Genomic DNA, 57,671 nt, shown 5'->3' with positions numbered 1-57,671 from the left:
GGCGGGTTGCGTCACCGAGAACAGGTACCGCTTCTTCTTGCCGTTTTCTACCAGGATATAGCGGCCGTGCAACAGGTCGGCGGCGGTGATGGTGGCGTCGGGGTCGGCGACCTTTTCCTTGTTGACCGCGATGGCGTTACCCTGTACGGCGCGGCGGGCCTCGCTTTTGCTGCTGGTCACCTCACTGTGGTCGGCCAGCAGGTCGAGCAGGGGCAGGGGCAGTAATCCTGCCGGTAGTTCAAAGGTCGGGATGTTGCCGCTCAGGGCGGTGAAGGCCTTCGTGTCGAGCCCGCGCAGGTCCTCCGGCGTGGCGCCGCGCCCCCACAGCAGGTGGGTCACCCGCAGGGCCGTGTTCAGGCCTTCGGCCCCGTGAATGCGCTCCGTCAGCTCGGCGGCGAGGGCGGTACGGATATCCGTCACTTCCCGGTAGCGGTCCTCGCCTCCGAGGTGTGCCTCGACGACGGCGCAGTCGGCCAGGATGTCTTCCTTATCGCGCAGGGAGAAATACTTGAGGTACTTGGCCAGGTCGGCATCGTCGGCGCGGAGCCAGAACTGGTAGAAATCGTAGGGGCTGGTAAGGTCGGGGTCGAGCCAGATATTGCCCTCGGCGCTCTTGCCAAACTTGCTGCCGTCGGCCTTGGTCAGCAGGGGAGTGGTGACGGCGTACGCCTTTCCCTCGAGGTTGCGGCGCACGAATTCGGTGCCGCTGGTAATGTTGCCCCACTGGTCGGAGCCGCCCATCTGCACGGTGACGTCGCGCTCGGCGTAGAGCTTCTGAAAATCGTAGCCCTGCAGCAGCTGGTAGCTGAATTCGGTGAAGGACATGCCGGTTTCCAGGCGGTTCTTTACGCTGTCCTTGCTCATCATGTAGCTGACCGTAAGGGTCTTGCCCACGTCGCGTAAAAAGTCCAGGACGTTCATTTCCCTGTAGAAGTCGAGGTTGTTAACCACGGTAACTCCGCCCCGCAAACCATCCGCCGCACCCGCGTCCGCGCCGCGCTGCAGCAGTCCCTCCATTTGCCGCTTCTGGTGGGCCAGGTTGCCGTCGAGTTCTTCGTAGGTCTTCAGGTCGCGTTCCTGCTCCTTGAAACTGGGGTCGCCGATGCGGCCGGTGGCCCCGCCGAAGAGCACGACCGCTTCGTGGCCGGCGCGCATCCAGTGCAGCAGCAGCATCACCTGCACGTAGTTGCCGATCGTCAGCGAGGGAGCCGTAGGGTCGAAGCCGATATAGGCCCGCCGGGGACCTTCGCTGAGGTGTTCCTGGATGCCGGGGGTCAGTTGGTGTAGCATGCCCCGCCATTCGAGTTCGGCGATGAAGTCCATATATAGTTGATTTTACCTGGTGAGTGGCCGCAAATATAGGGTGGCGTCGGTGCGCGGGTGCCGTGCATGCACCGGCCGGTTCGCCCCACCGGTTCCGGGGCCTGCGCAAAGCGCATTATCTTTAGCGCCGCAATGAATCTCCCCCTTTTTCTCGCCCGGGGCGTCGCCAAGGGCGGCAGCCGATCGATCAGCCGGACCATCATCGGTATCGCCGTAGCCGCCGTGGCTATTTCCATGGCGGTCATGGTACTGGCCAGCGCCCTGATCTCGGGGTTCAAGTCGGAAATATCGGTGAAGATCTTCGGCTTCTGGGGCCATATTCACATCACGGAGGAGCAAGCGGCCACCGACATCATGCTCACCTCGGAATTTCCCGTGAGCACCGACCAGGAGTTTTATCCCGGCCTGGAGGACCTCGGCCCCATCGAGTACCGCAATTTCGGCGATCCGCTGTCCTCCGACGGGGAACTGCTCCACACTACGGGCGGCGTGCGTCACATCCAGCAATTTATTCTTCTGCCGGGCATCATCTCCTCCTTTCAGGAAGGGGAGCGGCTGGCCGATACCGAGCCGTTGATCCTGAAGGGGATCGCCGAGGACTTCGCTTGGGAAGATTTCGGTCAGTACGTGATCGAGGGGGAGGAATTGCAGATCGTACCGGATACGACCTCGCGCGGTATCCTCATCTCCAACAGTACCGCCAAGCGGCTCCGTATCGGGGTGGGGGACCGCGTCGACTTCGTGTACTTCAGCGGCCTGCGGGAGGAAAAGACCCGTGCCTTCTCCGTACGCGGGATCTATAAAACGGGGCTTGAGGAGTACGACAGCAAGTTTGCCATTGTCGATATAAAGCAACTGCGCCGGCTCCTCAACTGGCAGGACGACCAGGTGGGCGGCTTCGAGGTGGTACTCGACGACATCGATGACCTCGATGCCTTTTCCGACTACATCCACTACGACGTGCTGCCGCAGAACCTCTACGCCGACAGCATCCGCAACAAGCTCCGCGAGCTCTTCAACTGGCTGGACATTCAGGACTACAACGGGATCATCATCCTGATCCTGGTGGTCCTGGTAGCGATCATCAACATGATGACGGCCCTGCTTATCCTGATCCTCGAGCGCACCAACATGATCGGTACGCTGAAGGCCCTCGGACAGGACAACTGGAGTATTCGGCAAATCTTTCTGTATTACGCCGGCTTCATCGTGGTGGTCGGCCTGCTTCTTGGCAACGTGCTCGGGCTCGGCCTCGCCTGGCTCCAGAAAACCTACGGCATCGTGCAGCTCGACGAGGAAAGCTACTACCTGGCCGTTGCCCCCATCAAACTGGAATGGCTGACTATCCTGGGCCTCAACGTGGGTACCTTCCTGGTGACCCTGCTGTTCCTCGTGCTGCCTTCTTACCTGGTGACCAAGATCGATCCGGTCAAGGCTATTCGGTTTAAGTAGGGTTGGTGGGTTGGTGCATTACTGAATTGGTGCGTTATTGCCCCTGCGATATGTCCCTCGCTACGCTCGGGTGTGTGGGGTTCCTGGTCGCTGATTACGCGACTTTGCATGTATGCATTGCGTACACAAGCCAACGGTGTACCGGATACTGCTCTCCCGCGACGGGCGGCAGGTACAAAGACCGGGCGTGCGTGATCCAGCTATACACACCCGAGCGCAGCGAGGAGCAACGCACCAACGTACCAATCAAGGGATCCAAACCAGCAATCCACTAGGCACCCGCGGCTCGAAGCGCGTGCTCTTCGGGGGCAGGGTACGTCCTTCCGCGACCTCCGAAAAGAAACGATCGCGGGCCAGGGGGAAGCCTAGCAGTTTGATTTTGTCGTCATCGGTGGGGTCAAAGAATACCTCGCTATCGGCCAGGGGGGGCGGGTCGACGGAGGTGATGCGGGAGTCGGTGCGTGTGTCGGTGATGCCGAAGACGGCGGGTAGTATGTGCTGGTTGATCCAGCCGGAGTCGGTATCCATACTACGGGTTTCGGGTCGGTGGAGGGCGAAGTACTGGTCGCGGTAGCTCAGCAGCCAGTGGTGGGGGCCGGTGGGGGGCAGCGCTCGGGGAAGGGGGCGGACCGTAAAATGATCGGCGAGACTCGCCAGCAGGTCGGCAAAGGGGCGGTCGCCGGGGTCGATCAGCCGCAGGAAGGTCCCGATGGTCAGTTCGTCGGCACCGACGACGACTACGGGGATGAACGCGCATTCGGCGTTGCCGCCGGCGGCGAGGAGGGCGTGCGTCTCCGCCCGGTGGTGACCGTCGGCGATCACGAGCGGACCGGGCAAATCCAGCGGGTCGGTACCATGACCCGGGCTGCTGCGTAGGCGGTAGAGGTGATTGTCGCCGTAAAAGATGACCTGCTCCGCATCCGGTTCATCCGCCGGGGCGGCCTGCGGCAGCGTAGGGACCGTAAGGAGGACCGGCTTGCCCAGGGCACCGCGGTCACTGGCTACCAACCGCTGTTGCCGCTCCAGGCGGGAAGTGAGAGTACGTTCGTGGGGCAGGACACTTCCGTTGGTGAAACAGCGGGCGGGCAGGAGGCCGCAGAGTCCGCGCGCGGTGCGACCGGTATCTCCGTTCCGGATGGTCAGCGAGGCGAAGACGGGGCCATCGGTGCCCGTAAAGGGGAAGGGGGACAGGTTCCGGATGCCGTGGCGGGTGACGGGCAATGCTTCCGTGATGCCGGGGGCAGGGTGAAAAAAGCGGGGGAAGGGCAGCAGGTAGGGCATGAGGTAGGCCGGAAAATTAAGTGCTGGCCGCCGAAAAAGAGAAAGGCGCGGCACAAGTGCCACACCTTTCCTGAACTAAACCCCAGTTATAAAAATTCTTCGGAAGCGGCGGGAAGCCGCTGTGAGTCTGCTGCAATATACGTGCAGTGGTTCAAATATATTGCGAAATAGCAGAAATTTCGCTTTTACAACCCCATGATTCTGTTTTTATCCCCCATGGGTGGGAATTATACCGAATCGTTAGGGCTGCACGTCGGCACCAAAATCGAACAGCAGGCTGAAGCGCAGGGTGTTGTCGAGGGGGTTGCGCTGGTTGCTGGTGGGCACCAGGTAGCTAAGGTTGATGCCGAAGATATTGTACTTCAGGCCAAGTCCGGTGGTGAGGTAGCGTCGACCGCCCTTGGTCTGGTCTTCGTGGAAGTACCCGGCCCGCACGGCGAACTGCTGGGCGTACCAGTACTCCGCCCCCACGCTGAAGGTAAACTCGCGCAGTTCCTCGTCGAAGCCGTCCGGTGCGTCGCTGAAGCTGGTCAGGATACCCGAAATCGGGGAAAGATCGTCGATCTGGGACTGGGTGCGGGGGCAGTTGGCGGTACCGTTGCAGGGGGTAGGGACGAGGAGCTTGTTGGTCTCCGCGGTAATGGTGATCTGGTTGTACTGGTCGAGGTTGAAGGTGTAGGCGGCACCCACGGCCAGGTTGGCGGGCAGGAAGTCGCGGATGGTATCCAGGGTGTAGGCGATCTTATTACCGACGTTGGTGATGGCGCCGCCGATCGACAGGATGTTGCCACTGGGGCCGATGGGCTCGCTGCGGTAGTTGACCCCGATGTCGGCGGCAACGGCCTGGCCGGCCTCGATGATCTGGCCCTGTACCTGCTGGCCGGAGGCCAGGTTGGAGTTGATGTACTTGCCGGTGATGGACAGGCCCAGGTTCGGGGTAAGGCGGCGGGCGTAGGAGGCGGCGATCTCGAATTCGTTGGGCTTGCCGGTACCCAGCGAGGTGTTATTCTCGTCGGTATACTGGATGTCGCCCAGGCTGAAGTACCGAAGGCTTACGCCCAGGGCCTGGTTCTCGTCCAGCTTCTTAAAACCGCTGACGTAGGCCAGGTAAACGTCGTTGAGGCCCAGGGCCTGCAGCCAGGGGGTGTAGGTAGCGCTGAGGGCCAGGTCCTCCTCGGAGAAGGCCAGGCGGCTGGCGTTGTAGTGCATGGCGTTGGCGTCGGGGCTGAGGGCGACGCCGGCGTCGCCCATAGCGGCACCGCGGGCGTCGGGGGCAATACGCAGAAAAGGCACTGCGGAAACAACCGTATTGACGCAGGGGCCGCCGGTGCCGGGTTGCATGGCGCCGTTGGGGCCCTGGACACAGGCCCCGATCTGGGCGTACGCGGACGGGCCGGTAGCGCAAACGAAGGCCAGGCAGAGAAGGGTAGACAGTAGTTGTTTCATAAATTGATTGAAGTTCCGACGTAAGTAGCGGGCAGACCGGGGGCCGGCCGCCGCGCGGAGGTAAGACCACCCAAACGCGGCCGGACGTGGCCTTATTTTGGACGGGCGGCTTAGATTTCCCCGGGCCGGGGTGAAACCGCAGGGCAAATTACGGTTACTCCAGCGAGTATCGCTCACCGTAACCCCCCACGTATGTCCCCCTTCCGCCTAATTCTATACGTCGTAACCGTCCTCAGCGGTTCCGCCCTCCCGGCTCAGATTGAGTATAACCCCTACGGCGGCCTGCTCACCGGCACGGAACGGCTCACTTTCGTATCGCCGGTCGATGCGGTAGAGGTGTACGAAAGTTCCGACTGGGTGGGGGGTGTCGATCTCCTGTTCGGCTCCGGGCAGTGGGCCCCGCTTGCCGGGGTGCTGTACCGGGCGGGCAGCTACGACGGCCCTGCGGGTGACGGGCTGGCCTACCACCGGCTTTACGTGCCGCTAGGCGTGGCGTATCGCCTGCTTACGCCGGACTTCGACATCAACCTGGTACCGCACGTGGCCATTGCCCCGGGGCTGGTGCTGGGCGACGATACCAACCTGAGTACCGACCCCGACCTGCACTGGAACGGGCGGGCGGGCGTACGGCTATACCTGGATTTCGTATCCCTGGGCGTCGATTACCTGCGGGCCTTCACCACGCACTTTCCGGACGGCAGCGGGGAGAAACCGGGGCGGCTCGTACTTTCCCTGGGGCTGCGCTGGTAAGGGGAGTGGTGGTAAATCCTTGCGGTTGCGCCGTGAAGTGTTACCTTGCCGGCCGGCCGGGCGAGAATGTCGCAGAACTTGCGTAAGTAAACCTTTCGGGCTTTCTTTGCGGCCGCATTAAATCACAAAAGCCACCTCCCACTATGGCAAGTATTGAAGAAAAAGTAAAGCAGATCATCGTTGACAAGCTCGGCGTTGACGAATCTGAAGTCACGAAGGATGCCAGCTTCCAGAACGATCTGGGCGCCGACTCCCTCGACACCGTCGAACTCATCATGGAGTTCGAAAAAGAATTTGACATCAGCATCCCGGACGAGCAGGCGGAAAACATCCAGACCGTCGGCCAGGCCGTGACCTACCTAGAAAGCAGCGTGGAGAAGTAACGCTCCGCCGCCGTTTTCCCGCCGCCGCCCGATTACCCCTCCAGGTAGCGGGCGGCGGTTTTTATTTTAGCCCTATCAGCCACAGCTATACCATGAAGCGAGTAGTCATCACCGGCATTGGCGCCCTGACCGCCATTGGCAATTCCGTCCCCGAGTACCTCGAAGGTCTCCGTACCGGCGCCAGCGGCGCCGGCCCCATCACCCAGTTCGACGCCGAACCCTTTAAAACGCAGTTTGCCTGCGAGGTCAAGGACTGGGACCCCTCCACCCGCGTGGACAAACGCGAGGCCCGCCGGCAGGACCGCTATACCCTCATGGCGCTCTACACCGCCAGCGAAGCCCTGGAGATGGCCGGCCTCCTCGATGCGGAAGGCAACACCACCGCTGCCGTCGATGCCGACCGGGCCGGCTGCATCTGGGCCAGCGGCATCGGTGGCCTGCGCTCCCTCGAGGAACAGATCGAGATCCACGACGCCGGCAACGGTACCCCCCGCTATAACCCCTTCATGATCCCCCGGATGATCGCCAACATGGGCGCCGGTCACATTAGTATGCGCTACAACCTGCGCGGCCCCAGCTACGCTACCGTAAGCGCCTGCGCCTCCGGGGGGCACGCCCTGGCCGCCGCGGCCGACGACATCCGCCTCGGCCGCGCCGACGTGATGGTCACCGGCGGTTCCGAAGCCGTGATCACCAAGGTTGCCATTGGTGGCTTCAACTCCATGAAGGCCCTCAGCACCCGCAACGACGACCCGGCGACCGCCTCCCGTCCCTACGACGCGGACCGCGACGGATTCGTTCTCGGGGAAGGCGCGGGCGCGCTCGTCCTCGAGAGCCTCGAGCACGCTCAGGCCCGCGGGGCTACCATCCTCGCCGAAGTAGCCGGCTACGCCGCCAGCTCCGACGCCTACCACATCTCGGCACCCCACCCCGAGGGTATCGGCGCCAAACTGGCCATGGAGAACGCCCTCAAGGACGCCGGCCTGCGCGCCGAGGACGTAGACTACATCAACACCCACGGTACCTCCACCCCGCTGGGTGATACCGCCGAGCTGAACGCCATCAAGCTGGCCTTCGGCGATGCCGTCTACGACCTCAACATCAGCTCGACCAAGTCCATGACCGGACACCTGCTCGGGGCCGCCTCGGCCATCGAGTCGATCGCCTGCGTACTGGCTATCCAGCACAGCTTCGTGCCGCCGACCATCAACCACGTTACCGACGATCCCAACATTGATCCCGAGCTCGACCTCACCTTCAACCACGCCGTGGAACGGCCCGTCGAGGTGGCCCTGAGCAACACCTTCGGGTTTGGCGGTCACAACTCTGCTACTATCTTTAAGCGATTTTCCGAATAGCTGCGTTATACAGGCAGCACTTCGCGCTTTAAGCTAGTATATCTCTTGCCTCATCTTGTGATAAAGACCGTACGAAGGATTTACAACCGGTATTTCTCCGAAGAGAAAGAACTGACGCGCCGACTGCGCCGTTTGCTGGGCTTTACCCCGGCCTATCTCAACGTGTTCAAGCTTGCCTTCGCCCACAAGAGCAGCAACGATGGCAACCGCAAGCAACCCTACGGCGGGCAGAACAACGAGCGGCTGGAGTTTCTGGGCGACGCGGTGCTCGGCACCATCGTCGCCGAGTACCTCTACAAGAAGTATCCTACGGCCGACGAAGGCTTCCTTACCAAGATGCGGTCCAAGATCGTCAAGCGCAAGAGCCTGAACGCCATCGGGTACGATATGGGACTCGACGAGATCCTCAGTACCTACAACAACACCCGCATCGCCCGGTCCATGCTCGGCAACGCCGTGGAAGCGCTGGTAGGGGCCGTCTATGTCGAGCGGGGGTACGTGGGCACTACCCACTTCGTGGTGCAGCGGATGCTGCGCGACTACGTCGACATCGAAACCCTCGAAACCTACGACGACAACTACAAGAGCCAGCTGCTCGAACATTGTCAGAAAAACGGACAGAAGGTGGACTACGAAATCCTCAAGCGGTTCAAGCAGGACAAGCGCGACCGCTTCCGCGTGGCCGTGACCATCAACGGTCGCCGCATGGCCGTCGGCGAGGACTTCAACAAGAAGAGCGCCGAGCAACAGGCGAGCCGGCGGGCCCTCAAGGACCTGGGCATCAGTTCGGGGGTGTAGCCAGGACCCGCCCGCACAATATGCCGGGGCCGGATTCCGTCTTTGGCGCGTACCGGCGTACCTCTGGTGATTGACCCGTTCACCCTGCCTCCACGACCCGACTATGAACCTCCCTACCTCCCGCTGGCCCGTCTACCTCGCCCTCGTCGGGGGAGTGATCGTGGTGGCTTCCGTGTGGTACACCAACCGCCTGGCCAACCAATTGTCGGTTATCGAGGAAAACTACGTTCGCTTTTACGAGGCTTCCATGCGCGACATCAACAACTTCGACGGCAGCGACGTCGCCGAGGACGTGTCGACCCAGCAGGCCATTATCGAGAACAACACCACTATCCCCGCCATCTGGGCCCTGCAAAGCGGGGGATACGTGGAGGCCATCAACTGGGGCGGCCGGGAAAGTGACACCACCTACATCCTCGAGCAACTGGATAACCTAAAGGCCAACGGTAAGCCTCCCGTGGAGATGCCCTACGGCGGCCTTATGTACTTCGGTACCAGTACCCTGATTCAAAAGCTGCGGCTCTTCCCCTACATTCAGCTGGCCCTCATCGGCACCTTCGTCGTGATCGGTGTCTTCGGCATCAACCAGGCCCGCCGCGCCGAGCAGAACCGCGTGTGGGTCGGCATGGCCAAGGAAACCGCCCACCAACTCGGTACCCCCATCAGTGCCATCATGGGCTGGGTGGAGCACCTCAACCTGATGTACAGCGACGACAGCGACCTGATGGAGGTATCCGGCGAACTGCAGAAGGACGTACTCCGCCTGGAAATGGTAGCCAACCGCTTCAGTAAGATCGGCGCCACGCCCGAGCTGACACCCGTCAACATCTACGCCGAGCTCGACTATTGCCGCGCCTATATGGAAAAGCGGGCCCCCCGCCGCGTCACCTTTGACTTCCCGTCGGCCGCCGACGGTAACCTGCCGGTAGCCATCAATTCTCTACTATTCGACTGGGTGATCGAGAACCTCCTGCGGAACGCCCTCGATGCCATGGACGGACAGGGGAGTATCAGCAGCCGCGTGCGGGAAAAGGACGGGAAGGTGATCATCGACATTACCGATACCGGCAAGGGTATCTCCGCCCGCAACGTGCGCCGCGTCTTCAATCCCGGATTTACGACTAAGAAACGCGGGTGGGGACTCGGGCTCAGCCTCGTCAAGCGCATTATCGAGGAATACCACCAGGGCCGGATTTCCGTCCTGTCGTCCGAGCCGGGCCGGGGCACCACCTTCCGCATCGTACTGCCGCGCGCCCCCCAACCTACGTCATGAAGCAGGATACCATCATCGCCGTCGCCACGCCGCCCGGGGAGGGAGCCATTGGCATCGTCCGACTCAGCGGGCCGGACAGCCTGACCCTGGTCGACCCCTTTTTCCCGTCCCGCAACTTGCTCACGGCGAAGCCCCGGCGGGCCTACTTCGGGGAACTGCTCGACCCCGAGGGGGCACCGATCGACGAGGTGGTTGTGACCTGCTACCGGGCGCCGGCCTCCTATACGGGGGAAGACGCCGTCGAGATCAGCTGCCACGGCAGCCCCTATATCCTGCAGCGCATCCTCCAATTGTGCGGGGACGCGGGTGCAAGGCCCGCCGGGCCCGGAGAATTCAGCCAGCGGGCTTTTCTCAACGGCAAGCTCGATCTGAGCCAGGCCGAGGCCGTGGCCGACCTGATCGCCTCCCGCTCGGCCGCCGCACACCGCGTAGCGCTGGGGCAGTTGCGGGGCGGCGTCAGCCACGAAATCGACGACCTGCGCAAACGCCTGATCGACTTCGCCAGCCTGATCGAGCTGGAACTTGACTTCGGCGAGGAGGACGTGGAGTTTGCCGACCGCACCGAACTGGCCGAACTGGTCGCCGCCATCCGGACTCGCATTGACGCGCTCACCACTTCCTTCCGCCTCGGCAACGCCATCAAGGAGGGGGTGTCTACGGTGATCGCCGGCCGCCCCAACGCCGGTAAATCCACCCTGCTGAATGCGCTGCTCAACGAGGACCGCGCCATCGTCTCCAACATCCCGGGCACGACCCGCGATACCATCGAGGCCGCCGTCAACATCGGGGGTATCCAGTTTCGGCTCGTCGATACCGCCGGTATTCGCGACGCGACGGACACCATCGAGGCGATGGGGGTGGAGCGAACCCTCCAACAGGTCGCGGTGGGGCACCTGCTCGTCTACGTTTTTGACGTAGTGGAGACCGGCCCGGCAACGCTCGCCGCCGACCTCGACCGCCTCTACCGCGAGGACCTCGAACTCGTGGTAGTGGCTAACAAGATGGACCTGAACCCCTACACCAAGTACAGCCACTACTTCGGCGAGGACTACGCCGGCCAGTGGTCGGTACCCCAGGAGCGCTTCATTCCCATGATCGCCAGCGAGCGCAGTAACCTGCAGTACCTGCGTGACACCCTTCTCGGTGTAGTCACCGACGGTAAGGGAGGCATAGACGCGCAGGAGGTCATCCTCAGCAATGCCCGCCACTACGACGCCCTGCGCCGCGCCGATGCCGCCCTGCAGCGGGTAGGGGAGGGGCTGGCCACCGGCCTGAGCCAGGACTTCGTGGCCATGGACATCCGCCAATCCCTCCGCGACCTCGGTGAGATCACCGGCGAGATCACTACCGACGACCTGCTGGGGAATATTTTTTCCAATTTCTGCATCGGCAAATAAGTACCCGCCCCCACCCGGGACCCAATCCGATTTCTCGGGTGGTGATGCGATCGAATAATTTTTCTACCTTAGTAGCGTTTCGAAACCACGGTCAACTACTTCAGCGTCCGTCGGTTAACTTCTTGAATAAAGGTTGCAAATTGAATACAGGTAATTTTGAAAGACTGAGCGCTGGCGCTCCCGATCCCGCGCAGGGCGAAGAGCAGCCCGCCGAGGGGCATCGGGCCCCCGTAGCGAAATCCCACACCGCCGCGCAGCGACAGCAGGAGGAATTCCGGCGCAACCGGGACGAAAGCCTGCAACTTTGTGATGCATTCCAGGCGTTCTACGCCGCACATGCCGCCTACCAGCTTGACCTTTGACCGTTTCCACGTTTACGCCCTGCGCGCCGACTTTACCCTTCCCTTCCACTACGTGGTCTGCCTGTCCAGTACGGCGCTGAACCACCGGCACGAGGTCAAGAACCTATCTTTTCTTCCCGTTATCGACGCCGGCCCCCACGCCGACCGCGACCCCTTTCGGGTACCGCTGGTTCCAACGCCGGGGGGAGTGACCCGTCTTCCCCACCGCATGTATGCGGCCGTCGACGCCATTCAGTCCATCAACAAAGCCGCCCTGCAACCCGCCGCGCTGGGGCGCCTGCAGCCGGTAGAGGAGCGTGAAGTCCGGGAAAAGCTCGCAAATTGGCTGGGGCTCGACTGAGGGCTGCCAAAAAAAAGCCCACCTGAGCGGGTGGGCCTGATATACACTCAAAACGTCAAACCTAAATTTCTTACGCATCCAGCCGGTGGAGGCCAAGGGTCTCGATCATGCGGATGAGCTTATCGGCGTAGCGCGGGTCGGTGGCGTAGCCGGCTTCACTGAGGCCCCGGGCCCAGCCGCGGTAGTCGGTGGGGTCGAGGCGGAAGAGTTTTCGGTAGCGGTCCTTCTTCAGCAGATCGCTGTGTGCCCGGTAGCTTTCTTCCGGCGAACGGAAAATGCGGAAGAAGTCCTTGTGGTGATCGTCGCTGTGGTTGCTGCAGTGGCCCGCCTTACAGCTCTTGCTGAAGCACTTCAACCCGAAGTGGTTGTTGTTTTTCGTCGCCAGGGTGCTCCGTCCGATGCCGCTCTCCAGCAAACCCTGGGCCAGGGTGATACTGGCGGGGATGCCGGATTTGCGCATTTCCCGCAGGGCGATGTCCTGGTAAGCTTCTACGTAGGCCAGCTGCTCAAGTTCGCGGGCTGACCAGCTGCGATTGCCCCCTGTAAAGGAAGCAAAACTGGCGGTCGCGGCGTCCGTCGCTGGCCGGTCGAAGACGGAAGCGGAACGCAGGCCGAACAGGTCACCGCCGTTGAGGCTGAGGGAGAAGCTCAGTTCGTTGCGGGTGACCAGGATACCCAAAACCAACAAGACGGACAGCTTGGTCCAGGGGCTGGTCACCTGCCGGTGGATCCGGCGGTACAGGTCCTCGAGGTAGACGCGCCACGTGCGGGGGATGGGAAGATTCATGCGGTAGTATTATCTCGGGCCACAAGGTACGGCATCCCGTTTTACAATTCCAATAAAACCAACAAATAGTTTTAAATAGAGCAGGTCCCGAACAATGACGCTTTAACGTCGCCTTACGACCCCGCCCCGGTACCTACCCGTATCTTCGCCGCCTAACATAACTGAACCGACCTATGCGCCACTTCCTTCTTACCGCCGCCCTGGCCTTTGCCTGCTTCTCGCTCCAAGCCCAGCAGTATGGTCACCTCAATTTCGGTAACCTCATCGCCCAGATGCCTGGTACGGAGGCGGCCGACAAGGAACTGGAGACCTACGGCAAGCAGTTGACAAAGCAGGGAGAGGAGATGGTCAACAAACTGCGGCAGCGCGTCACCGACATCGAAACCCAGGTAGACGACCTGCCGCCGGTCGAGCTCGAGAAACTGCGGGCCGAACTTGACGGTGAGCGCCAAAAGATCATGCAGTTCGAGCGGCAGATGCAGTCCGACGTCGCACGCAAGCGCCAGGAACTTTTGGGGCCCATCCTCGAAACGGCCCGCGCCGCCGTGACCCAGGTAGCGGAAGAGAAAGGGTACCTGTTGGTCTTCGATACTTCCCAGTTCAATACGGTATTGTACGCGGAGGATGCCGTCGACCTGATGCCCTTGGTCAAGGCGAAGCTGGGGCTTTAAACCGCTTGTAGAACCTACGTCGCGACCGGTCCAGCAGCCGGATCACGTCTTCCGTAAAGACGAATCCCACCACCTCGCCGGCTTCGTATATCGCCGCGCCGTATACGTTGGCCGCTACGATGCGCTCGGTAAGTTCCAGCAGGTTGTCGTCGCGCCTTCCGGTGATAAACTCCGCTTCGTAATAGAAGGACACCGGGTGCTCCCGCACCGCCTCCCGCTGCAGTACTTCCCGTTCCACGAAACCACTCAGTTGGTTGTAGTTGTCGTACACCGGCAGGACCTTCGCGTCGGTGCCGGAGAAGAGGGCCCGCGCCCGGAACACGGGGTCTGCCGCGTACAGTCGCGGGGTACCGACCGGCCGCAGTACGTCGTCGAGTTCGCTGCGCGATAGCCTCCGCCTTTGCCACCCCCGGTTGAGCTCGATGGTCGAAAAGGAGACGATGAATAGCGCACTGAGCCCGAGGAGCGGATCGCCCAGGTAGAAGGACAAGCCGATCAGTCCGCCCCCCACCACGATGCCCAGGAGCGTCGTGACCACCGTTGCCCTACGCTCCCCGAGCGCACCACGGAGGACAGCGCGCAGAATACGACCACCGTCCAGGGGGTAGGCGGGCAACAGGTTGCCAATCGCCAGGACGGCATTGACGGCCAGCGTGATACCGAGCAGTTGCTCCGTCAGGCTGGGCAGTACCACCAGATTTCCGAAGGGGTTGAGGTAAAAACGCAGCAGGTAGGCACCGTTCGGTTGCCACAGCAGCAGGGGCAGGGCCACCACCGCCAGCAGGATATTGGCCAGGGGGCCGGCGGCGTAGATCAGTACCTGGTCGAAGGTTCGTGCGGGCTCCTCCGGGATCAGGGCCCCGCCACCGAGCGGAAACAGTACGATCTTTTCGGCGTGTACCCCCCGCGCCCGGGCCGTCAGCGCGTGCCCGAGCTCGTGGATCAACACGAAGAGGAACAGCAGCGCGCTGATTCCCGACCACCACTGCACCTGCGTCCAGCGCAGCCCCGTTTGCGGGTGATAGGCGTAGAAGAAGATCGCCGCCGGAACGAGTAGGAAGGACCAGTGCAACTCGGTAGGTACCCCGAAAATGCGGCCGATGCGCCAGGTGCGAAACAAGATGCGTGCTTTACGAAGGGTCGTAGTTCCGGTTGATCCGGGGGAGGAACAATAGGGCTACCAAGCCGATCAACACGTTACAGCCGATATTGATGGAAAAGAAAGAGATATTCGCCCAAGCGAAGCCATCCTCACCCGGCACGCCGTACAGCGAAAGCGCACTCTGCGCCAGGTAGTGGTAGCTACCCATGCCGCCGGGGCTCGGGATCACGATGCCCCAGCCGCCGGATACGAAGGTGGTAAGCGCGGCCAGCGGGCCGAGCTGCGAGGTGGGCCCGTAGGCCAAAAAGACGAAGAGCGTCATCAGGTAGTACATCACCCAGATATTCAGGCTGTGCAACACGAACAGCCAGGGGCGGTCGACCGTGGCGATGGTGCGTATCCCGTCGACGAAGCCCCGTACGATCGCCGTGAATTTGCCCCCCAGGCGCGTGGCGGCGATCCGCCGCCGCTGGAACCAGGCCAGGGCCAGGCCGCCGATGAGCAGCACGGCAATGCTGGTCAGGAGCCACTCCAGGCCCGCCAGCCGGCCGCCGATCGATGCGTTCTCTACCAGCCACGCCCAGATCCGGTCGCCGGCCAGCAGCAGCGTCAGGCCCGACAGCGAAAGCAGGCAGATCACGTCGACCATGCGGCCCACCACCACGGTACCGACCACCCGCTCCACCTTGATCTTCTCGTAGCGGGCCATGGCCGCCGGCCGCACGATCTCCCCCAGCCGCGGGAAACCGAGGTTGGCCAGGTACCCCAGGTTGATGGTTAGGAAGGCGTTGATCAGCCGCGGCCGCTTGCCGAAGGTGCGCAGCAGCATGTTCCAGCGCAGCGAGCGGCTAAGGTTACTCACGCAGAACGCCAGCAGCGTCATAAATAACCAGAAGAAGTTCACCCCGGTGAAATCGCGCCATACCTTATCGAGCAGGCTGCACTCACCGTCGGCTACGCCCCGCAGGGCGCAATCGGCCGCGTAGGCGGTCTGCTGGTTACGGTACACGAGGTAGAGGATACCGAAACCGAGGCCTACGAAGACCACGAATTTCAGCACGTTCGTCAGGGATTGCGACATGGCCGCGAAGATAGTCCGCCTAGGGCCGTTGGTACGGTCCCCGGTACGGCCGGGCCAGCAGGGTAGGGTCGCCACCGCGGAGGGACCGCGCCTCGGGGGCATAGCTGAGCGGTCCTCCCGTGAGCATCGACACGTTGCCCAGGATGCAGGCGGCGGAGGAAATCACCCCCTCCTCGATGTCGGCTATCGGCCGCCGGCCGGTGGCTATAGCGTCCAGGAAATCCTTCATATGCGCGCGGGTAGCGGGCGCCGCGTGGATCTCGATGCCCTCCTCCGTTACGTCCTCGGGGAACGCCTCCCGCTCGTAGACGGCCTCTACCCGCACGGGTTCGCCCCCGTGGGGCGTGAATACATACTTGTAGGGGTCGGCCTGCAGGGTGCCCCGGTCTCCGTACAGCGTCATGGCCCAGGGGAATTCCGGGTCGGGGGCCTTGCCCCAGCTGCGGTGCTGCCATACGCAGCTCAGGCCGTCGTACTCGAATACTACATGCTGGGTATCGGTGATGGTGGCGTCGGCTTCCGTCTGCACGTAGATACCGCCCGTGCTGCTGACCTCCAGCGGCCAGCCGAGATCGAGCATCCACCGGGCCATATCGAACATGTGCACGCACATATCCCCCACGATCCCGTTGCCGTACGCCCAGAAAGAACGCCAGCGTCGGTGGGGGAGCCCCCGGTAGGGGAGCAGTGGCGCGGGGCCCGTCCAGCGGTCGTAGTCGAAGAAGGTCGGCACCTCCTCCATTTCCCGTACGGCGGTATCCCGCATCGGGTAGTAGCAGCAGAGCTCCACGTGGGCTACGGTACCCAGCTTGCCGGCATCGACGATGTCGCGCTTGGCCTGTACCAGGTGGGGGGTGCTGCGGCGCTGCAGTCCCACCTGCACCACGCGGCCGTGGTAGCGGGCGGCGTCGAGCACGGCCTCGCACTCCCGTACGTCCACGCCCACCGGCTTTTGCAGGTAGACGTGGGCCCCCGCCTCGATGGCGGCGATAGCCGTGAGGGCGTGCCAGTGGTCGGGCGTACCGATAAGGACGATCTCCGGCTGTACGTCGCGCAGCAGCTCCCGGTAGTCGCCGAACAACCGGGGCGCGGCACCGGGCTTGCGCTTCCGGAGCAGGGCATCGGCACCCTCCAGCATGTGGCGGTCGACGTCGCACAATCCTACTACCTCCACGTCGGCAACCTGCAGGAGGCGCATCAGGTCACTCTTGCCGTACCAGCCGCAGCCGATAAGGGCCACACGACGGGGAGCGGCCGCCACCGGCCGGGCGGCTAGTGGTAGCGTGAAGAGGGCGGGGGCGGTTTGGAGGAAGGCGCGGCGCTTCATGGAGGTAGATTGGAGGACTAACTTACGATTTTAGCGGATCTAGGGTCCGGTGCCCCCGCCCCTACCGGAAGCGGGCATCCAGCCAGGCACCGATCCGGTCCAGCGCCTCGGGGGCAAAGGTCACCTCGATGTCGCCGTACTCCTGCGGCAATCCGCTGTCGGCGGGCTGAAAAAGGTGGTTGAGGCCCGGAAGGGATTCAATCGTCACGTCGGCGTTGCCTGTACGGTCGAGCGCGGCCTCGACGCCGGCTAGGTTGGCGTCGGCGTCCACCTGGGTATCCAGGGCGCCGTTCAGCGCCAGTACCGGTACGGTGACTTGCTCCAGGTACTCGCCGGGGCGGAAGGCCAGGAAGTACCGCATCCAAGGTGCGGTCAGGGACTGCACGTAGGCGGCCGCGTAGGCGGTAGAGTCCGTGACGGATTCCCGGAAGCTGGCGGGCATTCCGGCCAGGGCCGTGTATATAGTGTCCCGCAGTCCGCTAGCCAGGCTCGCCGAGTCCGCCGCTGCGTGGTACTTGAGGTAGGCATAGGCGGCGCGGACCACCGGTTCGTCGGAGCCGCCGGTGCCGTTGATCCGTCGCCGCTGCTCCAGCATCACGCTGTCGATGTCGATTCCCGGACCGGCCAGCAGTACGAGGAAGTCGACCTCCGGCGTAGCGCCGGCCACCATCGGCGCTATCATGCCGCCTTCGCTGTGCCCGATGAGGCCCAGCGGCAACCCGGCGAATTCGGGCCGGCCCCGCAGGTAGCCGACGGCCGCGGCCGCGTCCTCGGCGAAGTCGGCGGAAGTGGCTGCCGCGAAGTCTCCCGTGCTCTCGCCCACCCCCCGGTCGTCGTAGCGCAGGACGGCGTAGCCCCGGCGGGTCAGGTAGTCACTCAGGATCAGAAAAGGCCGGTGATTGATGGGGGATCCCAGCGTTTCGTTGCGGTCCTGCGGGCCGGAACCGGAGATGAGCACCACCACGGCGTGCGGCGCTTCCTCCGGCTGCGTAAGCTCACCGGCAAGCGTTACCTCGGCGCTGCCACCGGGAAACGAAACGGTATCGCGGCGGTAGGGGAAGTCGGTGGGCTCCTGCGGCCGCACGCGGGGCGCCGGATCGGTGGCGGCGTAGCCGGGCGGCGGCGTCCGGTAAAAGGTCAGGTCGGTATGGAAGGTTCCCTGACTGAAGGTGCCAAAGAGACTGTCTCCGCCGACGACGCCCGCATAATTGAGTTGCAGAGCGGCTATCATAAAGGTTATGGAGTCTCCGCGGACGCTCAGGTCTGTAAACGGAACTGCGGCCGGGGATTGCCGCGGGCTGACCAGGCTGCCCGACCCGTCGCGCATGTCCAGCCGGATTGGTAGTTCGTTGGGGCCCGCTACAAGGATGCCGTACCAGGTTTCGGTGGGCTGGGCGGTCAGGGATAGGGAAGCTAGCCACAGGATAAGAAGCGTAATCGGTTTCATGCACCCAAAGTAGGGCGTGGCGCACGGATATTCGCCGGCTTTCGACTGGGAGGCGCGGGGCCCGGACGGACAACCGCTACTCGGTCGGGAAGGCGTCCGAAGCCGTGGTGTCGGACGGCGTAACGCGGAGCCGGGGGCTATCGTAAGAGCCGATGCCCTGGGCCCGCAGCCACTCCTGGTGGGCGGCGGCGCGGCGGCGGAATTGCTCCCAGTCGCGCCGGGCCTGCGGGGTCCAGCCCACCTCGGCCAGGGCCAGCAGGCGGGGGAAGGTGAGGTAGTCGATATCCTCCAGATTGGTGACCGTCTCGCTCCACAGCGGGGCCTCGATGCCGAGAATATCGTCGTCGGTGATGCCCTCGGCCTGGGCGGCGGGGTCCCAGTTGTAGGCGGAATCGAGCGGGATATAGGCCGCCCAGTGTAGGCCGATGCGGGAGGTGCTGTCGTACTGCATGTCGAGGTAGGCGCGCGTAGCCGGGCTCATCAGCACGGCGTTGCCGGCGCGCTTGGCGTCGAGGGCGTAGTCGGGGTGGGCCCACAGCTGGACTACGGTGGAGTCGGCCAGCTGGGTGGTAGCTACCTCGTCCCAGCCGATGGGCCGCTTGCCGTTGCGCTGGATGATCTGCTGTACCTCGTTGACGAACTTCACGTAGTCCTCGTGGTCGGTCGCCGCGCTTTCGTCGCCGCCGAGGTGAAAATACGGGCCGGGGCTCAGGGCGCCGATCTCGCGGACCACGTCGTCCACGAAAGTGTACACCGAGTCCTGGTCGGTATCGAGGGTGCTGAAGCCCACCCGGGTGCCGGTGTACGGCTCGGTGGCCTTTCCGTCCGCGTTGAGGATGGGGTAGGCGGAGAGTGCGGCGTTGGTGTGGCCCGGCATGTCGATCTCGGGCACGATGGTGATGCCCCGGGTGCCGGCGTAGTCCACGATCTCCCGGTAATCCTCCTGGGTGTAGAAGCCGCCGGACGTGCCGCCCACTTCGCTCTGGCCGCCGATCTCGGTGAGTTTGGGCCACGACTTGATTTCGATGCGCCAGCCCTGGTCGTCGCTGAGGTGGAGGTGCAGGTGGTTGATCTTATAGGCGGCGATGCGGTCGATGACCGACTTGACCTCCTCCACGGAAAAGAAGTGGCGGGCCACGTCCAGCATAAAGCCGCGGTAGGGGTAGCGGGGCTCGTCCCGGATCGTCCCCTCGGAGATATACACCGCACCCGCGTCCGCGCCGGAGAAGTGGAGCACCTGGACGAGGGTCTTGGCCGCGTTGAGCATCCCTTCCCGGGTGCCGGAATTCACCTCGATCTCCCCGTCGCCGAAGTGGATCGTATAGGCGCCGCCCACCAGGTCGTCCGTGATGTCGAACTGCAGGGGCAGCACCAGATCGGGCAGCTGGCCGAGCAGGTAACGCTGCGCGTCGCCGATGGTGGGGTCGGGGCTGGGCATGACGCTACCCTGGTACGTTTCGTAGTAGCTGCTTTCGTTACCGTCCTCTATTTCCGCCGGCAGCGGTACGAGCGGCAGCTCGGAGAGGCTGGGGACTTCGGCGGGCGGCTCGGGGGCGGGCGCGCAGGTGCAGAGAATCCCGGAAAGGGCAAGGAGGATCGGTAGGTGACGCATAAGTTATTCGAATCGGTATTGACAAAGCTAAACATCCGAAACAAACCCGAACTCATCATTCGGGATCGGATGTTCGGGGTAGGTTGTCGGGCCCGGGATCTTTTAGCTGTGGATCGGGCTGGAGGCCCTCAGCCCACTCCTCGGGCCGGAGGCCCTCCACCCGGGCGGGGCGCCCGATCGGCGGAGCTACGGGTTGAGGGCCTCCGGCCCGATCTTATCGCGCCGTGTGACTCCTCGGACCGGAGGTCCTCAACCCGGGGGGGCGGCTACGGCACATGATTGCCCGGACGTACGAGGAGATTACAGAAAAATCCGCGCGTTCCACGATAAAACCACCTGCGGAAAATTACCTTTGTGGCGACAACCAGGGGTGCTGTTCCCTTCCGGGACGGCTGAGATCATACCCTTTGATTTTTTCAAGGAACCTGCCCGGGTAATGCCGGGAAGGGAAACAAGTCCGCATGAAGCGTCTGCTACTGAGTGCTCTCGCACTCCTCCCTCTTTACTTCATTACCGCCCAGGAAGCCGTCGATACCATCTCGAGCGTCTACCAGTTCGACTACCCGATCACGGTCACCGCCACGGCCGCCCGGGCCGAAACGCCGGTTACCTTCGTCAACCTCGACCGCGAGGACATTGCCGTGCGCAACCTCGGCCAGGATGCGCCCTACCTGCTCAAGTGGACGCCCTCGGTGGTCGTCAACTCCGACGCGGGCACCGGCATCGGCTACACCGGTATCTGGATCCGGGGCAGCGACCCCACCCGTACCAACGTCACCATCAACGGTATCCCCTACAACGACTCCGAGAGCCAGGGCGTCTTCTGGGTGAACCTGCCCGACTTTAGCTCCTCGGCCGACATGATTCAGATCCAGCGCGGCGTGGGTACGAGCACCAACGGGGCCGGCGCCTTCGGCGCCACCATCAACTTTACCACCAGCCGCGGCGACGAGGACCCCGGGCTGCACCTCAACGGCAGCATCGGCAGCTTCGGCACCCGACGGGGCGTAGCGCGGTACAACGGCACTACGGAAAAGGGCCTAAGCGTGAGCGCCCGCTACAGCAAGGTGCACTCCGACGGCTACGTGGACCGTGCCTCGGCCGATCTCGACGGCTATTACGCATCCGTCAGCCAGCAACTGGGAAAGTCTTCCCTGAGCCTGCTGGCTTTCGGCGGCCACGAGGTCACCTACCAGAGCTGGAACGGCGTCACCCAGGCGGAGATCGATGAATTCGGCCGTACCTACAACTCCGTGGGCACCGACAAGGAGGGCGAGCCCTACGACAACGAGGTCGATAACTACCGGCAAAATCACTACCAACTTCACTTCAACCGGGAGGTCGGCGAGGACCTCGACCTCGTCATCAGCGGCCACTACACGCGCGGCCTGGGCTACTACGAACAGTACCGGGCCGACGAGGAGCTGGCCGACTACGGCATCGAGCTGCCGCTGGACGGCGTCGACGGGCAGAGCGACCTGATCCGCCGCCGGTGGCTGGACAACCACTTCTACGGCACGGTCTACAGCCTGCGCTACCACCGCGACCGCTGGGACGTGACCTTCGGCGGCTCGGCCAACGAGTACCTCGGCGGCCACTACGGGGAGGTGATCTGGGCCCGCTACGCCGGAGATTCCGAGATCCGCGACCGCTACTACGACAACGACGCCAGCAAGCGCGACTTCAACAACTACCTGCGGGCCAACTACCGGGTGGGCGACGCCGTGAGCATCTATCTGGACGGACAGGTGCGCCACGTCAATTATTCCTTCCTAGGGCTGGCCGAATCCGCGGACCGCGGACCGGGGGAAGGCCTCGAGTACCTCGAGCAGACCGCCGGCCACACCTTCTTCAATCCCAAGGCCGGGGTGGTGTACCTGCCCAGTGCCGGGATGCGGGCGTACGCCAGCTTCGGCGTCGCGCAGCGGGAACCCAACCGCGACGATTTCGTAGACAACCCCGTCGACAGCCGGCCCGTCCCCGAAAAACTATTCAATACCGAGATCGGCTTCACCCGCCAGCTGGACCGCGCCAACTTCGGCGCGAACGTATACCATATGTACTACCGGGACCAGCTGGTGCTGACAGGTGCCCTCAACGACGTCGGTGGCTACGTCCGTACCAACGTACCCGAGAGCTACCGCCTCGGTCTGGAGCTGCAGGGCGGCCTTCAGCTGGCCCGCTACCTGACCCTGGGCGGCAACCTGACCCTCAGCCGTAACCGGGTTGCGGAGTACACGGAAATACTGGACGACTACGACGCCGACTTCGATTACATAGGACAGGTGGAGGTCCGGCGCGAGGATACTCCACTCAGCTTCAGCCCCGACGTCACCGGCGCCCTGGAGCTGGGCTACGACCGGACGATCAAGCGGCACGGCCTGTCGGCCGCGCTGCAGGGCAAGTACGTCGGCGACCGCTACGTCGACAACAGCGGAGCCGCGGAGAGCCGGCTCGACGGCTACTACTACGCCGACCTGCGCCTGGGCTACACCCTGGACCGGCGTTACCGCCTGACCTTCCTGCTCCGTAACCTCACCGATCAACTGTACAGCAGCAACGGCTGGGGCTACCGCTACCGCTTCGACGGGGTGGCGACCACCGACCGCGGCATGTACCCGCAGGCGGGTACCAACTTGCTGCTCAGCCTGGGTATCGACCTGTAACCTGCGGCCCCGGCCCGGGGGTGCCATAACCAGGTGCCCCCCGCCGCCCGCGGAAAATTCCCGGCCGGTAACGTTTCCGAAACATCCGGCAAACTGGGTTTTGCGTTATAGGAGTCCTCCAAAACGCAACCCGTGAAGAACTTCCTCCTCTCGTTCCTGATCATACTGGCCGCCTTTGCGGCGGGCCGGTACTTCTTTCCCGCCCCGGCATCGGTCTCCTCGCCCTACATCAATGCCGTGGCCACGACGGCCTCCGCCAACCGCGGTGCGCCCGCTCCGCGCGTGGACCCGATGGACGTGGATGTGGTTACCACGCCCGAGGAGGAGCGTACCATTCGCCTGTTTCAGGAGGCTTCCCCGTCGGTATGCTTCATCACCACGAAAGCCATCCGCCGTTCCTTTTTCAGCTATGGAGAGGTCGAGAGCGGGTCCGGTTCGGGATTTATATGGGATCGGGAGGGGCACGTGATCACCAACTTTCACGTCGTGAACGGGGCCAATACCAGTTCCATCGCCGTCACCCTGGCCAACGGACAGACCTACGACGCCAGCGTGGTCGGTTACGAGAAGGAAAAGGATATCGCCGTGCTGAAAATCGACGCGCCCGCGGGCGACCTCCAGCCCATCAACGTAGGCAGCAGCCAGAACATCCGCGTGGGGCAGTCGGTGTATGCCATCGGTAATCCCTTCGGTCTGGATCAGACCCTTACGACGGGGATCGTTTCCGCCCTCGACCGGGAGATCCGGAGCCAGGCGGGCGTACCCATCAAGGGGGCCATCCAGACCGACGCGGCCATCAATCCCGGCAACTCCGGTGGCCCCCTGCTCGACAGCCAGGGGGAGCTCATCGGCGTCAATACCAGCATCTACAGCCCCTCGGGCGCTTCCGCCGGTATTGGATTCTCCATTCCCGTGGACGTAGTCCGCTACGTAGTAAACGACGTCATCCGCTACGGCGAAGTACGGCGGCCCGTCATCGGCGCCGACTTCCGACAGATCGGTCAGGTTGAAGGTCTGATCGTCTACGGCGTGAACCCCAACGGGTCGGCCGCCCGCGCCGGCCTGCGGGGGGTCACCCAGGATAACCGCGGCCGGTATCTCTTCGGTGACGTGCTCGTCGGTATCAACGGCAACCGGATCCGCACCACTTCCGACCTCTACTTGGAACTCGAAAAGTACGAGCCGGGTCAGGTGGTACAATTGGACATCATCCGCAACAACCGCCAGGATAAGGTGGAGCTGCGGCTGGAAAGCTCCGTTGGCGGGTAGGAGATTTAGCAAGTAGTAGATAGCTAATAGGGCCGACGGGAAATTTACCGCCGGCCCTACTAGCTAATGGTTACATGCTCCTGCCTTTCTACCGTACCATCACCTTCACGGCTTCCGCGGAACCGTCCTCCCGCAGTACCTGCAACACGTAGATGCCGGTGGGAAGTCCCCGGGTAGTGACCTGCCCGGCGGTGGGATTGAGGGCACCGCGCCGGACCACCTGTCCGCTCATGGAGACCAGGGAATAGGTGGCATTGCCGTACTGATTTACCCGGTAGGACTGTTCGCTCACCCGGCTAATGCTGGTCGGCGTCTCCACCCCCATGGCCGTGACCTCGTTGGAATAGCGGGCCGTTCCGTCGGATTCCACCACGCGGAGGCGGTAGACGTTGCGGCCGGGCAGGGGAGAGGTGTCGTTGAAAACGTAAGTGCGGTTGCCGTTGCTGTTGCCGCCGGACACCTGTACCGTACCGATCGTCACGAAGGTTCCGTCGGCCGTCTGCCGCTCCACGGCGATGTAGTCGGCCGTGATCGACGGGATCGTCTTCCACTTCAGCTGAATTTTATTGCCGGACTCCTGCGCGAATAGGGCTTCCACGCTTTCGGATACGCCGGGACCGAGATCGAGCCCCACGATGAGGGGGTCGTGATCACTGAAGCGGTAAAAATCGGGTGCATAGAGCGAGTCGCTCAGTCCTTCCGTGTTGTAGTCCAGGATGGCGGGCTCGGCGGAGTTCACGCCCCAGGTGGCAGCGCCGGTGAGGGCGTCGGAGAGGCTGTTGGTGGCCAGCACGTAATCGAGGCTGCCCCACTGTCCCTGGAAGCCGTACGAGGCCGCGCCGCCGCCGCAAGGGAAGCTGCCGGGGTCGCTCACGGCTACCTTGGTGTTGAAGTAGCCGGCGTCGAGGATGGTCATGATGGGGTCCTCCATCCGGTAGCTGTTAAGGTCGCCGATGATGAGCACGTCCTCCTCGGCCACGCCGGTGGGGTTGGTGGCCAGCCACTCGGTGAGGGCCCGGGCAGCCGCGTCGCGGACCGTGTTGCAGTTGCCGGAACCGTCGCCGGCGTCGTCGCCGCAGCCGCTGCCCTTGCTCTTGAAGTGATTGACGGATACGGTGAGCTCCTGACCGTAGTTGCTGCTGCCGGGGTCGATCACGCGGAAGGTCTGCGCCAGCGGTACCCGGTTGGTACCGGGGCCGACGAAGAGCTCGGCCGGAGTGGCCAGGGCAGCCGCGGTGCCGCTCTCGGCTACGCGGGCGGGCTGGTAGATCAGGGCGACCATGATCTGGTCGTCGCCGGTGTTGGGCGATTCCACGTAGGCGTACTCGGTGCCGCAGGTGGCGGCAATGGCCGCGATCAGGTTCTCCAGGGCTGCGTAGTCGTTGTTCTCGATCTCGATCAGCCCCACGATGTCGCCGTCCAGGGCGCAGAGGGCGTTGACGATCTTTGCCTGCTGCCGCTCGAACTCTTCCTGGGTATCGGCCCCGCGGGAACCCAGCGTCGTGAAGTAGTTAAGCACATTGGCGCTCACGACGGTGATTTCTCCACCGACCTCCGGGGCCGAGGTGGGCCGTACGTTGCCGCCGAGGATCACGTCTTCCGTTTCGGTGGGCTGGATGCGGTAGGTATTGAAGCCCTCACCGAGGATGCCGACCAGGTTGCTGACGGTCTGTCCGGCGCGCAGGGTGTTGTCCGCGGAGAGCGTTGTGCCGTCGGGCAGCAGGATGGGCGTCCCGTTGGTGCCGTTACGGCCGTCGTCGACCAGGATGACGTCCCGCTGCTGCATGGCGGTGTACTCCGCCAGGGCCGCGGCGTCCGGTTCGTTGCACTCGGTGAACTGGATGAGCCGCTCACCGGAAGTGACGCTGATCTCACCGAAGCGTGCGAGGTTAAAGTTGTCGGTGACGACGAGTTCCGTGGGCGCCACACGCATCCCCTCCAGGGATTCGCGCAGGGTGTCGCCCGCCGGCAGGCTGAAGGTGACGGCCTCCGGCAGGGGCAGGCCGGTGGCCAGCAGGGTGATGGTGACATTGCTCAGCTGCGTCTGTCCGCCGAACTCTCCGGCCTGGCCCGTTACCTTGACGAGGTCACCCGTACTCAGGTCGGCGTCGTCGGAAAAGACGAACACGCCCTCCGAGGTGGCGGGGTCGGCGTCGTAGTCGCTCTCTTCTTCCTGTACGTAAAAGCCGCGTAGGCCCACTCCGTTACCTCCAGGAAAAGTGCCGGTGACGACGGCCTCCACGGTTACAGTTTCTCCGGACAGGGGCGTAGTGAAGCCGTCCCCCTGGAGCGTGCTGATCAGGATGGTTCCGAACAGGTCGTTGTCGGTGATGACGATCGAGGCCCCGCTGCCGATGGCGTAGGTAGCGTCCGAAACGCCGGTGATGGTCAGTTCGATGGTTTCTTCCCCCTCCACATCCTCGTCGTCGATGACGGTGATGGGCAGGGTAGCCGAGGTCTGCCCGGCGGGTAGGGTAATGCTGCCCGCGCCGGGGTCGGTGTAGTCCACGCCCTCCGAGGCGGTTCCGCTCAGCGTGTAGGTGATGGTCACGGGGGCCGGGGCCGGGCGGGACAGGGAAACGGAGAAGGCGCCGTCGGTGGCGGGCTCCGCAAGATCGGTCACGGCGGCCGCGGATACGCTCGGTCCGACCGGGCCACTCACGTAGGTACCGAAGGGCGTAGCCGCCCCCTGCTCTTCCAGGGTCAGTCCGTCCAGCAGGCCATTACCGCCCGTCCACTCGCTGCGGTCGAAGACGGGGGTGGGGCCGGTGTTGTCGATGCGGTACAGGTAGCCGTCCTGGTAGACGTTGCTGTCGTCCCCGAAGGAGCCCCCCGTCTGGTCGATCACCTGATCGCCGAGGCGCAGTTCGAAGAGGTCGTTGCCATTACCGGAGACCGACCCGCTGGTGATCGGGTCGGCGAAGTCGCCCGACGAGCCGAAGGCCGCCGCAAAGGCCGCCCGGTTGTCGTCGGAGCTGTTGATCAGGTAGACGAAGCGGTCGGTGTGGGTGCCGCTCAGCGCTATGGGGGTACCGGAGCTGCCCCCGTTGGAGTAGCGCAGCACGGTATAGGCACCCAGGTCGGCGGTACCTTCGACGTACAGCTCGATGGCCTTCGGCAGACCGCCCGGAGCGTCGCCGTCCATGATGCCGGTCAGAATGACCCGCTGGGAAAGGAGGGGGAGGGTACCGCCGATGAGCAGCACCAGGAGTAAAAGTCGATTCATGCTAGGTAGTTAGATATGGTTAGGTAGGTTCAGGCCGGCGGAGCAGGCCTCCGCTAGGGTGAAGGTAACTTTAGCCAACCACGCATACGTTAACTCCTCGTCAATTTTGCCGTGCCCGGCCGGGAGGAAGTGGGTGAGGGCAATTCAATGACCGGCGATCGTCGCTAACGGGCGTAGGCCGCTGCGCTACCGCTTTTCCGCACGGCGCAGTGCCGCGCTGTCGATCCGGTAGAGTAGTGGCCCCCCCTGGACCCCGGCGCGCTTTTCGTCGGTTTCAATGAGGAAATCGTAGGAAAGCATTTTCCTGCGGAAATTGCGCCGGTCGAGCCGTTCGCGGAGGATACCTTCGTAGAGCTGCTGCGCCTCGGTAAGCGTGAAGCGCTCCGGGAGCAGGTCAAAAACCATCGGTCGCTCCCGCAGGTGCTGTATAAGCTGGTGGTGCGCGGCCCGGAGCAACTCGTCGTGGTCGAAGCCCAGTGGCGGTACGTCATCCAGCCGGTACCAGGCGGCATCGCTCAGGTGGCCGCGCGGGGTAGGCGTGTGGTTTTCGGGCCGGACAAGGGCGTAGTAACACGTCGTCACCACGCGGCGCACGGGGTGGCGCCCCGGATCGCTGAAGGTACCTACTTGCGTCAGGGAGATGTCCTGCACCCCGACCAGCTCGAGCAGTACCCGCCGGGCGGTTTCTTCCAGGGTATCCTCCTGGCTCATCGCGCCGCCGGGTAGCAGCCAGGAACCGGCGAAGGGTTCCACGGAGCGGCGCACGAGCAGCACGCGCAGCTCACCCTCGGAAAATGCGAAGATGGCGCAGTCGGCGGTGTGGGCTGCCGCGCTGCTCGCCGTGGAGACGCGCATGTTTACCGGCCCATCCATCCGCCGTCTACCGTTAGAATGGTGCCGTTCACGTAGTCCGAAGCCGAGCTGGCCAGGAAGACGATCGGTCCCTTGAAGTCGTCGGGGGTTCCCCAGCGCCCGGCGGGTATGCGACCGAGGATCGCCTCCGAACGCTCTTCGTTGTCCTGCAGCGCCTGGGTATTGTCGGTGCGGATGTAACCGGGTGCGATGGCGTTGACCTGCACGCCCTTTGCCGCCCACTCGTTGGATAGGGCCATGGTGAGCTGGCCGATGGCCCCCTTGGAGGCGGCGTAGCCGGGCACCGTGATGCCCCCCTGGAAGGTGAGCAGGGACGCGGTAAAAATGATCTTGCCGCTGCCCCGCTCGATCATGCCCGCCCCGAATTCCCTGGAGAGGATAAACTGGGCGGACTGGTTCACCTCGATCACGCGGTCCCAGTATTCGTCGCTGTGCTCCGCCGCCGGCGCCCGCAAAATGGTGCCGGCATTGTTGACCAGGATATCGGGGGTGCCGTGGTCCGCCTTCACCGTGCGGATGAAGGTGTAGAGGTCATCGCGGCGGCTCAGGTCACAACGGTAGGTAGAGAAGCGGCGGCCGGTGGCCTCCACGGCACGCTGGATGTCGGAACCGGGGGCCAGGCTGGCGGATACGCCGATGATGTCGGCGCCGGCTTCCGCCAGGCCGAGGGCCATAGCGTAACCGATGCCGCGCTTGCAGCCGCTTACCAGGGCGGTTTTACCGCTGAGATCGAATGAAGTCATAGCTCGGTGGTTTACGGGGGAGATCGGGAAAAATTAGCGAATGGCGTCGAGGGGGGCGGCGTCCATGTCGGAAAACGACTGGTTCTCACCGGCCATGCCCCAGACGAAACGGTAGTTGGAAGTGCCGGCCCCGCTGTGGATCGACCAGGGCGGCGAAATAGCCGCCTCGAAATTGCGGATGGCCAGGTGACGGGTCTGGTCGGGTTGGCCCATAAAGTGCATGACCAGCTCGTCCCCGGGAACGTCGAAGTACAGGTACACCTCCATGCGCCGCTCGTGGGTGTGCGGGGGGAAGGTGTTCCAGATGTTGCCGGGCAGCAACTCGGTGAAGCCCATAACGAGTTGGCTGCTCTTGATGCCGTTCTCGTGGATGTACTGGTACAGTACCCGCTTGTTGGCGTGCTCCTGATCACCCAACTCGACGCGGTTGGCTTGCGACTGGGTGTATTTGGTGGTCGGATACTCCTTGTGGGAGGGAGCACTATTGAGGTAAAAATGCGCCGGTGTGTCGGCGGCGTCGCTGTGGAAGGTCACGGCACGGGAACCACGGCCCACGTACAGGCAGTCGAAGCGGTCGAGGGAGTAATCGGTGCCGTCCACGGTCACCTTTCCGGAGCCACCGAGGTTCAGGATCCCGAGCTCGCGGCGCTCGAGAAAGTATTCGGCGCGCAGGCTGTCGTCGTTTTCCAGTTTGAGCGGGCCTCCGGCGGGCACGGCACCACCGAATATGAAGCGGTCGTAGTGGGTGTGCACGAGCTTGAGCTGACCGGACTCCATCAGGCCGGTTGCGAGAAACTCGTCGCGGATCTCCTGACTGTCCAGGCGGCGGAAGTGAGTGGGGTGCGTTTCGTAGCGGGTCTCCATAGCGGTATAATTTTGTGTGTCAAATATACACGGAATACCCCTCGCGGGTTAAGTTTACCCGGCACTTTCACGAAATTGACCCGCTTTGCACCTGATTTTTTCACTTCGCCCTCTCGTCAGCCCCCAGATGGCACCTGCGGTCGGCGGAAGGTGCACTGCACCTGCGTCTTCCGCCTGCTGCTGCACCGGATCAACCAACTAGACTACGGATGCGCCCAGTACCGGATCGGGTCCACGGCCCTGCGTTTCTTGCCGAGCAGCACCTCGAAGTGCAGGTGGGGCGTCGTGCCGCGGGCGTTGCCGGTATCACCGACCGTACCCAGGGTATCTCCCGCCGAAACGGCCTGGTACTCCTCCACCAGCCAGTCGTCGAGGTGGGCGTAGTAAAACAGGCGGCCGCGGCCGTCGCGCAGGTACAGCTGCCGGCCCCCGCTGCCGCCCTCGCGGATCCGCTCCACGAAGCCGTCGGCGACCGCCACCACCGGTGTGCCCCGCGTGGTGCCAATATCGATCCCGGCGTGAGACCGTGTCTTACCACGGGCATCGCCAAAGATGCTGATCACCTCCTTCAGCCCCGCTCCGCGTACCGGGAAGACCAGTTCGTCCGGTTCGGGGTCGGCCGGTTGTATACGTTCGGGGGGCGTCGTGGGCAGGGGAATCACCGTGGTGGGTTCCGCCCGTACTTTAGGTGCCGGCTCCAGGCGGGCGGCGGCAGCGTCTTCACGAATGACGAAGGTGGCGTCGCCGACGGAAAGCTCCGTGGCGGGCAGCTGCTGGTGAGCAAAGGTCCCGACCATCACCAGGATGACGGCCGCCTCGAGCAAGAGAAACTTTCTAAGCAAGATGCTGCGTGTTGGTTGTCTGGAAAACGACGGCTGACGTACAAAGGTTATGTTACGATCCGTGCTCCGTTGTGCCTGACCGTACGCGGGCGATCTGACTTTTTCTATTCATTCTAACTCAATACATTATGACAGTTATGCCTTTTCTGCCCCGCCTGATACCCCTGTTGGGCCTATCCGCCCTGGTGGCCTGTAGCGGACCGGATACCGCCCCGGAACGTCCCGCCAACAGCGATACCCCCACCGGCACCACCAATATCCGCATGGCCCGGGCCACGGCCTCCGGCGACTGGGAGGAAGTGGAGGAAGTGACCCGCGACCCCGACCACCTCGGTCAGGAGATCCCCTTCAAGTACCAGATGGAGGGGCCGGCCTGGGAAAACGAGAACGTGGGGTTTCGGCTCTACTTCGACGAGCGCAACGGCATCGACATCTTCGGCAAGCTCACCCATGACATGGTCCTCGACGGCGTGGGCGTCAATCGCGACGACGGCAAGGACCAGAACTACCACAACCTGAACGACTGGGGCATGGACGTCCTGAAGGTGGGCAACTCCCTCGGTGCCGGCAGCATCGGCCTGATGATCGGGGACAGCGTGTACCGGCTCGGTGACGCCCGTGAGGAGCACTTCCGCCGCCTGGAGGAAGGGCCCAAGGGATCCCGTTTTTTGCTCGATTACCGGGGGTGGGAAGTTGCCGGTCGCAGCCTGGACCTCCAGTGGGAGATCAGCATCGAGCCCGGTACCTGGGGATACGAATCGTCCGTCACGCTGACCGGCCTGCGGGGCGATGAGGAACTACTCACCGGCATCGTCAACCTGCACAGCGATACGGTATATACCGAAACGACCAGCGGCCGGTACGTAATGTATACGTACGGGCCGCAGGCGGAATTGGATAAAACCTTGGGAATGGCCGTCACGGCCGACGAGGCGGAGGTACTGGGGCAGGGCGAATTCGGCCCCGATGCCACGCCGATCGGCTCGACCTACTACCTGCGCCTGCGGTTGGTGAACGGAGAACCGACCACCTACCGCTTTACAGCCGGCTGGGAACCGGGAAACCCGGACTTTGCCGATCGCAAGGCCTTCGCCGGGGCGATCTACTAGCGCGCACGCTTTAGGATCACCTACCAGGTAGGAGGTGAGGTAAAAGTAAGGGCGGGCGGCACGAATTGTTCGTGCCGCCCGCCCCTGCGTTCACGGTACCGTATAGAGACCTACTGACGCACCAGCAGCCGCGTCGTTGACTGACCGGCCCGCAGCATGTACATGCCGGCGGGCAGGTCGGTCGGCAGCGTGAGGCCGCCGACGGCCGGGTAGCGGCCAACTTCGCGTCCGGTGATGCTGTGCAGGGTCACCTCGGTGACCTGGGCGGATACCTGGTAGTTAACGTACTGACCGGCGCGGGCGGGGTTGGGGAAGGCTACCGAGCGGGCATCCGTGCCGAAGGAGACGCCGCGGACGTCGTAGACGGTGCGGGTACCGTCGAAGTCTACCTGGCTGAGCCGGTACAGGTTCTGTCCGGTGGCGGGGGCCGCGTCGATGTAGCTGTACGTGGTGATTCCCTCGTAGGAACCTTTACCCTTTACGGTCGCCAGCTCGGTGAAGGTGCGGCCGTCGGTGCTGTGCTCGATGACGAAGTGATCGTTGTCGGTCTCGGCGGTGGTGGCCCAGGTAAGGGAGGCGGTACCCTGCTCGGGCTGGGCGTTCCAGTAGTACAGGTCGACGGGTAGGGCGGAAGCCGCCTGGCGAATGGCTTCCTGGGCGTCAGCGAAGTTGTTGCGGGCAGCGCCGCGTACGTACTCGATGCCCCGGAATTCGAGGCGCGAGACGTTGCTTCCTATGCCATTGGCGTTGCCGAGCCCGATGAGTGTGAAGTTAACCGCATCGGCGTTGGGCTGGATGCCGACGATGTTGTCTCCCACCACCCGGGAAATGACGACCTTCTCTCCCGCGCCCACGATCAGGGTAAGCGCGCCAACGGAGAGTTCGAACTCACCGCAGGCGATGGGGAAGGCAAAGACATTGCCGTTGCCGGAGATATCAACCGTAATGGTACCGGTGAGCGAACCCTCGGTATCCTCGAAGGTGGTTGAGCAGGAGCTCCGACAGAAGGCGTCGGAGTTGGTGATGGTGTAGGTACAGCTTTGTCCGTAAGAGTAAATCGTACATCCCAAAAGGAATGCAATAGCAAGTAATAGTTGCTTCATGGTAGTTGCTTGTGTGGTTGTAGTGTGAAAAAGGCTAGTCAATAGACACCATACGGGAGAGTGGCCATTATCGACATAAGGTCGACGGCACAAAGATACTGTGTTTACGGTAATTAATTGTTAAACCAATACTAAAGTGGCTACCACTACGTTACCGCTCGGCGTTAGTCCCCCGGATCGGGTGTGCCGTCCACGTCGGGTGGTCATTCGTGTACGCGCCGGGCAATGAATATTAATTGTGTGCCGGCAGGCCTTTAATTCCTAGTGTCGTGCGGGCGACGGCTGTCCCCCGGGAAGGGCCACAAACTAAGCGGCCGGTATGCGAAACATTCGCATACCGGACGCTGGCGGGTTGGTCGATCACGATGGCCGTTACCGCACCACGATGCGGCTGGTGGTGGAGCCGACTCGCAGGGCGTAGATGCCCGCGGGTAAGTTGGCGGGCAGGTCCAGCGACTGGCTCTTCCCGTTCTCGCCGATCGCCAGGGTGGCAGCGATGCGGCCGTCGATGTGTACCAGAGTGGCCTCGCGGGCACCGTTGTTGGCATCGAAGGTCAACCGCTGACCGGCGCTGGCGGGGTTGGGATACAGGCCGGACACCCGCTCCTCACCGAAGGCTACGCTACGGACGGCGAAACTCTCTTTCGTCCCGTCGTAGTCGTACTGCGTCAGGCGGTAAAAATGGGTGCCGCCACCGTCGGGGACGTGGGTGAAGGAGTAGTGCGAAAGGCCGGTAAAGCTACCCTTGCCCTCCACGCGGCCGACTTCGGTGAAGCTGCGACCGTCACGGCTGTACTCCACGGCATAGAAGTCGTTGTCGGTTTCCTCGATCGAGGCCCAGGTCAGGCTCACGGCTTCCGCGGTGGGTGCGGCACCCCAGTAGTACAGGGTGACCGGCAGGGCAGAGGCGGCGTTGCGGATCTGGGCCTGTCCGTCGGTGAAGTTGTTGGTGAGGTTGCCCGGTTCGTTCTGGTACCGGAAACTATAGATGTTGAACTTGGAGTTGGCGTCGAGTCCGCGCAGGGTGAATTGCTGGGCGTCGGCGTTGATCTCAATCTCCCGGGGAACGGTTACCTGGTCGCCGGCACCGATGGTGAGGTCCATCGCGCCCAGAGTAAGGGTGGATTCGCCGCAGGTGGTCGGGAAGGTATAGGTGAAGTTGCCGTTGGCCTCGACGAGAATGGGGCCGGTGATGGAGCTGCCATCGAACTGGTCTGCGCAACCACAGAGTCCCTGGCTGCGGTTAATCACGCAGGGGGATTGGGTGGATTGGGCACGGAGGGAGGGGGCGCATGCCAATAGGCACGCGAAAGCGAGTACAAAAGATTTCATGGAACATGTGTTGCATAGTGAAAAACGCAATAACCATCGGCCAATAGGCAATGAATTATTGTATGGCAAATGTAAGTCCGGGAGCGGGAGCCGCCAAGGGTTTGAAGTAGTTTAATAGTTTCGTGAACAATATGCTCATAAAACGGCGGCAGATTATCTACCGGAGCTACATCTACTATACGCAAGGCGGCGGCGCTGGGTTCGGTGACGCTGGCGATTTTTTTATGCCTCATACCGCGGAGCAAAAAAAACGGGGCCCGCAACTAGCAGCGGGCCCCGTAAACCTGAATGTGGTGCTAACCGGTGTAGCTATTTCTTTTACCGCACGAGGATACGCTCGATGTGTTGACCGACCCGTAGTAGGTAGGTGCCCGGGGCTAGGGTGGCGGGGAGTTCGAGGACACCCGCTTCGCCCCCGGTAGCCGGTGCGGAGAGTATGCGTTGGCCGTCCATACGGTAGAGTTCGGCGGTATTGGCGGTAGCCGGTACCGTAAACCGGAGTGCGTAGCCCCCCCGGGCGGGATTGGGGTAGGCTGGAGCGAGGGTGGCCTCCACGGACAGCTGCACCGTCAGAACGGGAAACGCCGTCCGGGTACCGTCAAGGTCAAACTGTATCAGGCGGTAGTGGGGGGTGCCTCCGCCCGGCGCGTCGTGGTACGTATAGGTAGTTGCGTTCGTGCCGGCTCCCCGACTATTCAGGCGGGTGAGGCCGGTAAACACCACTCCGTCGCTGCTACGCTCGATACCGTAGTAGGCACTGCCGAACTCACCGGCAGTGCTCCAGGAGAGATCAATACCGCCGGCCGCTGCCGTGGCGCTCCAGGCCGTCAGGGTCACCGGCAGGGCCGTAGCGGCGGCGGGACTACCGACGATACGCTGGCCGGCCGTACTTCCGGCCATCATCCGGTTGGCAAAGTCCGGATAGGCCGTGCCGTTGTTGCCGTAGGGCTGGTACGTCGTGCCGTAGGCCTTGATGGTCATCTGGTTGTTTTTCAGGTGTTCCGCGGTCACGACCGTTCCCTCGGCAACCTGTGGGTCGGCCAGAAACTCGACGTGTGATTTCTGCACCGTCCGAAGCGTGAACTCGTCCGCGAAGACTACGGATGAGAGACAGCTGGATGTAATTCGGTACGTCACGTCACGCCCGATCACCAGGGTGCCGGTGAACACGCCGTCGACCAGCGCCGCTCCCTGTCCGTCGGTATCGGTGGCGCAGATTTCGCAGAGGTCCCGGTTGACGTTGGCAGTGGTGATGGTACAGACGCCACGGGCGAAGGACAGAGTAGAAAGAATTCCAAACAGGAAAAGGAGGAAGGCTTTCATGAGATTGTGTTAGTGTCTAATCAAAATAAAAAGCTTAGTGTAAAATCGTCACTAAGTAAACATGGAAAGAAAACGGAGGGGGGACAAGGGTAATGTCAATCAGACAAGTCTGCACCCCCGCCGGCCGTCGTGTGGCAAAGGGAGGTGCCGGCAACCATATACATGTGTGTACAATAGATTGAGCTGTCGATTATTCGTCTGAATGGAGATCGACCTAATTAATCCTGTTAAGACTTTTTCCCGCCGGGGCTAATCGGAAGAATAAATCGCGGAATTTGGGCCTTACTACTCAATCCCGGGCCCCGATTGGCCGCCGTCCGTTTACTTTGCGCCCATGCCCCACCTGCTTACTTCCGCCCTGCCCTACGCCAACGGTCCCCTCCACCTCGGTCACCTCGCCGGCGCCTACCTGCCCGCCGACATCTACGCCCGCTACCTGCGGCTGATGGGTAAGGACGTGCTCTGGGTCTGCGGTAGCGACGAGCACGGAGCGGCTATCACGCTGCGCGCGAAAAAAGAGGGCATCACTCCGCGCGACATCATTGATAAGTACCACGCCCTTAACAAGCACAGTTTCGCCGCCCTCGGCATCAGTTTCGATTACTACCACCGCACCAGCGAGCCACTGCACCACGAAACCAGCCAGGAGTTCTTCCGCGCGCTCGACCGCAAGGGCGACGAGTTCATCACCCGCACCACCCAGCAGCTGTTCGACCCGGAATTTAACCAGTTTCTGGCCGACCGCTACGTCAAGGGCACCTGCCCGAACTGCGGCTACGAGGCGGCCTACGGCGACCAGTGCGAAAACTGCGGCAAGGACCTGAGCCCCACCGAGCTCATCGACCCCGTCTCCACGCTCAGTGGTGCCAAGCCCGTCCTGCGGGAAACCACCCACTGGTATTTCGACCTCGCCAAGCACGAGCAGTTCCTGCGCACCTGGATCCAGGAGGGCACCGTCGACGGTGAGCAGGTACACGATCCCGCGAAGTGGAAAAAGCACGTGATCGGACAATGCATGAGCTGGCTCAACGAGGGCTTGCAGCCCCGTGCCATCACGCGCGACCTCGACTGGGGCATCAGCGTACCGCGGGAGGATGCGGAAGGGAAGGTGCTCTACGTCTGGTTCGACGCGCCCATCGGATATATCTCGAGCACCCGCCAGTGGTGCCTGGAGCACGGCCGCGACTGGAAAGACTACTGGCAAAATCCCGACACCGAGCTGGTCCACTTCATTGGCAAGGACAACATCGTTTTCCACTGCCTCATTTTCCCCGCCATGCTGCGGGCCCACGGCGACTACGTGCTGCCGAAGAACGTGCCCGCCAACCAGTTCCTCAATTTTGAGGGCGACAAGTTCTCCAAGTCCCGCGGCTGGGGCATCGAGCTGCACGAATACATCGAGGAGTTTGCCGATTTTCCCAACGGCGAGGACGCCCTCCGCTGGGCCCTCATCCGCAACCTGCCCGAGCAATCGGACGCCGACTTCACCTGGGACGGATTTACCGAGTACTATGATAAGGACCTGGCCGACAAGCTGGGCAACTTCTTCAACCGCGTCACGGTGCTTACCCACAAGTACTTCGACGGAGCGGTTCCGACTTCCGCCGGGGCGCGGACGCAGGTGCGGGGCCAACTCACCGAAGCCCTGGAGCGCATCGGCTCCCACATCGAAGCCTTTCGCTTCAAGGACGCCGCCACGGCCTTTGTCGACCTGGCTACCTTCGGCAACACGTATCTGCAGGACGCGGCTCCCTGGTCCCTGGCGAAGGCCGATCCGGAAGACCCCCGAATTGCCGAGGTGCTGTACGACTGCGTGCAGATCGCCGCGGCCCTGGCACTGACCGCCCACCCCTTCGTACCCCTGGTCAGTGCCAAACTGCGCACGGTATTAAAGCAGGAGGTAGTGGACAACGGCGACTGGGCACAGGCCCGCGACCGCCTAGCTGCCGGTAAACCACTTCTGGATGCCGGGCACGCGATCGGCACGGCCGGCGTCCTGTTCCCGAAGATCGTCGACCGCAAGGACAATCGCCTGCAGGCCATCATCGAGAAGCAACGTGACAAAATGCGCATGGCCCTTACCCGCCGCGAGGAGGAGCGGGCGGAAGCGTCACCTGCCGCCGCCGGGGACACGGCCACCGGAGAGCCACAGAAGCCGGAGATCACCTTCGACGACTTTACCAAACTGGACCTGCGCACCGCCACTGTCCTTACGGCCGAGCCGGTAGCCAAGTCCAACAAACTCCTCCACCTGACGATCGACCTCGGTGGCGGGCAGACCCGCAGCGTGGTCAGCGGAATCGCCAAACACTTCAGTCCGGAGGTCTTGCCCGGACAGGCGGTCGTAGTGGTGACGAACCTGGCCCCCCGCAAAATGGCGGGCGTCCTCAGCGAAGCCATGATCCTCATGGCGCAGGACGGTGAAGGCAATCTGCAGTTCGTCTCGGCCCCCGCCGGCTTCGGCAACGGCTGGACCGTCCGCTAGCGAGACGACTCGTCCGGCAGAAGCAAATCGGCCAAAAAAAAGACTGGCATCGTAAAACCTCTGGCCAAAAGTCATGTTACCAGATATTTTTTTGTTGGAGATTTGCGGGACAACGCCTATATTTGCATTACACACCGCGCTTTTACACACCGCTTACTTACACACACAGCCGACCTTTCGGCCAGAGAACAACGCATTGAGAAATCACAAGATTGACCTGATGCGCTATGTCGGTCTAGTAATGATCGTCATAGCCCATCTGTCACCCTCCGACCTGTTGCACCAGCTCAGGAACTTCGACGTACCCCTTATGGTCCTGATCTCCGGGGCATCCTTTCAACTGTCACATCGCCCGGGCGAGCCGTACGGACACTATCTGTTCAAACGGTTCCGACGATTGGTGCTGCCCGTCTGGGTCTTCTGTACGCTATATTTCCTGACGTTCCTGCTGTACAATCCCAATCACGCCATCCTCCAGCCCAACACCGTCCTGGAGAGCTACTTGCTTATGCAGGGCTTCGGGTACGTTTGGGTCGTACGGGTATTTCTGCTCGTCGCGATGGTTGCTCCCCTCCTGCGCCGAATCAACCTGCGCTTACCGTCCAACGCCGGCCTGTTCGGCTTTCTGGCCGTGGGGCTGGCGCTCTATCAGGGGCTCCGCTGGCTGGCTCCCGAGCAGTACCTGGGGAGCGTGGGTACCGCATTCCTGGATTCTTACCTGTATTACGTCATTCCCTACGGCCTGGTCTTTCTGCTGGGTATGCGGCTGATCCAGCTTTCTCCGGCCATGGTCCGGCGCATGGGCCGGTTCTTCCTGCTCACTTTCCTGGTGCTGGCCGTCTGGTACAGTGTCCCCCGCGGCGAATTCCTGCCGACGCAGGTTTCCAAGTACCCGGCCGGCTTCTACTACCTGTCCTACGCCCTGCTGGTGAGCATGTTCCTCTGGCTACGCAGTGATCAGCTCTGGAACGCACTGCCGGGCTTCATCCGTCAGTACGTGCTTTTCACGTCCAAGAATTCCATCTGGATCTACCTCTGGCACATCCCGCTGATCCGTTGGGCTAGCCAATCGAGCGCCCCGCTCGCCTATGAGCTGGTCATCACCCTGGCGGCCTCCACGGTCATCGTGCTGCTGCAGGTACGGTTGGTGGACTGGTTTTCCCGCACGAATTTCTTCCACGCCCGCCTGCGCCGCAACCTGCGCATCATTCTTACGGGGTGATGCCCCCGGCGCGGGATCCGTCAGACCCAGCGCAGGTCCAGGGTCCGCCCGAATTCCCGCTTCTCCGGTGCCCGGCGCACCTCCAGCTTGGCCGGTGGCGTGTAGCGACTGTCTACGTATCGCTTGGTTTCGCCGGTGTCCGATAGCTGGTCTACCAGCTGTTCGGACTTCCGGGGGCTGTGGTTGTGCTCCCAGAACCGATTGACCCGGCGGCTCTCCGCCTCCAGGGCATTGACGGGGAAGGTATCGTAGCTCCGCCCGCCGGGGTGGGCTACGTGGTAAGTACACCCGCCGATGCTCCGCTCGTTCCAGGTATCGTAGAGGTCGAAGACCAGGGGCACGTCGGGCTCCACGGTGGGGTGAAGCGCGGAGGGTGGATTCCAGGCTTTGTACCGGACGCCGGCGATGTACTCGCCCTCCCGCCCGGTGGGGGAGAGGGGCACCTCGGTCCGATTGCAGAGTACGCGGTAACGGTCGGCGTTGAAGTTCGTCACCCGTACCTGCAGGCGCTCCACGCTGGAGTCGACGTAGCGGGCCGTGCCCATACTTCCGAGTTCCTCACCCAGTACGTGCCAGGGTTCGATGGCGCTGCGCAGCTCCAGGTCGGTGGCACCCTGCCGGACGCTACCCAGGACCGAAAACCGAAACTCAAAGAAGGGTTCCAGCCATTCCAGTTGGAAGTCGTACCCGGCCTCGCGCAGGTAGGCGCATACTTCGCGGAGGTCCTCACGGACATAGTGGTGAAGCAGGAACCGGTCGTGCAGGGCCGTACCCCACCGAACGAGGGGCCGGCGGTAGGGGGTTTTCCAGAAGGCGGCTGCCAGGGCGCGGATCAGCAGCAGTTGAGCCAGGCACATCTCCCGGTGTGGCGGCATGTCGAAGCCCCGCATTTCCAGGATTCCGAGCCGGCCGGTAGCGCTGTCGGGGCTGTACAGTTTGTCGATGCAAAATTCCGCGCGGTGGGTATTACCCGTCACGTCGATGAGCAGGTTGCGAAAGAGCCGGTCGACCAGCCAGGGCGTCGGTTGCGCGTGGCGGTCGAGCTGGGCGAAGGCGATCTCCAGTTCGTACAGCTGGTCGGGGCGCCCCTCGTCAACCCGCGGGGCCTGACTGGTGGGCCCGATGAAAGCGGAACTGAACAGGTAGCTGAGTCCCGGATGGTTCTGCCAGAAATTGACGAAACTCCGCAGCAGGTCGGGCCGGCGGAGCAGGGGACTGTCGGCCGGCGTCGTGCCGCCGAGGGTGATGTGGTTGCCCCCGCCGGTACCGGTGTGCCGCCCGTCGAGCATGAATTTGTTGGTGCCGAGCCGGCTTTCCTTGGCCCGGTCGAAGAGGGTCGTGTAGTTGGCTACGATGTCGCGCCACCGGGTGGCGGGATGAACGTTCACTTCCACGACGCCGGGGTCGGGGGCTACAACGAGCTTCGTCAGGCGGGGATCCGGCGGGGGCTGGTACCCCTCGATGACCACGGGCAGGTCGGTAGCCCGGGCGGTACGCTCCACGGCGGCCAGCAGGGCTACAAAAGTCTCTGTGCTTTCCAGGGGGGGCAAGAAGACGAATAGTTTGCCATCGCGTGGCTCGATACAGAGTGCGGTACGGACGGTTGCGACACGGAATTCCGGTTCGAAGCCGGTTGTCTTTTCAGCACCGGCGGCGGTGGGGGATTCCGGGGCGTCGGGGGCGATACCCGCCGGCGTCTCGCCGTAGGCCAGCAACTCGGGCAGGTCTTCCTGCGGACTGGCGGGCAGGCGGGCCGGGCGCTGCTCGGGTACTTCGTGGGGCAGCCGGTCGAGGGGCAGCCGGAGGCCCATGCCCGAATTACCCGGAAGGAGGAAGATGTGCTCACGCTTCATTTGCCACTGGCTGCTGCGCCAGCGGCCGTGGTTGTGATCGAAGGCGAGGGGGAGCACGTAGCCCTTCGGCCGGTCGAGGCCCACGTCGAGCAGCTCGTTCAGGGTCTTCCGCTCGAGCTTGTCGGCGGGGTCGATCCGGCGCGGGTCGATGTTAACGGGCAGGTTGCCGGTCTCCCAGAGAAAATAGAAGGTGTCCTCGTAGGCGGGTTGGCAGTGTTCGGCGGACAAGCCCAGCTCGCCGGCCAGGTGGCGACCGAAGGCCGCGGCCCGGTCCGCGTCCGCGCCGTACGCTTTGGTGGGGTCGGCAAGCAGGTTGGCGTCCTTCCACAGGGGCTGCTGGTCGGTGCGCCAGTAGATGGCGTACTGCCACCGGGGAATGGGTTCTCCCGGGTACCACTTGCCCTGCCCCTGGTGCACGAAGCCCTGGGGGGCGAAGTCCGCCATGAGTTTACGCGTGAGGTCGTAGGCCAGGGCGCGCTTCTCGGTACCGTCCGCGGCCTCGTTCCACTGCTCAGATTCCATATCCTGCTCGCTTACGAAGGTGGGCTCGCCCCCCATGGTAAGGCGGACGTCGCCGGCTTCCAGGTCCTGGTCTATCCGGTCCCCCAGGCGAAGAAGTTCCTCAAATTGCGTTTCGGTGTAGGGGCGCGTGGTGCGCGGCGTCTCGTGGATCCGCTCCACGGTATTGGAAAAATCGAAGCTTACCTCGGCCGGCTCGCTGAAACCGCTCAGGGGAGCGGCACTGGCGGGGTCGGGCGTAGCGGCGAGCGGGATGTGGCCCTCGCCGGCAAACAGGCCGCTGGTGGCGTCGAGCCCTACCCAGCCGGCACCGGGCAGGTATACTTCCGCCCAGGCGTGCAGGTCGGTAAAGTCGGCCTCGGGGCCATTGGGGCCGTCGAGCACCTTCTCGTCGGGCGTCAGCTGCACCAGGTACCCCGAAACGAAGCGGGCCGCCAGCCCGAAGCGGCGCAGGATCTGCACCAGCAGCCAGGCCGAGTCGCGGCAGGAGCCGTTGCGCTGTCCGAGGGTAGTTTCGCAGGTCTGCACCCCCGGCTCCATGCGGACGTTGTAGTGGATATCTTCCGCCAGGCGCTGGTTGAGTTTTACGAGCCAGGGAACCGTCGGTTCACCCGCTCCCGCCGGCACCCGCGCTCCGCCGCCGAAGTCGGTCACCCACCGGTCCAGCAGGGGCCCCGATTCCGTCACTTCCAGGTAGGGAGCCAGCTCCCGGGACAGTTGCTCGTCGTAGGAAAAGGGAAAGGTCTCTGCGTAGTCCTCCAAAAAGAAATCGAAGGGATTGAAGGTGACCATGTCTACGATCACCTCCACGTTGATGCTCAGCTCCCGCGTTTTTTCCGGGATGACCACCCGCGCCAGGTAGTTTCCGAAGGGGTCCTGCTGCCAGTTGATGAAGTGCTCCGCGGGCTTGATGTCCAGGCTGTAGCTCTGAATGTTCATGCGGGCATGGGGGGCCGGGCGCAGCCGGATGACCTGCGGCGAAAGCTTTACCAGACGGTCGTAGGAGTAGCGGGTGTAGTGACGAAGGGCGACGCGAATGGGCATGGACGTGGGTAATGGGGGGGTAGAAAAAGCTGGGGCCAGCGGGGCGGGTGGAATATACTAATCGTGACTCCGCCAGCCGAAGGTAGTGGATATACCGGCTCAGGTCGTACTTTACATCAGAATTCACTCCCCCGATCAACCAACCACACACCACATGAGCGAAGCCAGCGGTCTGTTCACGGGCTACACCGTCCCGGAGGGCACCCTCGATGAGGTGTTTTCCACCTTCTCCCACGCTTACCCGAATTACCCCGCGATCCGCCAGGTTTTCGACGAGCTGCACGCGGGCGACTTTCAGCGCCTCAACGAAAGCGCCAAGCTGTCCTTCCTCAATCAGGGGATCACCTATGCGGTCTACTCCGAGGAGGGCGGCGGCAAGGAGAAGATCTTTCCCTTCGACCTCTTCCCCCGCATCATCGACGCCGCGGAGTGGACGGAGCTCGAGCGGGGCCTGCAGCAGCGCAACGAGGCACTCAATATGTTCATCGGCGACGTGTACGGGGAGCGGCGCGCACTTAAGGAAGGTATCGTGCCCGAAGAGCTGGTGATGAGCAGCAGCCACTACGTGCCGGGGATGGAGAAGTTCCGGCCGCGCGGCGATATCTACACCCACGTCTGCGGGACCGACCTGGTCCGCCACACCGATGGGAAGTTCTACGTCCTGGAAGACAACCTGCGCAGCCCCTCCGGCGTCAGCTACGTGCTCAGCAACCGCGAAGCCATGCGGCGGACACTCTACGGCATGTTTCGCCACGTACCCGTGGAGGCGGTGAACGAGTACCCGGCCATGCTGCTCCAGACGCTGCAGTCGGTGGCCCCGCAACGGGAGGGCGGTCCGCGCTGCGTGGTCCTGACGCCGGGCCCCTTCAACTCGGCGTATTACGAACACAGCCTGCTGGCACGGCTCATGGACTGCGACCTGGTGGAGGGGCCGGACCTTTACGTCGACGACGATACCGTATACCTCAAGACCATCAGCGGGCGTCAGCGCGTGGACGTGATCTACCGGCGCATCGACGATGCCTTCCTCGATCCCGAGGTTTTCCGGCCCGACAGTATGCTGGGCGTGGCCGGTCTCATGCGCGCCTACGCGAAGGGCCGCGTGACCATCGTCAATGCTCCCGGCACCGGCATCGCCGACGACAAGGCCATCTGTGCCTACGTTCCCGACATGATTCGCTTTTACCTGAAGGAGGAGCCGATCATCCAGAACGTACCTACGTACATCTGCGGCCGCCCCGACGACCTGCAGTATACCCTGGAGCACCTCGCGGAACTGGTCGTCAAGCCCGTGGATATGTCCGGTGGCTACGGCGTCATGATCTGCGACCGGCTGGATGAGGAGGAGCTTGCCGAGCTCGCCGACAAGATCAAGGCCGACCCCCGCAACTTCATTGCCCAGCCCAAGATCATGCTGAGTACGCACTCCACCTACATCGAAGACCAAAACCGCTTCGCACCCCGCCACATCGACCTGCGCACCTTCACCCTGCTGGGGGCTGACAAGACGCGCATCCTAAAAGGCGGGCTCACGCGGGTGGCGCTGCGGGAGGGCAGCCTGATCGTAAATTCGAGCCAGGGGGGTGGAAGTAAGGATACCTGGGTTATTTGCTAGGTAATTTTAAATCTTACATTTAAAATTTTCAATTTTCATGCTAGCCCGAATTGCCTCCACCCTCTACTGGACCGGCCGCTATATCGAGCGTTCCGAGCACCTGGCCCGCTACTTGCGGGTACAGTATTTCTCGATGCTCGACGCGCCGATGAGCCAGAGCAAGGACTTTATCCTGAAGTCCATCCTGAATATGTACGGCAGCGATTTTGACGAAGCGGGTACCCTCGTCGAAACCGACGTGCTGCGGCGGGTGGGCATGGACTACAGCGTACCGACCAGCATCCGGTCGACGGTCAAGTCGGCCCGGGAGAACGCGGGTAGCGTGCGCCACGTCATCTCTACGGAACTGTGGGAAGCCGTCAACTCCTTCTACCTGTACAGCGACCGCACCGATCCGGCGGACTTCGCCATGCGCGGCCTCTACGACTATACCTTCGAGGTGGGGCGGCAGTGTGCCATCATCCGCTCGCGGATCCACGATACGCTGCTCCACGACCAGGCCTGGGTCTTCGTTAAGCTCGGCATCCACCTGGAACGGGTGGCGCAGGTGATCCGCATTATCAACAGCAAGCTCCACGACGCGGACGTGATCAGCGACAGCGGGGGACCCAACGAAAACAAGGTGCTGAAACTTTACCAGCAGACCATCCTGCTCAAGGTGGTAGAGGGTTTCGACATGCACCGGCGCGCCTACCAGCGGCGGCAGACGCGGCGTACCACCCTGGAATTTCTCATCGGTCACCCCACCTTCTCGCGCTCCATCATTTATAACCTGGAGCGGGTGGTGGGCCTGCTCGTATCGCTGCACGGCCGGGAAGACGTGAACGACCCGGCGCAGTTCCGGGCCGGGAAACTGCACGCCTATTTCCGCTACCTCGATTACGACGCCATCTGCGAACGGCCCATCGCTACCCTCACCGAAGCCCTCGGGGAAGTGTACGCCCTCCACGACGACATCGAACGGATATACTTTAATCTGGTTACTACGGACACTCCCGCGCAAACGCAATCACAGCACCAGCGGTAAACCTTCCCTTACTATGACCTACTGTCTGGGTATTCGCGTGCAAAAGGGCCTGGTGGCCATCGCCGACACCCGTATCACTTCCGGTAGCGAGACCACCTCCGCCAAGAAGATATCTATCCACAAGCAGGGGAACAACAACATCTTCCTCATGACCAGCGGGCTGCGCTCCGTACGGGACAAGGCCGTCACCTACTTCGAGGAGGTACTGGAAAAGGAATCGGGCCACTTCGACAAGATGTACAAGGTGGTCAACGCCTTCGGAGAGCAGCTGCGGCGGGTGGCCGGCGAGGACAAGGCCAGCCTGGCCGCCTCGGGGCTGTCCTTCAACCTGTTCACCATTGTGGGCGGGCAGCTCGAGAACGACAAGGATCACAAGCTCTACCTCCTTTACCCGGAGGGCAACTGGATCGAGATTGGAGAGGCCACGCCCTTCACCATCATCGGAAATTCCGGCTACGGCAAGCCGATCCTCAACCGCGCGCTTACCTACGAGTCGCCGCTCAACTTCGCCATCAAGTGCGGCTTTCTGAGCTTCGACAGCACCCGCGTGAGCGCCAACGACGTGGGGTACCCCATCGATATGGTGATCTACCACAAGGATACCGGCTTCATGCACGAAACCCGCTTCGACGAAAAAGATACCGGCCACCTGGCCAGCCTGTGGGGCAGCAAGATCCGCGAGGTGATCCACGAGATCCCCGACGACTGGATCGATGACCTGGTTTCCAAGGTCGAAAAGCAGGGAAAGGACAACCGCGTCCGCCAGATCCAGGTACAACAGCAGCAGTAGGCACCCAACCTTTGCCTACCGGGGCGGTATCTATCGCTAGATGCCCCTACAACTGCACCCCCCGCGGGAATACGCCCTTCTGCTTACCGGCCTGACCCTGCTTGCCGCCGCCGCCTGGTTCGACCGCCGGCTGGACCCCGTCTACTCGCCCTGGACGGGTAATTACCAGGGCGACGAAATCAATCCGGTCGACCGACTCGGCTATACCACCCGCGACGAGCGGGCCGGTAACCTGGCCGACTTCGGGCTGTACGGCGGGCCGACACTGCCGCTGTTGCTGTCCTTCGACCCCGTCGGACGGAGCCACTATCCGACCGTCCTGTTAATCTGGCTACAGACGATGCTGCTGAATTTTTCATTGAGCAGCCTCATCAAGAACACCGCCAACCGGCCCCGACCCTACGTGTACACGGCGGACTGGCACCCCGAGCAGCTACTCACCCGCAAGGACCGGGCGGCTTTTCTTTCGGGCCACGCCGCGAATGCCGCGGCGGGTTCGGTCCTGTTTGCGAGCCTGCTTGAGGTGTACGACAGGCCCCTGGCACCCTACGGGCGGATACTGGCTGTGGGCGTCGCCGGGCTCACCGCCTTTCTGCGCGTGAAGGCGGGCAAGCACTGGATCACCGACGCCGCGGCGGGCGTACTGCTGGGGGGCGCGGTCGCGGGTGCGGTGGTGCGTATGCACGGGCGGGGTGGGTCTGGGTTGGAAGGGTAGGGGGCTTCGGAATCCGATAGGTCGCGGTCGGAGACCGCATCTTACTTCGCTGCCGGAGGCAGCATTGTCCTGGCGCTGCCGGAGGCAGCATTGTACTGCGCGGTCGGAGACCGCGTTGTACGGGTCAACCAATCGCGTCCGCTGCCGTTAGATTAGCGAAAATTCGCTGATCGCACTTTCGGGCGGCGGGGAACTTTATATTTGCGCTTAAACGATCCTAATGAAATTACTTGTTTGCGTCAGTAAGACGCCGGAAACCACCACGAAAATCCAGCTTACGTCCGACGGTACCGAAATCGATACTACCGGGGTACAGTACATTATGAATCCCTACGACGAGTGGTACGCCCTCGTCCGCGCCCTGGAACTGAAGGAGGCCGCCGGTGGCACCGTCACCATTCTCAACGTAGGCCCGGCCGACAACGATCCGGTCATTCGGAAGGGACTGGCCATTGGTGCCGACGATGCGGTGCGCATTGACGTCACCGAGGAGAAGGACAGCCTATTCACTGCCCGGCAGATCGCCGAGTTTGCTAGGGGCAAGGACTTCGACCTTATTCTATTCGGTAAGGAGACTATTTCCTACAACGGCTCCGAAGTAGGGGCTATGGTCGCCGAATTTCTCGACCTGCCCTACGTGGGCGACGCCATCGGCCTCGAGGTCGAAGGTACTCAGGCCACGGTAACCCGTGATATTGAGGGCGGAGATGAAGTCATCGAAGTTCAAACCCCCATCGCCCTGAGTGCCGCCAAGGGGATGGCCGAACAACGCATTCCCAATATGCGGGGCATTATGATGGCCAAGCGCAAGCCCCTCGAGGTGGTGCAGGCGGTCGATTTTCCGGATACCACCCGTGTTGCTTCCTACCAGAAGCCCGCCGAGAAGGGTAGCGTAAAGCTCATCGAGCCCGACAATATGGACGAGTTGGTCCGCCTGCTGCACGAGGAAGCCAAGGTAATCTAGTACCCGCTGTAACCCCGGACCATCAGTTAACGAATAAAAAGATATATAAATGGTACTCGTATACGCGGAAGCGACCAACGGAGAATTCAAGAAAGTAGCCCACGAAGTGATCGTGTACGGCAAGCAAACCGCCGACGTGCTGGGCACCGAATGCCACGCGCTGGTGCTCGGAGACGCCCCCGGCGCCGAAGGGCTCGGTAAATACGGGGCGGCCAAGGTACACCGCATCAGCAGCCCCCACCTGGAGGGCTTTGACGCGGCGGTATACACCGTCGCCATTACCGAGGCCGCCAAGCAACTGGGGGCTACGGTGATCGTGGTTCCCCACAACAGCACCGGAAAAAACATTACCGGCCGCCTGGCCGCCCGCCTTGAAGCGGGATCCGTGGCCGGCGCCAATGCCGTGCCCATGATGAAGGACGGCTACTTTACCGTCACCAAGCCGGTCTTTTCCGGGAAGGCATTTGCTGATGTGCAGGTCCTTACCGATGTCAAGGTCATCAGCCTGGCCGGTAACTCCATTCCCGTGACCGAGGCCGGCGGCGACGCGCCCGTAGTCGAACTCTCCGTCGAACCGCCGGCCCCCAAGACCAAAGTTATCAACCACCAGGTAGCCACCGGCCGTACCCCCCTGCCGGAAGCGGAGCTCGTGGTCAGCGGTGGTCGGGGCCTCAAGGGGCCGGAAAACTGGGCGGTGATCGAAGACCTCGCCGACGCGCTCGGTGCCACCACGGCCTGTAGCCGGCCCGTTGCCGACAGCGACTGGCGGCCCCACCACGAACACGTCGGCCAGACCGGCGTCGCTATCCGGCCCAACCTCTACATCGCCGCCGGAATCAGCGGAGCCATCCAGCACCTGGCCGGAGTGAATAACTCCAAGACGATCGTAGTCATCAATAAGGATCCGGACGCCCCCTTCTTCAAGGCCGCGGACTACGGCGTGGTTGGCGACCTCTTTGACGTGCTGCCCCGGCTCACCGAGGCGGTTAAGAAGTATAAGGGGCAGTAGGGTTTCCGCGGTTCCGCCGTCAGTTACCAAGCATTTTCCAGACCGCTTCGTGCCCTTTCAGCCGAACCGGAAGCGCATCGTGATGTACGTTAACCGGCGGCAGCGTGGGGTGGGAATGCTCTGCCGTCCGGGTTACCGGGGATTCGTCGTCTGCCGTCGTGCGTTGCAGCGGTATAAATATGGAAGCTTCGCCGTTACTCGCGTATGGCTGCTGGGGGGGTAGCTGTAGTACTTTTTCTTCGAAATAGTATGGAAAGCTATCCTGTGAAACAAGTTGAATACGCTGAAGCGAGTGGGAAGGAAGTACCGTATCAGTGGTCGGCATTTTCCACGTGGGGTTGAGACCGGTCAATAGACCGGCTACAGCGATGAGCTGAAGCATGATAACTGTATTCTTGAGGTGAAACCGAGTGTTCGGGTAAGCCAAATGGCTGGTGTCTGCTCCTTAAACGCCGGTCAGGGGTACGATTGTATGTACACCATTCTCTTAGGGTATAATATCTTAAAATCGGTTGCTCGATCGCGGTTCAGAGGTGGCGAAGGGTCGTTTTGGGTGTTGTGATCACCGACGACGTTTGATGCCTAGTGCACCGAGCAGGCCGCGCGTCAGCTCGCGCGCTACCGTACGTCCAATCTGCCGGGTGGTGGTACTGGAGAGTATCGTTTCGAACATGCTCTTGTCCCGGCCGCGCCGCCCCACCGGGACCGTACGCTCGGCCTTGTGGCGCTGTTCCCGGATCTCCTGCTGCCGCTCTGCCGCCTCGGCGGCTTCCAGTTTCTTATTCAGGATTTCGTAGGCGCTTTCCCGGTCTATGGTCTCGTTGTACTTGCGGGCGAGGGGCGACTTTCGGACGAGACCGGCGATCTCCTGCTCGGTGAGCACGTCCATCCGGCTTTCCGGGGCACGCAGCAGCGTACGGACGAGTGGGGTAGGGCGCCCCTTCCGGTCGAGGGCGGTCACGAAAGCCTCGCCGGTTCCGAGTTCGGTGAGGGTCTGGTCGATGTCGTAAAAGTCGCTCAGGGGATAATTCTCGCTGGCCAGTTTGATGGCCTTGCGGTCGCGGGCGGTAAAGGCACGCAGGGCATGCTGCACCTTCAGACCGAGTTGACCGAGCACGTCGGCGGGGATATCGGCGGGGTTCTGGGTAACGAAAAAGAGGCCTACGCCCTTTGACCGGATCAGTTTGATGATGGCCTCCAGCTGGTCGAGCAGCGCGTCGGTGGCCTCCTCGAAGACCAGGTGGGCCTCGTCGATGAAGACCGCGAGCTTGGGCCGGTCCAGGTCGCCTTCCTCCGGGAAGGTGGCGTAGATCTCGGCCAGCAGCTGTAGCATAAAGGTGGAAAACAGTTTTGGCCGGTCCTGCATGTCGGTCAGCCGGACGATGGATACCACCCCGCGGCCGTTCCCGTCCAGCCGGGTCAGGTCGTTGACGTCGAAGCTGAGCTCCCCGAAGAAGCGCTCCGCCCCCTGCGACTCCAGCTCCACCACCCGACGCATGATCGCCCCGACCGAGGATCCGGAGATGCGGCCGTATTCCTTCTCCACTTCTTCCTTTCCTTCGTTGGTGAGGTACTGCAGGATTTTGCGCAGATCCTTAAGGTCGAGCAGGGGCAGGTGGTTATCCGCGGCGTACTTGAAGGCGACCGCCATGATGCCCGACTGGGTCTCGTTGAGGTTGAGCATCTTGGAAAAGAGCACCGGGCCAAACTCGAGTACGGTGGCGCGGAGGCGGGCCCCGGGCTCGTCACTCAGGCTGAGCAATTCCACCGGGCTGCCGGAGGCTTCGAAGGGGATGCCGATGGCGGCGTGCCGCTCGTCGATCTTGGGGTGGCCCGCCGCGGCAACGGCGATTCCGCTCAGGTCGCCCTTGATGTCCATAAGCAGGCTGGGTACTCCCTCGCGGCTCAGTTGCTCGGCAATGATCTGCAGGGTCTTTGTCTTGCCCGTCCCCGTTGCTCCGGCGATGAGGCCATGGCGGTTAAGTGTACCCAGGGGCAGACGTACCAGGGTGCCGGTCAGGGTTTTGTCGCCCAGCATGGCGCCGCCCAGGACGAAGGAGGGGCCTTCGAACGTGTACCCGTTATCGATGCTTTCGCGAAAGGCTGCGGCCTGTTCCATGCTGCTCATTTTACATTATTCCATTGGTTGACGCGGCGGTCGTACTTCTGCTTGCTGAAGCGCCAGAAGTCGGGGTTGGCACTGCTTTCGATCGCTGCTTCCAGGTCGGGGGGCAGTAAATCCCCGAAGAAGTCGAGGCCGGTTACCGCCTCTACCGAATCGATGGAGACGACATACTCCGGCAGCGGCCGGAAACTCACTTCGTTGGGGATGAGGAAGGCGATCCCCTTCTGCCGGGGTTCCTCGAGGTCCAACAGCACCTTGAAGTAGGCCGTGGGAATCGCAACGCGGTTGTCGCGCCCGATGTAGCCCTTCGGCGGCTGAGTGATGACGGGTCCGGTAACGACGTAGAGGCGGTCGTCGGTCTTCGCCCAGTCGCGCACCAGCTCCTCCAGCTCCCGCCAGACGCCCTGGTTGAACTGCCGGGCCTGGGGACTTACGTTCGACAGGTAGAAGGTGGCATCGGCCAGGGTATCGTTCCAGGCGAAGTCGGCGAAGGGGGCCAGGTGCCCGCGGTCGTAGCCGCTGCCGCGGTAATCGGCCAGGTCGGCCGAGCCGGTCGTGACCAGTGGATCGGCGCGGAAGTTGTCGTCGCGCTCGCCCCATTCGCGCTCCAGGTGGTCGCGGGTGAGGATGTAGGCGACCCAGTCGGCCTGCTCCCAGTCTTCGTTGTAGGAAAGGACGAAGCCGTGGTGATCGATGATTGCTCCGTCGCTTCCCGCGGGAAGAAACCAAGCTTCGCCAGCGTATTCCGAGGATCCAGGCACCTGCGTCCGCGCGCCGTTCCAGCTTTCAAAGGCCCACACGAGGGCAAACAGGATAAGCGCGAAGAGCCCCACCTTGAGGATGGTACCGGCCGAGGCCGCTCCGCCCCGTTGCGGTGTATGGTTCCTGCGCAGTTTGGCCATGGGGGGCAAAATACGGCTTTGGGCTACATCAGCCAGTGGAAGGTGAAGTCGCCGCGACTGTACTCGAGGGCCGGGGCGGGCACTTTTACAAAGTCAAGAATGCCGAGTACCAGGCGTACCCACCGCTTGCGGGTAGGAATGCGGCTGAGGTAGACGTCGGGGCTCAGAAAGAGCTGCCGGTGGCGGTCGCCGTCGCGGTAGACGTAGCCGGTGCCGTCCTGTCGCCAGGTGTTATTGTAGGCACCGTAGACGTCCTCGACGCCGTAACCCACCGCCACGTTGAGCCACTGCGGCAGCCGGCTGCCGGGGAAGAAGGCGGCCGGATTGGCGGAGAGCCAGATCGTCTGGGCGTTGTAGTCCTTGAGGTAGCGCTCGAAGATGTTCTCCCCGAAGCGCGTGCGCACTACGTAGCCGAGGTTGCCCGTGCCGCCCTGGCCAACCGGCACGTCGGGGATCGGCCGGAAGTCGTTGGACACCTTCATGAGGATGCGCTGCTCTTGCCAAGCGATGTCCTGCACCGTGAAGAGGAGACTACCGGCCAGGTTGGAGCCCATGTCGCCCACGCTGAACCCCCACTTGGACGAGAAGCCGTCCATGGTCTCTATGGTCGCCTGCAGGAGGTTGGCTACGCCAAGCGCGGTATAGCGGGCGGCGGGGCGCTTGAGTCCGGCCCAGCGCAGGCCGGCGAAGGCGGTGCGGCTGAAGAAGTAGGCGGTGAAGGCGTGTCCGGCCTTGTCCATCTGCTCCCATTCCGGCCAGTCGTTGAAGAAGTGGAAGGGTTCCAGCTCGTAGTTCCTGTACCAGATCGCGTACAGCCCGACGCCCGCGGCCGCGTAGGCACCGATACCTGCGCCCGCCGCCGTCCGGAAGCGCGCGGGGTGGAGTTCATCGGCCGGTTTGAGCCAGCCGTCACCGGCCACTTCCGCCAGGGGATCGCGCTGGGTATAATCGTAGCGCAGCCCCTGCGCCAGGAGGGGCGCGCGCGCGGGTGCGACGGTCAACAGGAAGATCAGTAGAGAGAGGGCGCGGTGGACGGGTAGCATGCGGGGGGATAACGCTGGGTCGGGAAATTTAGCGCGGCCGGACATCGGATGTGGTCGACATCGGATGTGGACCACATCCGATGTCGACCAATTTTTTCTGAAAATCGGCGCAATAGTATGACATTCAACTGGTTAATGGGGAAAATCGCAGGTGCGGTGCTTCTCGGAAGGGGCAAGCCGACCTGGTTCCTGCCCGTGGCGCCCCGACATCGGATGTCCCGCACATCCGATGTCGGGGCGCCAACTCAACCCGGGGGTAATATCTTGCGTCTACTGATTTCAACCTTTGCGCATGCCCCACTTAGTTGCTCCCTCCCTGCTTGCTGCCGACTTCCTCCACCTCGACCGCGCGGTCGCGCTGGTGAACGAGAGCGAGGCCGACTGGTTTCACCTCGACGTGATGGATGGAAGTTTTGTACCCAATATTTCCTTCGGGCAGTTCATCATCGAGCAGATTGCCGCCCAGGCCGAGAAGTACGTCGACGTACACCTGATGATCGATGATCCGGGGCGCTACGTGGAAAGCTTCGCCCGCGCCGGGGCGACCGGCATAACGGTACACGCCGAAGCCTGTACCCACCTGCACCGGGTCATTCAGCAGATCCACGAGAGCGGGGCGAAGGCCGGCGTGGCCCTCAACCCCCATACCCCGGTAAGCGTACTGGAAAACGTGATCGAGGACGTCGATACGGTACTGATCATGACGGTCAATCCGGGCTTCGGGGGGCAGAAATTCATTTACCAGAGCATCCCCAAGATCCGGCAGATGGCCGAGCTGATCGCCGTGCGCAACAGCCGCGCCATCATCGAGGTCGACGGCGGTATCGGGCTGCAGAACGCGCAGAAGGTGCTCGAGGCGGGCGCGCGGGTGCTGGTGGCCGGCAGCGCGGTGTTCGGATCCGACGATCCGGCGGATACGATCCGTAAACTGAAGGCGATCGACCCCAACCCGGTAGCCTACGTATAGCGCCCGCCCCTTCGTATGAAGGAAGCATCCTGGTTAAACTCCGGGGTAGAGGGGGCAAAAACGTAGTATCAGTATTATCTTTGCAGCTTCAACGCGATTATGGCCGAGAACATTCACCCCATTTACCACCGACTTGTACAGCGCTCCGAGCGCGAAACCGCCAACGGTCACCGCGGCGCGGTAGTGTGGATGACCGGCCTGTCCGGCAGCGGAAAAAGCACTATTGCCGCCGCCGCCGAACGAAAACTTTTCGAGCGTGGCGTCTTTGCTCAGGTACTCGACGGCGATAACGTCCGGACGGGCCTCAACGGAAACCTGGGCTTCAGCCTGGAAGACCGGCAGGAGAACACCCGCCGCGTGGCCGAGGTCGCTAAACTGTTCGTGCAGGCTGGTGCCGTGGTTCTCTGTTCCTTCGTCAGCCCCACCCGGGCGATGCGGCAGAGCGTGGCCGATATCGTGGGCGACGATGACTTCCTGGAAGTCTTCGTCAATACGCCGCTCGAAATCTGCGAACAGCGCGACGTAAAGGGCCTGTATGCCAAGGCCCGCGCCGGCGATCTAAAGAACTTTACCGGCATCGACAGCCCCTACGAGGCCCCCCTCGACCCCTTTCTGGACCTGCGGACCGCCGACCTGACGGTTGACGAGGCTGCCGACCGACTCATTGAAGCACTTCCTCTATGAATACCTACCAGCTCAATCACCTTCGCGAGCTTGAATCCGAGAGCATCTTCGTCCTGCGGGAGGTAGCCGCCCAATTCGAGAATCCCGTTCTGCTGTTCAGCGGCGGCAAGGACTCCATCCTGATGGTGCACCTGGCCGTCAAGGCCTTCCACCCGGCCAAGATCCCCTTCACTCTCCTCCACGTCGATACCGGTCACAATTTCCAGGAAACGATCGACTACCGCGACGCGCTCGTCGAGCGTATCGGTGCCAACCTCATCGTCGGCTCCGTACAGGAGGCCATCGACAACGGAATGGTCCGGGAAGAAACTGGCTACAACGCTACCCGCAACTACCTGCAGACCGCCGTACTGCTCGACTCGCTCGAGAAGGGTAAGTACGACGCCGCCCTCGGCGGTGGCCGCCGCGACGAGGAAAAGGCCCGCGCCAAGGAACGCTTCTTCAGCCACCGCGATGAGTTCGGACAGTGGGACCCCAAGAACCAGCGGCCCGAGCTCTGGAACCTCTTCAATGGCCGCAAGCTGTACGGCGAGCACTTCCGCGTCTTCCCGATCTCCAACTGGACGGAGCTCGACGTGTGGCAGTACCTCGCCGTCGAAAACGTGGAACTGCCCAGCCTCTATTTCGCCCACGAGCGCGAAGTCTTCAAACGCGACGGCATGCTGCTGGCCGATTCCGAGGTACTACCCCGGCGGCCCGAGGAAAAGCTGGAAAAGAAAATGGTCCGCTGCCGCACGATCGGCGACATCACCTGTACCGGCGTGTGGGAATCCGAGGCCTCGACCCTAGAGGACATCATCGCCGAGGTCAGCATCGCCCGGCAGACGGAGCGCGGCGGCCGCGCCGATGACAAGCGCTCGGAAACGGCTATGGAAGACCGGAAGAAGCAGGGGTATTTCTAGTACCGTAGTAGGATAGTACGGTAGGCGTGCAACTTTTACATGTGACATTTTAAATTTTCAATTTTCTGATGGTAAATTCCTTAGAGCACACCGAGCTGCTTCGCTTCACGACCGCCGGTTCCGTCGACGACGGAAAGTCGACCCTGATCGGACGCCTGCTGTACGATTCCAAGTCGATCTTCGAGGATCAGTACGAAGCCATTTCGCAGACCAGCTCCAAGCGCGGAGAAGTAGGCGTCAACCTGGCGTTGCTGACCGACGGACTGAAGGCCGAGCGCGAACAAGGAATCACCATTGACGTGGCGTACCGCTACTTCGCGACTCCGAAGCGGAAATTTATCATTGCCGATACCCCGGGCCATACCCAGTACACCCGCAATATGGTGACGGGGGCCTCCACGGCCAACGTGGCCCTTATCCTCGTGGATGCCCGCCACGGCGTGGTCGAGCAGACCCGCCGCCACTCCTTCATCGCTTCGCTGCTGCAGATTCCCCACCTGATCGTGTGCATCAACAAGATGGACCTGGTCGATTTCAGCGAGGAAACCTACGAGCAGATCAAGGAAGACTTCAGCACCTTCAGCCACCGGCTGGACGTAAAGGACGTGGAGTTCATTCCCATGTCGGCCCTGCTCGGCGACAACGTGGTCGAGAAGAGCACCAACATGGACTGGTACGGTGGCAGCACCCTGCTGTACGCACTCGAGAACGTGCACATCGGCAGCGACAACAACTTCATCGACTGCCGTTTTCCCGTGCAGACGGTCATCCGCCCCTACAGCGATGACTACCACGACTACCGCGGCTACGCGGGCCGGGTCGCCGGCGGCGTCTTCAAGAAGGGCGACGATGTCATGGTGCTGCCCAGCGGCTTTACCTCCAAGATTGCCAAGATCGACACCTACGACGGCGAGATCGAAGAGGCCTACCCCCCGATGTCCGTCACCCTGCTGCTCGAGGACGATATCGACATCAGCCGGGGCGATATGATCGTACGGCCCAATAACCAGCCGGACGTAACCCAGGACGTGGAAGCCATGCTCTGCTGGTTCAACGAGCGCCCGCTCCAGCCCCGCGGCAAGTACGCCATCATGCACACCACCCAGGAAGCCCGGTGCATCATCAAGGATGTCCGCTACCGCCTCGACATCAATACCCTTCACCGCGACGAGGACAACAAGGAGGTCAAGATGAACGACATCTGCCGCGTCCAGCTCCGGACTACCGCCCCGCTGCTGACCGATCCCTACCGCAAGAACCGCATTACCGGCTCCATCATCCTCATCGACGAGCAAACCAACGAGACGGTTGCCGCGGGAATGATCATCTGATATCCCGAGCCATGCGTCTGCTCTGCGTAGCTTTTCTGGCTCTGTTACTAACCGCCTGCTACGAGGAGCGTATCGGCTGCACCGATCCCGATTCCGCTAACTATGACCTGCAGGCCGACGCGGCCTGTCCGGACTGCTGCACCTATCCCGCACTCTCGGTTCGCCTCACGCCGGTCTGGGGGGCGGATAACGTCGTGGTCGGTCAGTCGTACGCGGATGGTGCGGGCAACACCTTTCAGCTGGTCCGTTTCCGGTACTACCTGGGGGACCTGGGCCTGCTTTCCCCTACCGCACAACTTCCGCTGCCGAACCGACCGGTCAACTTAGGGCTACTGGAGGGAGTTGATACGGTGACGGTCACGCTGAACGGTAACTACCTGCTGGCATCCCTTGCTCCTACGACTACCAACGTCGGTACGCTGCGTACGGGGACCGAAGCGCTGGACGGCCTATACGGTACCTACGGCCTGCCCGGGCAGTACCGCACCGTAGTGCCGGCTACCGCCCCCACCGGCGATGCCCTGCGCACCCAACCCGGACGGCTCAACTTCCGTGATGGGCAGGGCTACGTGCAGACCCGCCTGGAATATACCCTGGTGCCCGGGGGCGATACCCTTTCGGTGAGCTCGTACGGGAGCCGGCCGTTCATTCTTGACTTCGGTCAGGCCGTGACGCCGGCGCAGGGATTCAATTTGCGCCTCGACGTAGAGGCGCGCCTCGACCTGCTCCTCGGGAACATCAACCTGGCGGCCGATTCGGCCGCCGTGGCGGAGGCCCTCGACCAGGAGGTCGATTTCCTGTTTGCTACCGGACTGGTTCAGCAATAGGCGTCTACGGTAATTCGGTGGCCCGGCACGCCTCGGTTTCCTCTGCCGGTCGTTAATTAGCGCCTCATTAACCGTTGCACCCGCGACCCCGCCCATGCATGTTTCCG

Annotated in this window: 49 protein-coding genes (2 of these 49 only partly in view); 26 read left to right on the top strand and 23 right to left on the bottom strand. The window is 62.6% G+C overall.

All coding sequences use genetic code 11. The annotated features are described in order from the left end of the window. On the bottom strand, positions 1–1,323 hold the 5' portion of the coding sequence (gene tyrS / locus DQG19_RS05075) for a tyrosine--tRNA ligase (protein ID WP_116125099.1). 3 nt of this gene lie to the left of the window's left edge; 1,323 of the gene's 1,326 nt are visible here — the first part of the coding sequence; the start codon lies at positions 1,321–1,323; the stop codon falls past the left edge of the window. A 132-nt stretch (positions 1,324–1,455) separates the two neighbouring features. Here tyrS and DQG19_RS05070 point away from each other — a divergent pair, with 132 nt between their 5' ends. Beyond that, positions 1,456–2,775 (top strand): ABC transporter permease, encoded by a 1,320-nt coding sequence (locus tag DQG19_RS05070; protein ID WP_116125098.1) that lies wholly within the window; start codon positions 1,456–1,458, stop codon positions 2,773–2,775. A 246-nt stretch (positions 2,776–3,021) separates the two neighbouring features. Here DQG19_RS05070 and DQG19_RS05065 read toward each other — a convergent pair whose 3' ends face one another. Both DQG19_RS05065 and porV read right to left on the bottom strand, forming a co-directional pair. After that, complete coding sequence (locus DQG19_RS05065; protein ID WP_116125097.1) at positions 3,022–4,056, bottom strand: DUF1015 family protein; 1,035 nt, start codon at positions 4,054–4,056, stop codon at positions 3,022–3,024. 240 nt (positions 4,057–4,296) lie between these two features. Beyond that, the gene (porV, locus tag DQG19_RS05060) at positions 4,297–5,502 is read right to left on the bottom strand and encodes a type IX secretion system outer membrane channel protein PorV (protein ID WP_157974327.1); all 1,206 of its coding nucleotides are present in this window, start codon (positions 5,500–5,502) and stop codon (positions 4,297–4,299) included. 192 nt (positions 5,503–5,694) lie between these two features. Here porV and DQG19_RS05055 point away from each other — a divergent pair, with 192 nt between their 5' ends. From DQG19_RS05055 to mnmE, 6 genes are all read left to right on the top strand, one after another. Then, positions 5,695–6,252, top strand: a complete 558-nt coding sequence (locus tag DQG19_RS05055) for a hypothetical protein (RefSeq protein WP_116125096.1) — start codon at positions 5,695–5,697, stop codon at positions 6,250–6,252. Positions 6,253–6,395: 143 nt separating this feature from the next. After that, entirely contained in the window at positions 6,396–6,635 is a 240-nt protein-coding gene (locus DQG19_RS05050; protein ID WP_116125095.1) for an acyl carrier protein, read from the top strand. 92 nt (positions 6,636–6,727) lie between these two features. Then, positions 6,728–7,993 carry a beta-ketoacyl-ACP synthase II gene (gene fabF, locus DQG19_RS05045; protein WP_116125094.1) on the top strand — a complete coding sequence of 422 codons (1,266 nt, stop codon included), beginning with the start codon at positions 6,728–6,730 and terminating at the stop codon, positions 7,991–7,993. 57 nt (positions 7,994–8,050) lie between these two features. Next, on the top strand, positions 8,051–8,791 hold the full coding sequence (gene rnc, locus DQG19_RS05040; RefSeq protein WP_232826440.1) for a ribonuclease III: 741 nt from the start codon (positions 8,051–8,053) through the stop codon (positions 8,789–8,791). A gap of 103 nt (positions 8,792–8,894) precedes the next feature. After that, positions 8,895–10,064 carry a sensor histidine kinase gene (locus DQG19_RS05035; protein WP_198661652.1) on the top strand — a complete coding sequence of 390 codons (1,170 nt, stop codon included), beginning with the start codon at positions 8,895–8,897 and terminating at the stop codon, positions 10,062–10,064. Then, a complete protein-coding gene (gene mnmE, locus DQG19_RS05030) occupies positions 10,061–11,461 on the top strand; it encodes a tRNA uridine-5-carboxymethylaminomethyl(34) synthesis GTPase MnmE (protein WP_116125093.1) in 1,401 nt (466 codons plus the stop codon). The genes DQG19_RS05035 and mnmE overlap by 4 nt, the downstream gene beginning before the upstream one ends. Before the next feature lie 95 nt (positions 11,462–11,556). Here the strand turns inward: mnmE and DQG19_RS05025 are convergent, their stop codons facing one another. Then, positions 11,557–11,763, bottom strand: a complete 207-nt coding sequence (locus DQG19_RS05025; protein ID WP_157974326.1) for a hypothetical protein — start codon at positions 11,761–11,763, stop codon at positions 11,557–11,559. A 49-nt stretch (positions 11,764–11,812) separates the two neighbouring features. On the opposite strand from DQG19_RS05025, the gene DQG19_RS05020 reads away from it, so the two are divergent. Further along, positions 11,813–12,163, top strand: a complete 351-nt coding sequence (locus tag DQG19_RS05020) for a hypothetical protein (protein WP_157974325.1) — start codon at positions 11,813–11,815, stop codon at positions 12,161–12,163. Between the two features lie 70 nt (positions 12,164–12,233). Here the strand turns inward: DQG19_RS05020 and DQG19_RS05015 are convergent, their stop codons facing one another. Continuing rightward, entirely contained in the window at positions 12,234–12,950 is a 717-nt protein-coding gene (locus tag DQG19_RS05015; RefSeq protein ID WP_116125090.1) for a glycoside hydrolase family 73 protein, read from the bottom strand. Between the two features lie 173 nt (positions 12,951–13,123). Here DQG19_RS05015 and DQG19_RS05010 point away from each other — a divergent pair, with 173 nt between their 5' ends. Further along, a complete protein-coding gene (locus tag DQG19_RS05010; RefSeq protein WP_116125089.1) occupies positions 13,124–13,621 on the top strand; it encodes an OmpH family outer membrane protein in 498 nt (165 codons plus the stop codon). Here DQG19_RS05010 and DQG19_RS05005 read toward each other — a convergent pair. The 5 genes from DQG19_RS05005 to DQG19_RS04985 all read right to left on the bottom strand — a co-directional run bounded on the left by DQG19_RS05005 (position 13,599) and on the right by DQG19_RS04985 (position 20,190). Beyond that, entirely contained in the window at positions 13,599–14,741 is a 1,143-nt protein-coding gene (locus DQG19_RS05005; RefSeq protein WP_157974324.1) for a M50 family metallopeptidase, read from the bottom strand. The two genes, DQG19_RS05010 and DQG19_RS05005, sit on opposite strands and share 23 nt — an antisense overlap. A gap of 10 nt (positions 14,742–14,751) precedes the next feature. Next, positions 14,752–15,804: a YbhN family protein gene (locus DQG19_RS05000; RefSeq protein ID WP_116125087.1), complete on the bottom strand. Its 1,053-nt coding sequence runs from the start codon at positions 15,802–15,804 to the stop codon at positions 14,752–14,754. A 19-nt stretch (positions 15,805–15,823) separates the two neighbouring features. Next, positions 15,824–17,131: a Gfo/Idh/MocA family protein gene (locus DQG19_RS04995; RefSeq protein WP_116125086.1), complete on the bottom strand. Its 1,308-nt coding sequence runs from the start codon at positions 17,129–17,131 to the stop codon at positions 15,824–15,826. Positions 17,132–17,192: 61 nt separating this feature from the next. Continuing rightward, complete coding sequence (locus tag DQG19_RS04990) at positions 17,193–18,578, bottom strand: alpha/beta hydrolase (RefSeq protein ID WP_116125085.1); 1,386 nt, start codon at positions 18,576–18,578, stop codon at positions 17,193–17,195. 76 nt (positions 18,579–18,654) lie between these two features. Continuing rightward, positions 18,655–20,190 (bottom strand): family 20 glycosylhydrolase, encoded by a 1,536-nt coding sequence (locus tag DQG19_RS04985; RefSeq protein WP_116125084.1) that lies wholly within the window; start codon positions 20,188–20,190, stop codon positions 18,655–18,657. A 461-nt stretch (positions 20,191–20,651) separates the two neighbouring features. On the opposite strand from DQG19_RS04985, the gene DQG19_RS04980 reads away from it, so the two are divergent. Both DQG19_RS04980 and DQG19_RS04975 read left to right on the top strand, forming a co-directional pair. Further along, the gene (locus DQG19_RS04980; protein WP_116125083.1) at positions 20,652–22,856 is read left to right on the top strand and encodes a TonB-dependent receptor; all 2,205 of its coding nucleotides are present in this window, start codon (positions 20,652–20,654) and stop codon (positions 22,854–22,856) included. Positions 22,857–22,988: 132 nt separating this feature from the next. Then, complete coding sequence (locus tag DQG19_RS04975; RefSeq protein WP_116125082.1) at positions 22,989–24,125, top strand: S1C family serine protease; 1,137 nt, start codon at positions 22,989–22,991, stop codon at positions 24,123–24,125. Positions 24,126–24,213: 88 nt separating this feature from the next. On the opposite strand, the gene DQG19_RS04970 is transcribed toward DQG19_RS04975, so the two are convergent. The 5 genes from DQG19_RS04970 to DQG19_RS04950 form a co-directional block, all read right to left on the bottom strand. Beyond that, complete coding sequence (locus DQG19_RS04970; RefSeq protein ID WP_116125081.1) at positions 24,214–27,351, bottom strand: ExeM/NucH family extracellular endonuclease; 3,138 nt, start codon at positions 27,349–27,351, stop codon at positions 24,214–24,216. Positions 27,352–27,537: 186 nt separating this feature from the next. Then, positions 27,538–28,206, bottom strand: a complete 669-nt coding sequence (locus DQG19_RS04965; RefSeq protein WP_157974323.1) for an NUDIX hydrolase — start codon at positions 28,204–28,206, stop codon at positions 27,538–27,540. Between the two features lie 2 nt (positions 28,207–28,208). Next, a complete protein-coding gene (locus tag DQG19_RS04960) occupies positions 28,209–28,967 on the bottom strand; it encodes an SDR family oxidoreductase (protein WP_116125079.1) in 759 nt (252 codons plus the stop codon). Positions 28,968–29,000: 33 nt separating this feature from the next. Beyond that, entirely contained in the window at positions 29,001–29,831 is an 831-nt protein-coding gene (gene kduI, locus DQG19_RS04955) for a 5-dehydro-4-deoxy-D-glucuronate isomerase (protein WP_116125078.1), read from the bottom strand. A 203-nt stretch (positions 29,832–30,034) separates the two neighbouring features. After that, positions 30,035–30,673, bottom strand: coding sequence for a M23 family metallopeptidase (locus DQG19_RS04950; RefSeq protein ID WP_157974322.1), 639 nt, complete (start codon positions 30,671–30,673; stop codon positions 30,035–30,037). A gap of 137 nt (positions 30,674–30,810) precedes the next feature. On the opposite strand from DQG19_RS04950, the gene DQG19_RS04945 reads away from it, so the two are divergent. Then, a complete protein-coding gene (locus DQG19_RS04945; RefSeq protein WP_157974321.1) occupies positions 30,811–31,782 on the top strand; it encodes a DUF4861 family protein in 972 nt (323 codons plus the stop codon). A 110-nt stretch (positions 31,783–31,892) separates the two neighbouring features. On the opposite strand, the gene DQG19_RS04940 is transcribed toward DQG19_RS04945, so the two are convergent. From DQG19_RS04940 to DQG19_RS04930, 3 genes are all read right to left on the bottom strand, one after another. After that, complete coding sequence (locus DQG19_RS04940) at positions 31,893–32,885, bottom strand: T9SS type A sorting domain-containing protein (RefSeq protein ID WP_116125075.1); 993 nt, start codon at positions 32,883–32,885, stop codon at positions 31,893–31,895. Positions 32,886–33,257: 372 nt separating this feature from the next. Next, a complete protein-coding gene (locus DQG19_RS04935; RefSeq protein WP_157974320.1) occupies positions 33,258–34,136 on the bottom strand; it encodes a T9SS type A sorting domain-containing protein in 879 nt (292 codons plus the stop codon). Positions 34,137–34,535: 399 nt separating this feature from the next. Continuing rightward, positions 34,536–35,540, bottom strand: coding sequence for a T9SS type A sorting domain-containing protein (locus tag DQG19_RS04930; protein ID WP_116125073.1), 1,005 nt, complete (start codon positions 35,538–35,540; stop codon positions 34,536–34,538). Between the two features lie 334 nt (positions 35,541–35,874). Here DQG19_RS04930 and metG point away from each other — a divergent pair, with 334 nt between their 5' ends. Then, positions 35,875–38,025, top strand: coding sequence for a methionine--tRNA ligase (gene metG / locus DQG19_RS04925; protein ID WP_116125072.1), 2,151 nt, complete (start codon positions 35,875–35,877; stop codon positions 38,023–38,025). Between the two features lie 73 nt (positions 38,026–38,098). Continuing rightward, the gene (locus DQG19_RS04920) at positions 38,099–39,247 is read left to right on the top strand and encodes an acyltransferase family protein (RefSeq protein ID WP_116125071.1); all 1,149 of its coding nucleotides are present in this window, start codon (positions 38,099–38,101) and stop codon (positions 39,245–39,247) included. 20 nt (positions 39,248–39,267) lie between these two features. Here DQG19_RS04920 and DQG19_RS04915 read toward each other — a convergent pair whose 3' ends face one another. Further along, complete coding sequence (locus tag DQG19_RS04915) at positions 39,268–42,663, bottom strand: DUF2126 domain-containing protein (protein WP_116125070.1); 3,396 nt, start codon at positions 42,661–42,663, stop codon at positions 39,268–39,270. A gap of 154 nt (positions 42,664–42,817) precedes the next feature. On the opposite strand from DQG19_RS04915, the gene DQG19_RS04910 reads away from it, so the two are divergent. The 6 genes from DQG19_RS04910 to DQG19_RS04885 all read left to right on the top strand — a co-directional run bounded on the left by DQG19_RS04910 (position 42,818) and on the right by DQG19_RS04885 (position 48,783). After that, the gene (locus tag DQG19_RS04910; protein WP_116125069.1) at positions 42,818–44,278 is read left to right on the top strand and encodes a circularly permuted type 2 ATP-grasp protein; all 1,461 of its coding nucleotides are present in this window, start codon (positions 42,818–42,820) and stop codon (positions 44,276–44,278) included. Positions 44,279–44,315: 37 nt separating this feature from the next. Next, positions 44,316–45,305 carry an alpha-E domain-containing protein gene (locus DQG19_RS04905; protein ID WP_116125068.1) on the top strand — a complete coding sequence of 330 codons (990 nt, stop codon included), beginning with the start codon at positions 44,316–44,318 and terminating at the stop codon, positions 45,303–45,305. 13 nt (positions 45,306–45,318) lie between these two features. After that, on the top strand, positions 45,319–46,095 hold the full coding sequence (locus DQG19_RS04900) for a peptidase (protein ID WP_116125067.1): 777 nt from the start codon (positions 45,319–45,321) through the stop codon (positions 46,093–46,095). A gap of 40 nt (positions 46,096–46,135) precedes the next feature. Continuing rightward, positions 46,136–46,810 carry a phosphatase PAP2 family protein gene (locus tag DQG19_RS04895; RefSeq protein WP_116125066.1) on the top strand — a complete coding sequence of 225 codons (675 nt, stop codon included), beginning with the start codon at positions 46,136–46,138 and terminating at the stop codon, positions 46,808–46,810. Between the two features lie 220 nt (positions 46,811–47,030). Next, entirely contained in the window at positions 47,031–47,774 is a 744-nt protein-coding gene (locus DQG19_RS04890) for an electron transfer flavoprotein subunit beta/FixA family protein (RefSeq protein ID WP_116125065.1), read from the top strand. A 49-nt stretch (positions 47,775–47,823) separates the two neighbouring features. Next, positions 47,824–48,783 carry an electron transfer flavoprotein subunit alpha/FixB family protein gene (locus DQG19_RS04885; RefSeq protein WP_116125064.1) on the top strand — a complete coding sequence of 320 codons (960 nt, stop codon included), beginning with the start codon at positions 47,824–47,826 and terminating at the stop codon, positions 48,781–48,783. Between the two features lie 19 nt (positions 48,784–48,802). On the opposite strand, the gene DQG19_RS20770 is transcribed toward DQG19_RS04885, so the two are convergent. The 4 genes from DQG19_RS20770 to DQG19_RS04870 all read right to left on the bottom strand — a co-directional run bounded on the left by DQG19_RS20770 (position 48,803) and on the right by DQG19_RS04870 (position 52,853). Beyond that, the gene (locus DQG19_RS20770; protein ID WP_157974318.1) at positions 48,803–49,165 is read right to left on the bottom strand and encodes a hypothetical protein; all 363 of its coding nucleotides are present in this window, start codon (positions 49,163–49,165) and stop codon (positions 48,803–48,805) included. Between the two features lie 180 nt (positions 49,166–49,345). Then, entirely contained in the window at positions 49,346–50,902 is a 1,557-nt protein-coding gene (locus DQG19_RS04880) for a helicase HerA-like domain-containing protein (RefSeq protein WP_116125204.1), read from the bottom strand. A gap of 5 nt (positions 50,903–50,907) precedes the next feature. Continuing rightward, on the bottom strand, positions 50,908–51,810 hold the full coding sequence (locus DQG19_RS04875; protein WP_116125063.1) for a DNA/RNA non-specific endonuclease: 903 nt from the start codon (positions 51,808–51,810) through the stop codon (positions 50,908–50,910). A 23-nt stretch (positions 51,811–51,833) separates the two neighbouring features. Beyond that, entirely contained in the window at positions 51,834–52,853 is a 1,020-nt protein-coding gene (locus tag DQG19_RS04870) for a DUF2279 domain-containing protein (protein ID WP_157974317.1), read from the bottom strand. A gap of 292 nt (positions 52,854–53,145) precedes the next feature. On the opposite strand from DQG19_RS04870, the gene rpe reads away from it, so the two are divergent. From rpe to DQG19_RS04840, 6 genes are all read left to right on the top strand, one after another. Next, entirely contained in the window at positions 53,146–53,820 is a 675-nt protein-coding gene (gene rpe / locus DQG19_RS04865) for a ribulose-phosphate 3-epimerase (protein WP_116125061.1), read from the top strand. Between the two features lie 96 nt (positions 53,821–53,916). Then, the gene (gene cysC / locus DQG19_RS04860; RefSeq protein ID WP_410503614.1) at positions 53,917–54,504 is read left to right on the top strand and encodes an adenylyl-sulfate kinase; all 588 of its coding nucleotides are present in this window, start codon (positions 53,917–53,919) and stop codon (positions 54,502–54,504) included. After that, entirely contained in the window at positions 54,501–55,406 is a 906-nt protein-coding gene (gene cysD, locus DQG19_RS04855) for a sulfate adenylyltransferase subunit CysD (protein WP_116125059.1), read from the top strand. The genes cysC and cysD overlap by 4 nt, the downstream gene beginning before the upstream one ends. A 68-nt stretch (positions 55,407–55,474) precedes the next feature. Then, positions 55,475–56,737, top strand: coding sequence for a sulfate adenylyltransferase subunit CysN (gene cysN / locus DQG19_RS04850; protein WP_116125058.1), 1,263 nt, complete (start codon positions 55,475–55,477; stop codon positions 56,735–56,737). Positions 56,738–56,748: 11 nt separating this feature from the next. Continuing rightward, a complete protein-coding gene (locus DQG19_RS04845; RefSeq protein WP_116125057.1) occupies positions 56,749–57,564 on the top strand; it encodes a hypothetical protein in 816 nt (271 codons plus the stop codon). Positions 57,565–57,658: 94 nt separating this feature from the next. Continuing rightward, positions 57,659–57,671, top strand: partial view of a YkoF family thiamine/hydroxymethylpyrimidine-binding protein gene (locus DQG19_RS04840; protein WP_116125056.1) — the beginning only. 251 nt of this gene lie beyond the right edge of the window; only the first 13 of its 264 coding nucleotides appear in the window; its start codon is at positions 57,659–57,661; its stop codon lies off the right edge, out of view.

It is taken from the genome of Lewinella sp. IMCC34183 (genome assembly GCF_003390915.1).
Lineage (GTDB): Bacteria > Bacteroidota > Bacteroidia > Chitinophagales > Saprospiraceae > Neolewinella.
Note: the sequence above shows the minus strand (reverse complement) of the source record. Positions and strands in the feature narration are given on the sequence as shown.

What these genes read in the sequence shown, in the direction of transcription:
- DQG19_RS05070 (WP_116125098.1), top strand. Translation starts at nt 1,456, where the DNA reads ATGAATCTCCCCCTTTTTCTCGCCCGGGGCGTCGCCAAGGGCGGCAGC.
- DQG19_RS05065 (WP_116125097.1), bottom strand. Translation starts at nt 4,056, where the DNA reads ATGCCCTACCTGCTGCCCTTCCCCCGCTTTTTTCACCCTGCCCCCGGC.
- porV (WP_157974327.1), bottom strand. Translation starts at nt 5,502, where the DNA reads ATGAAACAACTACTGTCTACCCTTCTCTGCCTGGCCTTCGTTTGCGCT.
- DQG19_RS05055 (WP_116125096.1), top strand. Translation starts at nt 5,695, where the DNA reads ATGTCCCCCTTCCGCCTAATTCTATACGTCGTAACCGTCCTCAGCGGT.
- DQG19_RS05050 (WP_116125095.1), top strand. Translation starts at nt 6,396, where the DNA reads ATGGCAAGTATTGAAGAAAAAGTAAAGCAGATCATCGTTGACAAGCTC.
- fabF (WP_116125094.1), top strand. Translation starts at nt 6,728, where the DNA reads ATGAAGCGAGTAGTCATCACCGGCATTGGCGCCCTGACCGCCATTGGC.
- DQG19_RS05035 (WP_198661652.1), top strand. Translation starts at nt 8,895, where the DNA reads ATGAACCTCCCTACCTCCCGCTGGCCCGTCTACCTCGCCCTCGTCGGG.
- mnmE (WP_116125093.1), top strand. Translation starts at nt 10,061, where the DNA reads ATGAAGCAGGATACCATCATCGCCGTCGCCACGCCGCCCGGGGAGGGA.
- DQG19_RS05015 (WP_116125090.1), bottom strand. Translation starts at nt 12,950, where the DNA reads ATGAATCTTCCCATCCCCCGCACGTGGCGCGTCTACCTCGAGGACCTG.
- DQG19_RS05010 (WP_116125089.1), top strand. Translation starts at nt 13,124, where the DNA reads ATGCGCCACTTCCTTCTTACCGCCGCCCTGGCCTTTGCCTGCTTCTCG.
- DQG19_RS05000 (WP_116125087.1), bottom strand. Translation starts at nt 15,804, where the DNA reads ATGTCGCAATCCCTGACGAACGTGCTGAAATTCGTGGTCTTCGTAGGC.
- DQG19_RS04995 (WP_116125086.1), bottom strand. Translation starts at nt 17,131, where the DNA reads ATGAAGCGCCGCGCCTTCCTCCAAACCGCCCCCGCCCTCTTCACGCTA.
- DQG19_RS04990 (WP_116125085.1), bottom strand. Translation starts at nt 18,578, where the DNA reads ATGAAACCGATTACGCTTCTTATCCTGTGGCTAGCTTCCCTATCCCTG.
- DQG19_RS04985 (WP_116125084.1), bottom strand. Translation starts at nt 20,190, where the DNA reads ATGCGTCACCTACCGATCCTCCTTGCCCTTTCCGGGATTCTCTGCACC.
- DQG19_RS04980 (WP_116125083.1), top strand. Translation starts at nt 20,652, where the DNA reads ATGAAGCGTCTGCTACTGAGTGCTCTCGCACTCCTCCCTCTTTACTTC.
- DQG19_RS04970 (WP_116125081.1), bottom strand. Translation starts at nt 27,351, where the DNA reads ATGAATCGACTTTTACTCCTGGTGCTGCTCATCGGCGGTACCCTCCCC.
- DQG19_RS04965 (WP_157974323.1), bottom strand. Translation starts at nt 28,206, where the DNA reads ATGCGCGTCTCCACGGCGAGCAGCGCGGCAGCCCACACCGCCGACTGC.
- DQG19_RS04960 (WP_116125079.1), bottom strand. Translation starts at nt 28,967, where the DNA reads ATGACTTCATTCGATCTCAGCGGTAAAACCGCCCTGGTAAGCGGCTGC.
- kduI (WP_116125078.1), bottom strand. Translation starts at nt 29,831, where the DNA reads ATGGAGACCCGCTACGAAACGCACCCCACTCACTTCCGCCGCCTGGAC.
- DQG19_RS04945 (WP_157974321.1), top strand. Translation starts at nt 30,811, where the DNA reads ATGCCTTTTCTGCCCCGCCTGATACCCCTGTTGGGCCTATCCGCCCTG.
- DQG19_RS04940 (WP_116125075.1), bottom strand. Translation starts at nt 32,885, where the DNA reads ATGAAGCAACTATTACTTGCTATTGCATTCCTTTTGGGATGTACGATT.
- DQG19_RS04930 (WP_116125073.1), bottom strand. Translation starts at nt 35,540, where the DNA reads ATGAAAGCCTTCCTCCTTTTCCTGTTTGGAATTCTTTCTACTCTGTCC.
- metG (WP_116125072.1), top strand. Translation starts at nt 35,875, where the DNA reads ATGCCCCACCTGCTTACTTCCGCCCTGCCCTACGCCAACGGTCCCCTC.
- DQG19_RS04920 (WP_116125071.1), top strand. Translation starts at nt 38,099, where the DNA reads ATGTTACCAGATATTTTTTTGTTGGAGATTTGCGGGACAACGCCTATA.
- DQG19_RS04915 (WP_116125070.1), bottom strand. Translation starts at nt 42,663, where the DNA reads ATGCCCATTCGCGTCGCCCTTCGTCACTACACCCGCTACTCCTACGAC.
- DQG19_RS04910 (WP_116125069.1), top strand. Translation starts at nt 42,818, where the DNA reads ATGAGCGAAGCCAGCGGTCTGTTCACGGGCTACACCGTCCCGGAGGGC.
- DQG19_RS04905 (WP_116125068.1), top strand. Translation starts at nt 44,316, where the DNA reads ATGCTAGCCCGAATTGCCTCCACCCTCTACTGGACCGGCCGCTATATC.
- DQG19_RS04900 (WP_116125067.1), top strand. Translation starts at nt 45,319, where the DNA reads ATGACCTACTGTCTGGGTATTCGCGTGCAAAAGGGCCTGGTGGCCATC.
- DQG19_RS04895 (WP_116125066.1), top strand. Translation starts at nt 46,136, where the DNA reads ATGCCCCTACAACTGCACCCCCCGCGGGAATACGCCCTTCTGCTTACC.
- DQG19_RS04890 (WP_116125065.1), top strand. Translation starts at nt 47,031, where the DNA reads ATGAAATTACTTGTTTGCGTCAGTAAGACGCCGGAAACCACCACGAAA.
- DQG19_RS04885 (WP_116125064.1), top strand. Translation starts at nt 47,824, where the DNA reads ATGGTACTCGTATACGCGGAAGCGACCAACGGAGAATTCAAGAAAGTA.
- DQG19_RS20770 (WP_157974318.1), bottom strand. Translation starts at nt 49,165, where the DNA reads ATGCTTCAGCTCATCGCTGTAGCCGGTCTATTGACCGGTCTCAACCCC.
- DQG19_RS04880 (WP_116125204.1), bottom strand. Translation starts at nt 50,902, where the DNA reads ATGGAACAGGCCGCAGCCTTTCGCGAAAGCATCGATAACGGGTACACG.
- DQG19_RS04875 (WP_116125063.1), bottom strand. Translation starts at nt 51,810, where the DNA reads ATGGCCAAACTGCGCAGGAACCATACACCGCAACGGGGCGGAGCGGCC.
- DQG19_RS04870 (WP_157974317.1), bottom strand. Translation starts at nt 52,853, where the DNA reads ATGCTACCCGTCCACCGCGCCCTCTCTCTACTGATCTTCCTGTTGACC.
- rpe (WP_116125061.1), top strand. Translation starts at nt 53,146, where the DNA reads ATGCCCCACTTAGTTGCTCCCTCCCTGCTTGCTGCCGACTTCCTCCAC.
- cysD (WP_116125059.1), top strand. Translation starts at nt 54,501, where the DNA reads ATGAATACCTACCAGCTCAATCACCTTCGCGAGCTTGAATCCGAGAGC.
- cysN (WP_116125058.1), top strand. Translation starts at nt 55,475, where the DNA reads ATGGTAAATTCCTTAGAGCACACCGAGCTGCTTCGCTTCACGACCGCC.
- DQG19_RS04845 (WP_116125057.1), top strand. Translation starts at nt 56,749, where the DNA reads ATGCGTCTGCTCTGCGTAGCTTTTCTGGCTCTGTTACTAACCGCCTGC.